This is a genomic window from Sphingomonas sp. ATCC 31555 (genome assembly GCF_000282895.1).
In the GTDB taxonomy this organism is placed as follows: Bacteria; Pseudomonadota; Alphaproteobacteria; order Sphingomonadales; family Sphingomonadaceae; genus Sphingomonas.
In genome coordinates, this window is sequence record NZ_ALBQ01000021.1 from 169,325 (window position 1) to 224,882 (window position 55,558).

Annotated in this window: 58 protein-coding genes (2 of these 58 cut by a window edge); 35 read left to right on the forward strand and 23 right to left on the reverse strand. The window is 66.3% G+C overall.

Translation table 11 applies throughout. From position 1 onward, the window contains the following. Together B215_RS0111770 and B215_RS22005 are read left to right on the forward strand one after the other, a co-directional pair. A protein-coding gene (locus B215_RS0111770; RefSeq protein ID WP_037513642.1) for a M13 family metallopeptidase crosses the window boundary here: on the forward strand, positions 1-1,388 show its 3' portion. 643 nt of this gene lie to the left of the window's left edge; the window shows 1,388 of its 2,031 coding nt (coding positions 644-2,031); its start codon lies beyond the left edge, outside the window; its stop codon occupies positions 1,386-1,388. Between the two features lie 189 nt (positions 1,389-1,577). Further along, positions 1,578-1,712, forward strand: coding sequence for a hypothetical protein (locus B215_RS22005; protein ID WP_019369848.1), 135 nt, complete (start codon positions 1,578-1,580; stop codon positions 1,710-1,712). An 81-nt stretch (positions 1,713-1,793) separates the two neighbouring features. On the opposite strand, the gene B215_RS0111780 is transcribed toward B215_RS22005, so the two are convergent. Continuing rightward, complete coding sequence (locus tag B215_RS0111780) at positions 1,794-3,389, reverse strand: peptide MFS transporter (RefSeq protein WP_019369849.1); 1,596 nt, start codon at positions 3,387-3,389, stop codon at positions 1,794-1,796. A gap of 122 nt (positions 3,390-3,511) precedes the next feature. On the opposite strand from B215_RS0111780, the gene B215_RS0111785 reads away from it, so the two are divergent. The 4 genes from B215_RS0111785 to B215_RS0111800 are packed head-to-tail and all read left to right on the forward strand — an operon-like array spanning position 3,512 to position 5,987. Continuing rightward, on the forward strand, positions 3,512-4,093 hold the full coding sequence (locus B215_RS0111785; RefSeq protein WP_019369850.1) for a nitroreductase family protein: 582 nt from the start codon (positions 3,512-3,514) through the stop codon (positions 4,091-4,093). A gap of 37 nt (positions 4,094-4,130) precedes the next feature. Then, a complete protein-coding gene (locus tag B215_RS0111790) occupies positions 4,131-4,493 on the forward strand; it encodes a GntR family transcriptional regulator (RefSeq protein WP_019369851.1) in 363 nt (120 codons plus the stop codon). Between the two features lie 4 nt (positions 4,494-4,497). Next, positions 4,498-5,334: a signal peptidase I gene (gene lepB / locus B215_RS0111795; protein WP_019369852.1), complete on the forward strand. Its 837-nt coding sequence runs from the start codon at positions 4,498-4,500 to the stop codon at positions 5,332-5,334. Continuing rightward, entirely contained in the window at positions 5,331-5,987 is a 657-nt protein-coding gene (locus tag B215_RS0111800) for a hypothetical protein (protein WP_037513645.1), read from the forward strand. The genes lepB and B215_RS0111800 overlap by 4 nt, the downstream gene beginning before the upstream one ends. A gap of 106 nt (positions 5,988-6,093) precedes the next feature. Here the strand turns inward: B215_RS0111800 and B215_RS0111805 are convergent, their stop codons facing one another. The 6 genes from B215_RS0111805 to B215_RS0111830 form a co-directional block, all read right to left on the reverse strand. After that, positions 6,094-6,393, reverse strand: a complete 300-nt coding sequence (locus B215_RS0111805; RefSeq protein ID WP_019369854.1) for a hypothetical protein — start codon at positions 6,391-6,393, stop codon at positions 6,094-6,096. 16 nt (positions 6,394-6,409) lie between these two features. Next, positions 6,410-9,247, reverse strand: a complete 2,838-nt coding sequence (locus tag B215_RS0111810) for a M16 family metallopeptidase (protein WP_019369855.1) — start codon at positions 9,245-9,247, stop codon at positions 6,410-6,412. A gap of 79 nt (positions 9,248-9,326) precedes the next feature. Then, on the reverse strand, positions 9,327-10,364 hold the full coding sequence (locus B215_RS0111815) for an aldose epimerase family protein (protein WP_019369856.1): 1,038 nt from the start codon (positions 10,362-10,364) through the stop codon (positions 9,327-9,329). Further along, positions 10,361-12,814, reverse strand: coding sequence for a glycoside hydrolase family 3 protein (locus B215_RS0111820; protein WP_019369857.1), 2,454 nt, complete (start codon positions 12,812-12,814; stop codon positions 10,361-10,363). The genes B215_RS0111815 and B215_RS0111820 overlap by 4 nt, the downstream gene beginning before the upstream one ends. Before the next feature lie 43 nt (positions 12,815-12,857). After that, positions 12,858-14,381 (reverse strand): ABC transporter permease/substrate-binding protein, encoded by a 1,524-nt coding sequence (locus B215_RS0111825; protein WP_019369858.1) that lies wholly within the window; start codon positions 14,379-14,381, stop codon positions 12,858-12,860. Next, a complete protein-coding gene (locus tag B215_RS0111830) occupies positions 14,378-15,145 on the reverse strand; it encodes an ATP-binding cassette domain-containing protein (protein ID WP_026009191.1) in 768 nt (255 codons plus the stop codon). The genes B215_RS0111825 and B215_RS0111830 overlap by 4 nt, the downstream gene beginning before the upstream one ends. Before the next feature lie 64 nt (positions 15,146-15,209). Between B215_RS0111830 and B215_RS0111835 the strand changes: the two genes are divergently transcribed. From B215_RS0111835 to B215_RS0111850, 4 genes are all read left to right on the forward strand, one after another. Continuing rightward, on the forward strand, positions 15,210-16,004 hold the full coding sequence (locus tag B215_RS0111835; protein ID WP_019369860.1) for an SDR family oxidoreductase: 795 nt from the start codon (positions 15,210-15,212) through the stop codon (positions 16,002-16,004). An 82-nt stretch (positions 16,005-16,086) separates the two neighbouring features. After that, on the forward strand, positions 16,087-17,112 hold the full coding sequence (adhP, locus tag B215_RS0111840; protein WP_019369861.1) for an alcohol dehydrogenase AdhP: 1,026 nt from the start codon (positions 16,087-16,089) through the stop codon (positions 17,110-17,112). 43 nt (positions 17,113-17,155) lie between these two features. After that, positions 17,156-18,379 (forward strand): threonine synthase, encoded by a 1,224-nt coding sequence (locus B215_RS0111845; RefSeq protein WP_019369862.1) that lies wholly within the window; start codon positions 17,156-17,158, stop codon positions 18,377-18,379. A gap of 87 nt (positions 18,380-18,466) precedes the next feature. Continuing rightward, positions 18,467-18,916 (forward strand): HEAT repeat domain-containing protein, encoded by a 450-nt coding sequence (locus B215_RS0111850; RefSeq protein ID WP_019369863.1) that lies wholly within the window; start codon positions 18,467-18,469, stop codon positions 18,914-18,916. Between the two features lie 66 nt (positions 18,917-18,982). Here the strand turns inward: B215_RS0111850 and B215_RS20890 are convergent, their stop codons facing one another. Continuing rightward, positions 18,983-19,414, reverse strand: coding sequence for an endonuclease domain-containing protein (locus B215_RS20890; protein ID WP_083844711.1), 432 nt, complete (start codon positions 19,412-19,414; stop codon positions 18,983-18,985). A 71-nt stretch (positions 19,415-19,485) separates the two neighbouring features. Further along, positions 19,486-21,180, reverse strand: coding sequence for an acyl-CoA dehydrogenase (locus B215_RS0111860; protein ID WP_019369865.1), 1,695 nt, complete (start codon positions 21,178-21,180; stop codon positions 19,486-19,488). 42 nt (positions 21,181-21,222) lie between these two features. Between B215_RS0111860 and B215_RS0111865 the strand changes: the two genes are divergently transcribed. Next, the gene (locus tag B215_RS0111865; protein ID WP_152997755.1) at positions 21,223-22,161 is read left to right on the forward strand and encodes an L-threonylcarbamoyladenylate synthase; all 939 of its coding nucleotides are present in this window, start codon (positions 21,223-21,225) and stop codon (positions 22,159-22,161) included. A 499-nt stretch (positions 22,162-22,660) separates the two neighbouring features. Here B215_RS0111865 and msrA read toward each other — a convergent pair whose 3' ends face one another. Continuing rightward, positions 22,661-23,206 carry a peptide-methionine (S)-S-oxide reductase MsrA gene (gene msrA, locus B215_RS0111870; protein ID WP_019369867.1) on the reverse strand — a complete coding sequence of 182 codons (546 nt, stop codon included), beginning with the start codon at positions 23,204-23,206 and terminating at the stop codon, positions 22,661-22,663. Between the two features lie 68 nt (positions 23,207-23,274). On the opposite strand from msrA, the gene galE reads away from it, so the two are divergent. Together galE and B215_RS0111880 are read left to right on the forward strand one after the other, a co-directional pair. Further along, positions 23,275-24,273: a UDP-glucose 4-epimerase GalE gene (galE, locus tag B215_RS0111875; RefSeq protein WP_019369868.1), complete on the forward strand. Its 999-nt coding sequence runs from the start codon at positions 23,275-23,277 to the stop codon at positions 24,271-24,273. 53 nt (positions 24,274-24,326) lie between these two features. Next, positions 24,327-24,590: a hypothetical protein gene (locus B215_RS0111880; protein WP_019369869.1), complete on the forward strand. Its 264-nt coding sequence runs from the start codon at positions 24,327-24,329 to the stop codon at positions 24,588-24,590. Between the two features lie 42 nt (positions 24,591-24,632). On the opposite strand, the gene aguB is transcribed toward B215_RS0111880, so the two are convergent. The 8 genes from aguB to rpiB form a co-directional block, all read right to left on the reverse strand. After that, on the reverse strand, positions 24,633-25,481 hold the full coding sequence (aguB, locus tag B215_RS0111885; protein WP_019369870.1) for an N-carbamoylputrescine amidase: 849 nt from the start codon (positions 25,479-25,481) through the stop codon (positions 24,633-24,635). An 8-nt stretch (positions 25,482-25,489) separates the two neighbouring features. Then, on the reverse strand, positions 25,490-26,464 hold the full coding sequence (locus B215_RS0111890; protein WP_019369871.1) for an agmatine deiminase family protein: 975 nt from the start codon (positions 26,462-26,464) through the stop codon (positions 25,490-25,492). A 186-nt stretch (positions 26,465-26,650) separates the two neighbouring features. Beyond that, a complete protein-coding gene (locus tag B215_RS0111895; protein WP_019369872.1) occupies positions 26,651-28,279 on the reverse strand; it encodes a M28 family metallopeptidase in 1,629 nt (542 codons plus the stop codon). 106 nt (positions 28,280-28,385) lie between these two features. Next, a complete protein-coding gene (gene rpsD, locus B215_RS0111900; protein ID WP_019369873.1) occupies positions 28,386-29,000 on the reverse strand; it encodes a 30S ribosomal protein S4 in 615 nt (204 codons plus the stop codon). A 179-nt stretch (positions 29,001-29,179) separates the two neighbouring features. Beyond that, positions 29,180-29,902, reverse strand: coding sequence for an RNA methyltransferase (locus B215_RS0111905; protein ID WP_019369874.1), 723 nt, complete (start codon positions 29,900-29,902; stop codon positions 29,180-29,182). Beyond that, positions 29,899-30,360 carry a transcriptional regulator NrdR gene (gene nrdR, locus B215_RS0111910; RefSeq protein ID WP_019369875.1) on the reverse strand — a complete coding sequence of 154 codons (462 nt, stop codon included), beginning with the start codon at positions 30,358-30,360 and terminating at the stop codon, positions 29,899-29,901. The genes B215_RS0111905 and nrdR overlap by 4 nt, the downstream gene beginning before the upstream one ends. Then, complete coding sequence (gene glyA, locus B215_RS0111915; protein WP_019369876.1) at positions 30,361-31,668, reverse strand: serine hydroxymethyltransferase; 1,308 nt, start codon at positions 31,666-31,668, stop codon at positions 30,361-30,363. It abuts the gene before it with no gap. Further along, positions 31,665-32,117 carry a ribose 5-phosphate isomerase B gene (gene rpiB / locus B215_RS0111920; RefSeq protein ID WP_026009193.1) on the reverse strand — a complete coding sequence of 151 codons (453 nt, stop codon included), beginning with the start codon at positions 32,115-32,117 and terminating at the stop codon, positions 31,665-31,667. Before rpiB ends, glyA begins: the two co-directional genes overlap by 4 nt. Before the next feature lie 53 nt (positions 32,118-32,170). On the opposite strand from rpiB, the gene B215_RS0111925 reads away from it, so the two are divergent. Further along, entirely contained in the window at positions 32,171-32,434 is a 264-nt protein-coding gene (locus tag B215_RS0111925) for a hypothetical protein (protein WP_019369878.1), read from the forward strand. 7 nt (positions 32,435-32,441) lie between these two features. Here B215_RS0111925 and B215_RS20660 read toward each other — a convergent pair whose 3' ends face one another. Continuing rightward, positions 32,442-33,185: a LytTR family transcriptional regulator DNA-binding domain-containing protein gene (locus B215_RS20660; protein WP_192813037.1), complete on the reverse strand. Its 744-nt coding sequence runs from the start codon at positions 33,183-33,185 to the stop codon at positions 32,442-32,444. Between the two features lie 207 nt (positions 33,186-33,392). On the opposite strand from B215_RS20660, the gene B215_RS0111935 reads away from it, so the two are divergent. The 4 genes from B215_RS0111935 (at position 33,393) to B215_RS0111950 (ending at position 36,589) form a co-directional block, all read left to right on the forward strand. Then, entirely contained in the window at positions 33,393-33,968 is a 576-nt protein-coding gene (locus B215_RS0111935) for a DUF1579 domain-containing protein (RefSeq protein ID WP_152997754.1), read from the forward strand. Positions 33,969-34,075: 107 nt separating this feature from the next. Then, entirely contained in the window at positions 34,076-35,320 is a 1,245-nt protein-coding gene (locus B215_RS0111940; RefSeq protein ID WP_019369881.1) for a DUF3419 family protein, read from the forward strand. After that, positions 35,317-35,982 carry a class I SAM-dependent methyltransferase gene (locus tag B215_RS0111945; protein WP_019369882.1) on the forward strand — a complete coding sequence of 222 codons (666 nt, stop codon included), beginning with the start codon at positions 35,317-35,319 and terminating at the stop codon, positions 35,980-35,982. The genes B215_RS0111940 and B215_RS0111945 overlap by 4 nt, the downstream gene beginning before the upstream one ends. 43 nt (positions 35,983-36,025) lie before the next feature. After that, entirely contained in the window at positions 36,026-36,589 is a 564-nt protein-coding gene (locus B215_RS0111950; protein ID WP_019369883.1) for a Uma2 family endonuclease, read from the forward strand. Between the two features lie 6 nt (positions 36,590-36,595). Here B215_RS0111950 and hemA read toward each other — a convergent pair whose 3' ends face one another. Further along, the gene (hemA, locus tag B215_RS0111955; RefSeq protein ID WP_019369884.1) at positions 36,596-37,840 is read right to left on the reverse strand and encodes a 5-aminolevulinate synthase; all 1,245 of its coding nucleotides are present in this window, start codon (positions 37,838-37,840) and stop codon (positions 36,596-36,598) included. 312 nt (positions 37,841-38,152) lie between these two features. Here hemA and B215_RS21365 point away from each other — a divergent pair, with 312 nt between their 5' ends. After that, positions 38,153-38,320 carry a hypothetical protein gene (locus B215_RS21365; protein WP_019369885.1) on the forward strand — a complete coding sequence of 56 codons (168 nt, stop codon included), beginning with the start codon at positions 38,153-38,155 and terminating at the stop codon, positions 38,318-38,320. A gap of 5 nt (positions 38,321-38,325) precedes the next feature. Here the strand turns inward: B215_RS21365 and murI are convergent, their stop codons facing one another. Then, a complete protein-coding gene (murI, locus tag B215_RS0111965) occupies positions 38,326-39,123 on the reverse strand; it encodes a glutamate racemase (RefSeq protein ID WP_019369886.1) in 798 nt (265 codons plus the stop codon). Positions 39,124-39,268: 145 nt separating this feature from the next. On the opposite strand from murI, the gene plsY reads away from it, so the two are divergent. The 5 genes from plsY (at position 39,269) to topA (ending at position 45,375) form a co-directional block, all read left to right on the forward strand. Then, on the forward strand, positions 39,269-39,874 hold the full coding sequence (gene plsY / locus B215_RS0111970) for a glycerol-3-phosphate 1-O-acyltransferase PlsY (RefSeq protein ID WP_037513649.1): 606 nt from the start codon (positions 39,269-39,271) through the stop codon (positions 39,872-39,874). Continuing rightward, the gene (gene dprA / locus B215_RS0111975; protein WP_019369888.1) at positions 39,867-40,946 is read left to right on the forward strand and encodes a DNA-processing protein DprA; all 1,080 of its coding nucleotides are present in this window, start codon (positions 39,867-39,869) and stop codon (positions 40,944-40,946) included. Before plsY ends, dprA begins: the two co-directional genes overlap by 8 nt. Positions 40,947-41,096: 150 nt before the next feature. Beyond that, positions 41,097-41,711 (forward strand): outer membrane protein, encoded by a 615-nt coding sequence (locus B215_RS0111980; RefSeq protein ID WP_019369889.1) that lies wholly within the window; start codon positions 41,097-41,099, stop codon positions 41,709-41,711. A 130-nt stretch (positions 41,712-41,841) separates the two neighbouring features. Further along, on the forward strand, positions 41,842-42,741 hold the full coding sequence (yghU, locus tag B215_RS0111985) for a glutathione-dependent disulfide-bond oxidoreductase (RefSeq protein WP_019369890.1): 900 nt from the start codon (positions 41,842-41,844) through the stop codon (positions 42,739-42,741). Between the two features lie 93 nt (positions 42,742-42,834). Further along, on the forward strand, positions 42,835-45,375 hold the full coding sequence (gene topA, locus B215_RS0111990) for a type I DNA topoisomerase (RefSeq protein ID WP_019369891.1): 2,541 nt from the start codon (positions 42,835-42,837) through the stop codon (positions 45,373-45,375). Positions 45,376-45,384: 9 nt separating this feature from the next. On the opposite strand, the gene B215_RS0111995 is transcribed toward topA, so the two are convergent. Together B215_RS0111995 and panC are read right to left on the reverse strand one after the other, a co-directional pair. Then, entirely contained in the window at positions 45,385-45,681 is a 297-nt protein-coding gene (locus B215_RS0111995; RefSeq protein ID WP_019369892.1) for a sel1 repeat family protein, read from the reverse strand. Between the two features lie 85 nt (positions 45,682-45,766). Further along, positions 45,767-46,600: a pantoate--beta-alanine ligase gene (panC, locus tag B215_RS0112000; protein ID WP_019369893.1), complete on the reverse strand. Its 834-nt coding sequence runs from the start codon at positions 46,598-46,600 to the stop codon at positions 45,767-45,769. A gap of 71 nt (positions 46,601-46,671) precedes the next feature. On the opposite strand from panC, the gene B215_RS0112005 reads away from it, so the two are divergent. The 11 genes from B215_RS0112005 to B215_RS0112055 all read left to right on the forward strand — a co-directional run. Continuing rightward, the gene (locus B215_RS0112005; RefSeq protein ID WP_019369894.1) at positions 46,672-47,475 is read left to right on the forward strand and encodes a division plane positioning ATPase MipZ; all 804 of its coding nucleotides are present in this window, start codon (positions 46,672-46,674) and stop codon (positions 47,473-47,475) included. Then, the gene (locus tag B215_RS0112010; RefSeq protein WP_019369895.1) at positions 47,475-47,738 is read left to right on the forward strand and encodes a J domain-containing protein; all 264 of its coding nucleotides are present in this window, start codon (positions 47,475-47,477) and stop codon (positions 47,736-47,738) included. Before B215_RS0112005 ends, B215_RS0112010 begins: the two co-directional genes overlap by 1 nt. Positions 47,739-47,876: 138 nt before the next feature. Then, complete coding sequence (pgmG, locus tag B215_RS0112015; protein WP_019369896.1) at positions 47,877-49,265, forward strand: phosphoglucomutase/phosphomannomutase PgmG; 1,389 nt, start codon at positions 47,877-47,879, stop codon at positions 49,263-49,265. 88 nt (positions 49,266-49,353) lie between these two features. Continuing rightward, the gene (locus B215_RS0112020; protein ID WP_019369897.1) at positions 49,354-50,118 is read left to right on the forward strand and encodes a 3'-5' exonuclease; all 765 of its coding nucleotides are present in this window, start codon (positions 49,354-49,356) and stop codon (positions 50,116-50,118) included. A 213-nt stretch (positions 50,119-50,331) separates the two neighbouring features. Further along, positions 50,332-50,784: a YbgC/FadM family acyl-CoA thioesterase gene (locus B215_RS0112025; protein WP_019369898.1), complete on the forward strand. Its 453-nt coding sequence runs from the start codon at positions 50,332-50,334 to the stop codon at positions 50,782-50,784. A gap of 6 nt (positions 50,785-50,790) precedes the next feature. Then, a complete protein-coding gene (gene tolQ, locus B215_RS0112030) occupies positions 50,791-51,477 on the forward strand; it encodes a protein TolQ (protein ID WP_019369899.1) in 687 nt (228 codons plus the stop codon). A gap of 4 nt (positions 51,478-51,481) precedes the next feature. Continuing rightward, positions 51,482-51,922, forward strand: a complete 441-nt coding sequence (gene tolR, locus B215_RS0112035; RefSeq protein ID WP_019369900.1) for a protein TolR — start codon at positions 51,482-51,484, stop codon at positions 51,920-51,922. A gap of 1 nt (position 51,923) precedes the next feature. Beyond that, a complete protein-coding gene (locus B215_RS0112040; RefSeq protein WP_236704413.1) occupies positions 51,924-52,829 on the forward strand; it encodes a cell envelope biogenesis protein TolA in 906 nt (301 codons plus the stop codon). Positions 52,830-52,839: 10 nt separating this feature from the next. Then, positions 52,840-54,234 (forward strand): Tol-Pal system beta propeller repeat protein TolB, encoded by a 1,395-nt coding sequence (gene tolB / locus B215_RS0112045; protein WP_019369902.1) that lies wholly within the window; start codon positions 52,840-52,842, stop codon positions 54,232-54,234. 67 nt (positions 54,235-54,301) lie between these two features. Beyond that, entirely contained in the window at positions 54,302-54,814 is a 513-nt protein-coding gene (gene pal, locus B215_RS0112050; RefSeq protein WP_019369903.1) for a peptidoglycan-associated lipoprotein Pal, read from the forward strand. A gap of 131 nt (positions 54,815-54,945) precedes the next feature. Continuing rightward, a protein-coding gene (locus B215_RS0112055) for an SPFH domain-containing protein (RefSeq protein ID WP_019369904.1) crosses the window boundary here: on the forward strand, positions 54,946-55,558 show its 5' portion. Its footprint extends 293 nt past the window's final position; the window shows 613 of its 906 coding nt (coding positions 1-613); the start codon lies at positions 54,946-54,948; the stop codon falls past the right edge of the window.

Consider the following 55,558-nt stretch of genomic DNA (forward strand, 5'->3'; position numbering starts at 1 on the left):
ACGCCAGCGCCAAGGCCGACGCCATCGTCGCGCTGGAGACGGCGATGGCCAAGGTTCAATGGTCGCCCGAGCAGAGCCGCGACATCGCCGCGCTGAACGACCCGCAGACGATCGCCGGCCTGAAGGCCAAGGCGCCCGAATTCGATTGGGCGCTGATGCTGAAGACCGCGGGGCTCGATAGCTCGCCGCAGATCCTGATGGCGCAGAACACGGCGCTGATCGCGCTGGGCAAGATCTTCGCAGAAACACCGCTGCAGACCTGGAAGGACTATGTCGCCTATCGCTTCGTCAGCGATCACGCGACCTTCCTGCCTAAGGCGTTCGATCAGGCGCGCTTCGACTTCTATTCGAAGACGCTTTCGGGTGTGCCGATGCAGCGCGAGCGTTGGAAGCGCGGCGTGCAGCTGGTGAACGGCGCGCTCGGCGAGGCGGTCGGCAAGGCCTATGTCGCCAAATATTATCCGCCGGCCGCGGAGAAGCAGATGGCCGAGCTGATCGAAAATCTGCGGGAAGCCTATCAGGAGCGGATCACCGCTTCGACGTGGATGGACGACGCCACGCGCAAGGCTGCCTTGGCCAAGCTCGCTGCCTTCGAGCCGCGGATCGGGCACCCGGACAAGTACATCGACTATGCGTCGCTGGAGGTGGTGCGGGGCGATCTGCTCGGCAACGTCATGCGCTCGGGCGAGTTCGAGCATCAGCTGGCCCTGTCGCGCTTCCCTAAGCCGGTCGATCGCAGCCTGTGGGCGATGACGCCGCAGACGGTGAACGCCTATTACAACCCGCTCTCGAATCAGATCACTTTCCCGGCGGCGATTCTGCAGCCGCCCTTCTTCGATCCCAATGCCGATCCGGCGGTGAATTACGGGGCCATCGGCGCGGTGATCGGCCATGAAATGGGCCATGGCTTCGACGATCAGGGTTCGCAGTTCGGCCCCACCGGCAAGTTTGAGAATTGGTGGACGCCCGCGGCAAAGACCGCGTTCGGCACGCGCACCGGCGCGCTGGCGGAGCAGTATAGCAGCTACGAACCGGTGCCGGGGACGAAGATCAACGGCAAGCTCACGCTCGGCGAGAATATCGGCGATCTCGGCGGCGTCGAGGCGGCCTATTCGGCGTATCAGAAGTACCAGGCCAAGCACGGCAAGGCCAAGGCGGTGGACGGCCTGAGCGGCGACCAGCGCTTCTTCCTTGCGTACGCCCAGGCCTGGCGGGTGAAGGTGCGCGAGGATGCACAGCGCCAGCAGCTGCTCACCGATCCGCACTCGCCGGCAACGGCGCGGGTGAACGGGATCGTCCGCAACGTCGACGCCTGGTACCAGGCGTTCAAGATCCAGCCGGGCGACAAGCTGTACCTGCCGCCAGAGAAGCGCGTGCATATCTGGTAAGCGAAGCGCTTATTTGGTGGACGGCCCGGTGGAAACGCCGGGCCGTTTTGCGTTCTAGGGTGCGGCAACGATCGCCAGTTGCATGATGTGCAACCAGGCGCGGCCGGCTTTGCAGTTGCGGAATCGTCGTCACAAAACCAGATGCGCCGCCCACGCTGCATTGCAGCATACGCCATTCCGAGGACCGCGATGTTTTCCCTGATTGCCCTGTATTTCGCTCATCGTCGGCTCGCCGCTCAGGCTCAGCATCCGAAGATCGACACGCGCGGCCCTGCCGTTGCCGCCAATGAACAGCATGTCATGCCGCTGCCGCTGGCAGCCTAACCGGATCGTCCGCCCTCACCCCCTCGGGCGGACGTCAGGGGCGCCGCCCTCCCCCAATCCTGTTGCGGCGCCCCGTCCCTTTCAGTTGCGCTCGTTCTGCGTGCGGGTGCCCGGTGCGGCGGGTTCCGCCAACGTCGCCTCACCGGCGAGCGCATGGCCGGCTTCGTCCCTGCCGATCGTGTCCAGGTGCATTAGCTTGGCGATCCACCAGCTGACCGGCACCGCGATGACCCCGACGACGATGATGTACCAGCCGATCGACCAATAGACTTCGAGCACGCGTTCCGGGCCGGCCCCTTCGCCGCCCGTCGCCTGCGCGATACGCGCGGCGAGGAAATTGCCCGCCGCGGTCGAGAGGAACCAGGTACCCATCATCAGCCCGACCATCGATCCAGTGGAAAGACGCGTCATGCTCGACAGGCCGACCGGCGAGAAGCACAGCTCCGCGGTCGAGTGCAGAAGATAGAGCAGGATCACGAACAGCATCGGCGTCATCGCGCCATCCTGCCCGGCCCCCAACACCAGCACGACGAAGCCGAGCCCAACCTGGATCAGGCCGAGCGCGAACTTCAGCGGGGCACTTGGCTCCAGCCCGCGCTTGCCGAGCTGCACCCAGAGGATGCCGAACAGCGGCGCCAGCGTAATGATCCAGAAGCTGTTGACCGATTGGAACCAGGAGGCGGGCATTTCCCAGCCGAACAGGTGGCGATCGACTCGCTGGTCGGTAAACACGTTCAGCGACGAGCCCGCCTGTTCGAACAGCGCCCAGAATAGCGGGCACAAGGCGATCAGGTACAGTGCGCCGAAGATGCGCATCCGCTCAACCTTGGGCAGCGTGAAAAGCGCCCTGTAGAAGATGTAGAGGAAGGTGATGCCGAAGGTGGCGAGCAACAGCGTGCCCACCAGGCCCTCGTCGCGGATGAGCAGCCAGGACACCCCCACCGCGGCTACCGAGGCGAGGTAGATCAGCCATTCGCGCGAAAGGCCCACCCGCGTCGGCGCGCGCAGCAGTGCGGGGTCGGCCGGTGCGCCCGCGTCGTGCAGATCGCGGCGGAACAGCACGAACACGACCAGGCCTAGCAGCATGCCGATGCCGGCCGCGCCGAACCCCCAGGACCAGCCGATCCGCTCCCCGAGATAGCCGACCAGGAGTGGCCCGGTGAACGCGCCCAGGTTGATTCCCATGTAGAAGATCGAAAATGCGCCGTCCCTCCGAGGATCGTCGCGCCGATACAGCTGCCCGACGAGCACCGAGATGTTCGCCTTCAGAAAGCCTGTGCCGACGATGATACAGGCCAGGCCTGCATAGAAGCCCTGCAGATAGCCCCCCTGCTCGCCCGGCGGCCCTTCCACCAGTGCGATCAGCAGGTGGCCGATCGCGATGAACACGCCACCCGCCAGAACCGCCTTGCGCGCGCCCAGATAGCGATCCGCCAGATAGCCGCCGAGCACCGGGGTGATGTACACCATCGAGGTGTAGGCGCCGTACACTGCATAGGCCGGGTTCTCGGCGAAGAGGAAATGCTTGGTCAGATAGAAGACCAGGATCGCGCGCATGCCGTAGTAGGAGAAACGCTCCCACATCTCGGCAAAGAACAGCATGAACAGGCCGCGGGGATGGCCCAGAATCGTTTTCGCCGTAGCGGGGGCACCCCCGCCGGTCGCAATTGTCGCCATGCGCCCGAAACTTCCTTTATTGCCTTGCGGGATCCAGCCCGCCAAAGCCGGCCAGACTAGCGATCCATGCGCGGCTGTGAAGAGCGGTTGTTGCCGTTGAGACCAGTTGGTAGGGCGACGCAATGACCTTCAACGATCGTTCTACGCCGCTGTCGCTCCTCCAGACTCGCCGGTCGGGAAAGCCGCGCGACCTGGCGGCGCCTGGTCCCAGCCCCGAACAGCTCGACCAGATGGTGGCGATTGCCGCGCGCACACCCGATCATGGCAAGCTGGCCCCCTGGCGGTTCGTGATCGTGCCCGATGCGGCGCGACCTGCGCTGGCGCTGAAGTTGGTCGAGATCCTGCGCGCAGAGAACCCGGCAGCAACGCCGCGCGACGAGGAAGCCGCCGCCCAGTTCGCCACCCAGGCGCCGGCGCTGGTGGTGGTGCTGTCCGCGCCGGTGCAGCCGCACAAGATTCCGCTCTGGGAGCAGGAGCTTTCCGCCGGCGCTGCGTGCATGAACCTGTTGCATGCGGCGCACGCGATGGGCTTTGCTGGCGGCTGGCTGACCGGCTGGCCGGCCTATTCGAACGGCGTGCGCGACCTGTTCGGCGGAGAGGGGCAGCGCATCGCCGGCTTCGTCTTCCTCGGAACGCCATCGCGGCCGCTGGAAGAGCGTCCGCGCGGTGACCTGTCGCAAATCGTGCACCGGTGGAATCCCTGACTATGGACTCGCGGGGCTCCTGCTGTATTATACCAGCATGACAGCCCTGGAGCACGAAGACAGCCCGGTCTACCTCAAGCTGCGGGCGACCATTGCCGCCGCGATCCTGCGAGGACAGTTCCGCGCCGGTGATCAGCTTCCCTCGGTCCGGGCGCTTGCCGCAGAGCATGGCGCCAACCCGCTGACGGTGGCTAAGGCCTATCAGAGCTTCCAGAACGACGGCTATGTCGAGGTGCGCCGCGGCGTCGGCATGTTCGTGTTGCCGGGCGCGGTCGAGCGGCTGCGGCTGGCGGAGCGCGAGCGCTTCCTGGCCGGCTATTGGCCGCGGGTTCGGGATCATATCGCGCTGCTCGGCCTCGATGTCCGCGAGCTGCTGGATGGCAGCCACGAGATCGCCTGAGCCGATGGCCGATACCAAGCCCGGGTGGAAGCGGACGCTCGGCGGTTGGGCCGTCACGCTCGGCGTCTTCTTCCTTTTCCAGAGCGCGGTGGCGCGGCCCTATTACATTCCCTCGGGTTCGATGATGCCGACGCTGCGCACCGGTGATCGACTGGTCGCGAGCAAGTTTCCCTATGGATTTTCGCAAGCCTCGCTGATGATCCATGGCAAGGACATCGCCGCGACGCGTCTGTTCGGCGGCATCCCGGCACGCGGCGATATCGTCATCGTCGTTCGTCGCGGGGACGGGGAGGACTTGATCAAGCGCGTGATCGGCCTCCCGGGCGACACGCTGGAAGTGCGGCATGGCCGGTTGATCCTGAACGGCAAGCCCGTGCCGCGCGTGGGCAGGGGCACTGCGATGATCCCAGTCGACGCGGCGGTGCCGTGCGACGAGGGGCCGATTGCCGCCTTTCGTAGGCCAGGGCCGGATGGCAAGCTCTATTGCCAGCCGCCCCTCTATCGCGAAACGCTGCCGGGCGGCGCCAGTTATGACGTGATCGATCTTGGCGATACGGTGCTGCCGAACGGCTATGTCAGCCCTGGGGACAAGTATGGCCCGGTCACTATTCCTGCGGATCATGTCTTCCTGATGGGCGATAATCGCGATCAGTCGGCCGACAGCCGCTTCGCGTCCGAAGACAAGGGACTGGGCGGCCCGGTGCCGCTTGAGACCATTGCCGGACGCGCCGAATTCGTGACGCTCAGCTATGACGGGGAGGGCGCCTGGCTCAATCCGCTCAGCTATGTCACCGCAATCCGCTGGGGCCGGACCGGCTCGACGCTGCGGCCGGCGCAATGATGCAACTGCAGGGCGACTATGCGCGCGACGGGTACGCGCTCGTGCGAGGCTTGTGTACGCCCGAGATGTGCAATGCGTTGCTGCAACAGGTGCAGGCGGATGTGCTCTCGCAAGGCGCGGTCCGGCGGCTGATGCGGCACCCCAATCTCCTGCAGCGGGAAGCAGTGGAAGTGTATGGATTTCACTACCCTCCGCTGCTCGCTTTCCTCTGGGGGTTGACGCCCAGCATCGCCACCGCGCTCGGAATGGACCTGCTGCCGAGCTACAGCTATTTCCGCATCTATCGCGAAGGCGATGTTTGCCGTGTCCATAGCGATCGCTATGCCTGCGAAGTCAGCCTATCGTTGACGCTGGACTATAGCGATGGCGTTCCCTGGCCGCTTGAAATGGCGGATATGCCGACCGAACCCTCCGCGCTGGTGGAAAGCGGGTTTGGCGATCAGCCCCACCGGTCGATCGCGATGGAGCCGGGGGATGGCGTCCTCTATCAAGGCGTTTATCGCCGACATGGGCGGATTACGCCCAATCCTAACGCCTGGTCAGCCCATCTTTTCTGCCATTGGGTTCAGCGAAACGGTGCCTATGCGGAACATGCCTTTGATGGAAAGGCATCTGTGACGCGACCAGTGAATTTCCGGCTGGAAGACGCGTAGCCCCTAGGGCGCACCCAGTAGAACGAAGCCGCGATCAAGCCTGAGCCGCCTCCGCGGCCAGGAAGGCACGGACCCCTCCCCGGTGCGGGGAAGGGCCGGCCACCGATCAGGCGCGGGTGCCGGTGATCGGGAAGCTGCCAAAGGCGCCGGCGGTAACCGTGCCGTCCAGGCTGTCGCCGCTGACAGTGGCTTCGCAGGTCAGCGTCATCGGCATAGGCACCGAGATGTTGAGCGACCAACTGAGCGTGTCGCCGCTCACCTTTCCGTCGGTGATTTCCGCCTGGCCCATGGCGCCGTTGAAGTTGCCGGTGAAGCTGTCGCCATTGCTATGGACCGTAAGTACCGCCTGCTGGTCGCCCAGCGGCGACTTGGTCACGGTGTTCCAGCTGCCATCCACATTCGCCATTTTGGGTCTCTCCTGCTCATTGGTCCGTCGGCGGGGTCGTTCCCGCCAGCGATGCCGCGGTGACCACCTCGACAGGCAGGCCGAGGCTGTCAAGTTGCGGGCGCACCTTCGCGGCATCGCCCACCACGACCCAAACGAAGCGATCGACATTCAGTGCCCCGCGTGCCGCAGCGTCAAGCTGGGCGGCGGTGAGCGCGCGATATTTTTGTGCGATCGTATCGTAGTAATTGTCGGGCCGCTGCCGCAGGTCGTTCTGCTGCATCGCCGACAGCACCGCGCCTGCCGTTTCGAATCGGCCGGCCAGTTCGCGCGTGGCGCCGTTCACCTCGCGGGTGAGCTCGGCCGACGTGACGCCCTTGCTGGTCAGGAAATCGCGCACCTGCTCGCGAATCGCCCGGATCGAATCGCCGGTCTTGTCCGCCTGCACCGGCGCGTTGACGGTGTAGGGCACGGCATGTTCGAGCCAGTTGAACCCACCGCCTGCGCCATAGCTCCAATGCTTCGTTTCGCGCAGATCCATGTTGATGCGCGAAAGAAAGCCGCCGCCCAGCACCTGGTTGGCGGTCATCGCGACGAGAAGATCGCCGGTCGGGTCAAGCGGCGTCATCTGTCCGGCATAGATTGTCGACTGCGGTGAACTTGGACGGTCGACCAGCACGATGCGCGGCGTGGACTGTTGCGGGGGGGTGCCAAAGGCCTTGCTTCCGGCGGCGCCTTCGCCCCGCCAGTCGCCGAAGCGCGCCTCGAGCGCCGCCTTCACCGCTGCGATCGGCAAATCGCTGACCACGAACAGCTTGGCCTTGTCCGGCCGTATCCAGGCGCGATGGAACGCCACAAGATCGTCGCGGGTCAACTTGGCTACCGCTGCCGGATCACCTCCGCCGTTCCCCAGCTTCGCATAGGGGTTGCTGGCGCCATAGAGCAGCCCCGGCAACGCGCGCGCGGCAAGGCTGCCCGGCTCGCTCAGTTCGAACTGGATCCCGGTCAGCGTCGTTGCCCGCACGCGCTCGACTTCCCCGGGGGCGAAGGCCGGGTGTCGCACGACGTCCGCGAACAGATCGACGCCGCCGCCCAGATTGGCGCTCGGGACGCTCAGGCTCAGATAGGTGCGATCCGCCGAACTGCCTGCACCGATATTGGCACCCAGCCGCTCCTTGGCCTCCGCAAGCGCGATCGAATCGCGGCTGGTGGTGCCCTCGTTCAGCAGCGAGAGCGTGAGATTCTGGGTGCCGGCCTTGCCGTCTGGATCGGCAGTGATCCCGGCGTCGAAGCTCATCGCGACCTGAGTCACGGGCACCGCGGTCTGCTGCGCGTAGATCAGCTCAATGCCATTGGCGAGGCGGGTGCGCTCCACCTTGGGAAAGTGGATGTCGCGCACGGCACCAACGTCGGGCAGCGGCCCGCGATCGCCCTTGGCGACGGGCGCCTCTGCCGCCGGCTTGGGTGCTGCGACCGCCTGGGCCTCGGCATAATCCTCCCGTTTGCCCGGATCGACGCGGATGGTGAGCGAGGGGCGGGTGAGCCATTTGGCGGCGGCCGCCTTCGCCTTGGCCGGCGTCATCGTCGCCACGTCCTCCAGCTGCTTGCGGAAGAAACCGGGGTCGTTGGAATAGAGCGCGCCTTCGGCCAGCGCGGACGCTTGCGCGCGCACCGATTCGAGGCCGCGAATAGTCTGGGTGACGCTGGTGGTGGCGACACGCTGCACTTCGTCCGCCGTCGGCCCCGTGGCGATCAGCTCTGCCAGGATCTCGTCCAGCCGCTTGTTGACCAGCGCGGGATCGACGCCGGGTTTCACCACCGCCTGGATCTGGAAGATGCCGACCTGCGCCATGGCATCGGACCCGGCGGAGACGCTCACCGCCAGCTTTTCCTTCCGCACGAGCGCATTGTCCAAGCGCGAACTGGCAAGGCCGCCCAGCACGCTGCCGAACACGTCGAGCGCCGCCGAATCGGGATCGTTGAGCCCGGGCACGGCCCAGCTGCGCACCAGTACCGTCGTCGGCACCGCATCCTTCAGCGTCACGGTCTTCGATGCGGTGAAGCTGGGGATCGAAACCTTGGGGAGCTCGCTTTCCGGGCCCTTGGGGATCGCCCCAAAATACTTCTCGACCAGCGGCTTCGCTTCTGCGGCGTCGATGTCGCCGGCCAGCACCAGCACGGCGTTGTTCGGGCCATAATGGGTGCGGAACCAGCCCTTCACATCCTCGATGCTGGCCTTGTCGAGATCTGCCATCGATCCGATCGGCGTGTGGCCATAGGGCGTGCCGGCGAACAGCGTCTCGAACAGTGCATATTGCACCAGTCCGAAGGGGCGGTTGTCCCCTTGGCGCTTCTCGTTCTGAACAACGCCGCGCTGCTCATCGAGCACGGCTTGCGTGATTGCCGGGGTCAGCCACCCCATCCGGTCGCTTTCCAGGAACAATGCACGTTCGAGTGCCGGCTTGGGCACGGTCTCGAAATAGTTGGTGCGATCGAAGCTGGTCGTGCCGTTCAGGTCGGTCGCGCCGACCTGCTTGAGCGGTTCGAAGAAATCGCCGGGCGCGTTCTGCGATCCGTTGAACATCAGATGTTCGAACAGATGGGCGAAGCCGGTTTTGCCGGCTGGCTCGTGCTTCGATCCGACGTCGTACCACACCGAAACCGCCACCACCGGCGCCTTGCGATCGGTGTGGACGATCACGCGCAGGCCATTGGCGAGGGTGAATTCGCTGTAGGGAAGCTTCACCTGTTCCACCAGCGCCGCGACGGGCGCGGGGCGGGTGGCAGTGACGGGTGCTTGCTGGGCACTGCCGGGCAGAACAGGAACGGCGAGCGCGATCAGTGCCGCGCTGCAGAACAATCGGAACGACTTCATGAACTCGCTATCCCCGCGTGATGATGCCGGGAGCATAGCCGCGTGCAGGCCGGCTGCAAGTATCGCCAGCGCGCGGAAGTCAGCGATCGAATGCCGTCTCTGTATGCGATGCCGTGCGGAAGCGAAAGGCCATGCTGTGCCGATAGGTTTCCCCCGCCTCGATCCGGGCGGAAGGGAAGCCGGGCTGGTTCGGGCTGTCCGGAAATTTCTGCGGCTCGAGACACAAGCCACCCCGTAGTGGATAGGTGCCGCCGGTGGTGCCCGGCGCGCCATCGGCCAGGTAGTTGCCGGAGTAGAATTGAACTCCGGGTTCGGTCGAATGCACGTCGAGTACGCGTCCCGTGTGCGGATCGAACAGCGTGGCGATGCGCCGTTCGAAGCCGGCGGGGCCGTCCAGCACGAAGTTGTGATCGAATCCCGTGCCGAGCGCGAGCTGCGCATCGGCCGCATCGATGTCGCGCCCGATCGGCTTGGGCGTGCGGAAATCGAAGGGCGTGCCTTCCACTGGGGCAAGCGCGCCGGTGGGGATCAGTTCGTTATCGACCGGCGTGATCGCGCTCGCCGGGATCTGCAGCACATGTTCCAGGATCGTAGCGCTGCTGCCTTCGCCCGCCAGGTTGAAATAGGCATGCTGGGTGAGGTTGACGATCGTCGCGCGATCGGTGGTGGCGGTGAACCGCACCGCCAGGCCATCCTCCTCTAGCACATATTCCACCCGCGCCGTGAGGTCGCCGGGAAAGCCGTTCCAGCCATGCGGCGTATCGAGCCGGAAGGTGACGGCAGTGTCGCTGCGCGACTCCACCGTCCAGAGTTGCTGGTCGAAGCCGGCAGGCCCCGAATGGAGGCTGTTGTCGCCTTCGTTGGTGGTCAGCTGAAACGTTTCGCCGTCCAGCGCGAAGCGGCCGCCGGCGATGCGATTGGCATAGCGGCCGGCCACCGCGCCATAATAGCGCGGCGGCTGGCGGCGGTAATCTTCGAGGTCGGCATAGCCGAGCACGACATTGTCCGGCCGCCCGTGCCGATCGGGCACTTCCAGCCGGTGCAACGTCGCACCCAGGTTCAGAAACTGCGCGCGAAACGCTCCGCGCGCGATTTCGACGACCTCGATGCCGCTCATTGGCCCGGACAGACCGAATTGGCGGGATCGGAGACGATCCGCGCTTCGGCCAGCGAGAGGGTGAAGGGCCCGCTCGCCTGCAGCACGATAGGCGCATTCACCTTGGTCACATCGACTCCGTTCTTCTGATAGCATTTCAGCAGCACGTTGACCGTTTGCCAACCGGTCTTGCCGGTGAACAGCCCGGTCGCGTCGATCGTTCCCGTGTTCGTACCGCCTTCCATCGACAGCCGGACCGGACCCGTCGGTGCCGCATCGACGCGATAGACGAGGCGCAGCGACAGGTCGCCGTTGGTCTCGCGGCTGAGATCGAGGTCGCCGCCGCCGATGCGCAGCGTCGCAGGGCCTGCCGGCCAGGTCAGCTGCTGCGCACCTTCCTGGGTGGCCGGCCCGTCGACGGTCTTGCGAGTGACGCCGCTATCGGTCGCGAAGGAGAAGGGTGCCGGCGTCACGCCCTTGGCAAAGAAGGTGCCGGTGTTGCCCAGCGCGGCATCGACGCCCGAGACTTCGCTCAGCGTGCCGACGGTGCCGGGCTTGGCATAACGCAGGCCATAGCCGAACGCGAACAGCGGATCATAGCCGGCGGCGCCGCGATTGAGCGTGAACTGGCCGGCCGTCTTGGGCCAGCTGAACGAAAGCGTGCCGGTGAAGTCGCGGCGCGGCTTGCCGGCCTTGTCGCCGATCAGCACATCGGCCACGCCCGCGCCCTCGCTGCCTGGCAGCCAGGCCGCGACGAACGCGTCCGACGCGTTGAGCTCCGGGTTCACCCAGAGCGGCCTGCCGGAGAGGAACACCGAGACGACCGGCACGCCCGCCGCCTTCAGCTTCTTGAGCAGCGCCAGCGCCTGCTTGTCGCCCGGCTGGAACTCCAGCGTGCGCACATCGCCGCGCATTTCGGCATAGGGCTCCTCGCCGAACACGACGATCGCCACGTCGGGCTTTTTGGTGAAGCTGCCATCGGCGGAAAGCGTGGCCGTGCCGCCGCCGGCCTTCACCGCCGCCTGGATGCCGGCGAAGATCGTCTCGCCATTGGGGAACATCGCGTTCGGATTGCCGTCGCCCTGCCAGCTGAGCGTCCAGCCGCCCGATTGCTGCGCCATGGAGTCGGCGCCCGAACCCGCGACCAGCACGTTCGCGCTCGCCTTTAGCGGAAGCACGCCATTGTTCTTCAGCAGGACCAGCGATTTGGCGACCGCTTCGCGGGCGATAGCGCGATGTTCGGGTGCGCCGATGATCTCGGCCTTGCTCTCATAAGGGCGGGCCGCCTCGAACAGGCCCATCTGCATCTTCACGCGCAGGATGCGGCGTACCGCGTCGTCGATCCGTGCCATCGGGATCGTGCCGGCCTTGGCATGGGCCAGCGTCGATTCGTACAGGCCCTTCCAGCTGTCCGGCGCCATCGCCATGTCGAGCCCGGCGTTGAACGTCGCGGCGCAATCGGTGGCGGTGCAGCCCGGAATTTGCGCATGGCCGTTCCAGTCGCCGACGACGAAGCCGTCAAAGCCCATCTTGCCCTTCAGCACATCGGTGAGCAGCGACTTGTTGCCGTGCATCTTGGCGCCGTTCCAGCTGCTGAACGATGCCATGACGGTCATCGTGCCCGCGTTGATCGCGCCCGGATAACCGGCATTGTGAATGCGGATCAGCTCCTCTTCGGAAACCCGGGTATCGCCCTGGTCCTGCCCGCCGAAGGTGCCGCCGTCGCCGAGGAAATGCTTGGCCGAGGCCGCGACATAGCCTTTCTGGATGCGGTCCTTGGTGCCCGGCGCGCCCTGCAGGCCGCGGATCATCGCGCCGGCATAGCTGCGCACCACCTCCGGATCTTCCGAATAGCCTTCATAGGCGCGCCCCCAGCGGTCGTCCTGCGGCACCGCCAGCGTCGGTCCGAAGGCCCAGTCGATGCCCGCAGAGGCGGTTTCCGCCGCGGTTGCGCGGCCGATCTTTTCCATCAGCGCCGGATCGCGCATCGCGCCGAGGCCAACATTGTGCGGGAATAGCGTGGCGCCGACGATGTTGTTGTTGCCATGCACCGCGTCGATGCCGAACATGATCGGGATTGCGGCATGGTTGCCCTTGCGGGCGAGCGCCGCCTTCTGGAACGCCTGCGCCGTCGCCAGCCACGGCCCGCGGGGGCTACGATCAGGCGCGCCGATGGGCGGCGAGCTGCCGCCCGCGAGGATGGAGCCGAGCGGATAGGTGGCGAGATCGGCCGGCGTGATGCTGCCGATGTCGGCCTGGATCATCTGGCCAACCTTCTCCTCCAGCGTCATCTTCGCCAGCAGATCCGTGATCGACTTCTCCGTGGCAGGATCGATCAGCCCCGGCGTCTTCGCCGCGGGCCATTTTTCCGGATGTGCAGTGGACGACAGCGTTGTCGGCGCCTGCTGCGCAACGGCGGGTGCGGCGGCAAGGATCGTGGTGGCTAACAGCAGCTTCAGGCCCGCAGGCATTTTCTCTCTCCCCAACAGGTTCTTTGGTAGCGATACCGCAGGATCAGTGCCCAAGTCCATGCGTCAGCCAGCGGGCGGCGGCATCGGGGCTCTGCTTGTCGGCGTCGCGATCGACCATGTAATTGGCTTCGCGCATCTTTTCGACTGAAATCGCACCGATCAGCGGGCGCAGGGCGGCCTGGAAGCGGGCGTCGTCAGCGCGCTTCGGCGCAAGCAGCAGGATTGCGTCATAGCCGGGGATGGCGCCTTTTGGATCCTGCAGCACGGCAAGATGCTGCGCAGCGATGCGACCGTCGGAGGAAAAGGCCGGGATCACGTCCGCCGCGCCGCTGGCGAGCGCGCGATACATGAAAGTGGGCTGATAGGGATTCGCCGCGGCGAAACGCAGGCCATAGGCGCGCTGCACGGCCTTCCATTCGGAGCGCTCCAGAAACTCCACGTCGGTGGCGAGCTTCAGCGACGGCGCGACCGCGGCTAGGTCGGCGATGCTCGCGATGCCGCGGCGCCGGGCATCGTCGCCGCGCATGACGAAGGCATAGGCATTCTCGAAGCCCAGCGATCCGAGCAGCGTGACCTTGTTCGTACGTCGCGCCCATTCGGCCACGCCGCGGACGAGCTCGGCGCGGTGTGGTACATCGGTACGGCCCATCTGGTTGGTCCAGATCGTACCCGAATAGTCGACATAGACGTCGATCGCATCGCTCGCGAGCGCCGCATAGGCGACGCCGGAGCCCAGCCCTTCGCGATAGCGCACCTGGTACCCCGCCGACTTCAGCCGCGCGCCGATCAGCCGGGCTAGGATATATTGTTCCGAAAACCCTTTGGCGCCGATCGTCACCACGCTCCGCTGCGCGGGCCAGGCGGGCGCCAAGGCGGCGAGCGCGCCCGCGGCGAGCAGGCCTAGGCTCAACCACACAAAGGCCCGCCGCCTGCGGGAAATTCCCCATTCGGCAAGGCCGAGCAGTGCGTCGACGGTCAGGGCCAGCGCGGCGGCGGAAAGGCAGCCGGCAAGCACCAGCGCCCAGTTCTGCGTCTGCAGCCCGGCAAAGATCAGGTCGCCCAGGCTCGGCTGGCCCACCGTAGTCGAAAGCGTCGCCGCCCCGATCGTCCACACGGCGGCGGTGCGGATGCCGGCCATCACCATCGGCGCGACCAGCGGCGCTTCGACCAGGCGCAGTTTCTGCCAAGCCGTCATGCCGACCCCGTCCGCTGCCTCGCGCACGGCGGGGTCGAGCGTCGTGAGACCGGTGATCGCGTTGCGCAGGATCGGCAGCAACGCATAGAGGGTGAGCGCGAGCAGCGACGGCAGGAAGCCCAGCGCCGGAATGCCCCCGCCCAGCAGCGCCGAAAGCCATAGCAGCAGCGGATAGAACAGCGCCAGCAGCGCCAGGCTGGGAATGGTCTGCACGAGGCTCGCCAACCCCAGCGCGACCCGGGCGATCCCCCGATGCCGGGCGGACGCCACCGCGAGCGGCAGGCTGATCGCGATTCCCAGCAGCAGCGCGGCAAAGGCCAGCAGCAAATGCTGCGCAAGCAGTTCGGGCACGCGGGCGAAGGCGCCGCTCATCGCGCCAGTGCCGCGAGACGCTGCGCTTGGTCGCGCGGCACCGCCACCAGCGCGTCTGCCGTCGCCCCGCCCTTGCCGGCGAGCAGGTCGCGCGGCGTCGCGTCGCCGACGATGCGGCCCGCGTCCATCACCAGGATACGGTCGGCGAGCAGCAGCGCTTCGGCCATGTCGTGGGTGACCAGCAGAGTGGTCAGCGCCATTTGCGCGTGTAGCGCACGGATCGCCGCGCCCAGGGCATCGCGCGTCACCGGATCCAGCGCGCCGAACGGTTCGTCCATCAGCAACAATTTCGGTCCGGTGGCCAATGCGCGGGCGACGCCGACGCGCTGGCGCTGCCCGCCGGACAGCGCGTCGGGCATCCGCGCGATCATCGCCTCCGGCAGGTCCACCAGCCGCATCAGCTCGGCCACGCGTGCGTCCGGCGCCCCACCGCCGGCAAGCCGCAGCCCGATCGCAACATTCTCCCCCACGGTCAGGTGCGGGAACAGTCCGACATTCTGGAAGACATAGCCGATCCGCCGCCGCAGCAGGTGCGCGGGCCCAGCATCCACCGGCGCGCCGTCGATCAGAACGCGCCCCTCGCTTGGATCGATCAGGCGGTTCACCATCTTGAGCAGGGTGGACTTGCCCGATCCGGACGCTCCTACCAGTGCTACGAAGCTGCCGCCCGCGATCTCCAGCGAAACGGAATCCACGGCCCGCACGGAATTTGCGTAGCTCTTGCCGACACCTTCGAACGTCACGCTGCGCAATTGCTCTGGCATTGTCGTCTGTTGTGCGGAATGTTGCGGCAAAGGTCAAAGACCGGCGTGCATAAAGGGGGAGGCGATGGCGGAGCGTGCGATCTTCATCACTGGCGGTGCTTCGGGCATCGGGCAGGCGGTGGCGGTGCTGTTCGCCGCGCGCGGCTGGCGGATCGGGATCGCCGATGTGAACGTTGCCGGCCTGGAGGCCACGCGCGCCATGCTGCCGGCGGACAGGGTCACGACGCATCCTTTCGACGTGCGCGACCGCGATGGCTGGACTGCGGCGCTCGCGGACTTCGCCGATGCCAGCGGCGGGCGATTGGACGTGCTGTTCAACAATGCCGGGATCGGAACCAGCGGCCCGTTCGCCAGCGCCGATCCCCGCGCGCTCGAACATTGTAATGCCGTCAACTTCATGGGCGTGGTGCACGGCGCCCATGTCGGCTTCCCGCTTCTGGCCGCCACGCCGGACTCGGCGATGCTGATCACCAGCTCTGCCGCGGGGATTTACGGCACCGCAGGGGCTGCGATCTATTCGGCGACCAAGTTCGCCGTGCGCGGCCTGGCCGAGGCGCTGGACGGCGAATGGGCCGCGGCCGGCGTGAAGGTGCGCACTCTGATGCCGGCCTTTATCGACACGCCGCTGCTCGACCAGCCGGCGGGGGGCTCCAACCAGCTGATCCGCGAAAGCGTGCAACGCTCCGGGCTGGAGATCTCGCCCGTGTCCGATGTGGCGGAAGCGGCGTGGCAGGCGGTGCACGGGCCGGTGCTGCATACCCGCGTCGGCAGCACGGCGCGCAAGCTGTGGTTCGCCGCGCGGTGGATGCCGGGCGCGCTACGCAAGCAGGCGCAGCGGAGCCGACTGGGCCGGCGATGAACTTGCGTTCTACGCATCACTCCTAATTGGGCATGCGCCTGTGAGGGCCCATCCGATCGCATAGTCCAAGCAGGAGCGATCGATGTCCAAGACGATGAAAGCTGCCGTAGTTCGCGAATTCGGCAAGCCGTTGGTGATCGAGGAAGTGCCGGTGCCGGAGGTTGGCCCCGGCCAGATTCTTGTCCGCATTGCCGCCAGCGGGGTTTGCCACACCGATCTTCACGCCGCCGAGGGCGATTGGCCGGTCAAACCCAAGCCGCCCTTCATCCCGGGCCATGAAGGCGTTGGCCATGTCGCGGCGGTTGGGGCTGGCGTGACCCATGTGAAGGAAGGTGATCGGGTGGGCGTGCCCTGGCTCTACACCGCGTGCGGACACTGCATGCACTGCCTGGGCGGTTGGGAGACGCTGTGCGAGAGCCAGCAGAACACCGGCTATTCGGTGAATGGCGGCTTTGCCGATTATGTGCTGGCCGACCCCAACTATGTCGGCATCCTGCCCGACAAGGTAGGCTTCGTGGAGATCGCACCGGTGCTGTGCGCGGGCGTGACGGTCTACAAGGGGCTCAAGGTCACCGATACCAAGCCCGGCGACTGGGTCGCCATCTCCGGGATCGGCGGGCTGGGGCACATGGCGGTGCAATATGCCAAGGCGATGGGGCTCAACGTCATCGCGGTTGATATCGACGACGAGAAGCTGGCGCTGGCGCGGAAGCTGGGCGCCGAGCTGACGGTCAACGCCCGCCACGAGGATCCGGCGGCGTTCGTTAAGAAGGCGGTCGGCGGCGCGCGGGGCGTGCTGGTGACGGCGGTGTCGACCAAGGCGTTCCAGCAGGCGCTGGGCATGGTGGGGCGCGGCGGCACCGTGTCGCTCAACGGCCTGCCGCCGGGGGATTTCCCGCTGTCGATCTTCGACACGGTGCTCAACGGCATCACCGTGCGCGGCTCGATCGTGGGCACCCGGCTGGACCTGCAGGAGGCGCTCGATTTCGCCGGGCAGGGCAAGGTCCATGCGACCGTGGCGACCGAGAAACTTGAGAACGTCAACGGCGTGTTCGATCGGATGCGTAAGGGCGAGATCGAGGGCCGGATCGTGCTCGACATGGCCTGAAGCGCCATCGACAGGGGCGGCGGCGGTTCCTAAGCTGCCGCCCATGCAGGACAATCTCACGGCCGAGCGGCCGAGCTTCGTCACCCATCTCGAATGCTCGATGACGGGCGAGACCTATGCGGCGGACCAGCTGCATGGGCTCTCGCGCGTCGGGCGGCCGCTGCTGGTGCGCTATGATCTGGCGGGGGTGGGCGCGGCGCTGACCCGCGACGCACTGGAGGCGCGGCCGACCGATCTGTGGCGTTGGCGCGAGCTGCTACCGGTGCGGCGGGCGGAGAACATCGTCTCGCTGGGCGAGATCGAGACCCCGCTGATCGATATCCCAAAATCCGGCGGGCCGGGCGCGATCGTGAAGGACGAGGGCCGGCTGCCGACTGGCTCGTTCAAGGCGCGTGGCCTCGTGATGGCGGTGAGCATGGCGCGCGAGCTGGGCGTCACCCGCATCGCCATGCCGACCAACGGCAATGCCGGCGCGGCGCTCGCCGCCTATGCCGCGCGCTGCGGCATCGAGACGGTGATCCTCTGCCCCGAGGAGACGCCGGAGGTGAATGTTCGCGAGATCGCCGCGCAGGGCGCGCGGGTCTACCGGGTCAACGGCCAGATCGACGAATGCGGCGCGATCGTCGGGCGGGGGGCGGTCGAGGGGCGCTGGTTCGACTTCTCGACGCTGAAGGAGCCCTACCGGATCGAGGGCAAGAAGACGATGGGGCTGGAGCTCGCCGCGCAGTGCGGCTGGGAGCTGCCCGACGCGATCTTCTATCCCACCGGCGGCGGCACCGGCCTGATCGGTATGTGGAAGGCGTTCGACGAGCTGGAGCGGCTCGGTTGGATCGGCGCGAAGCGCCCGCGCATGTACGCGGTGCAGGCCTCGGGCTGCGCGCCGATCGTCCGCGCGTTCGAGGCGGGCGAGGAGCATGCCGAGCGCTGGGAGAATGCCGCAACAGTCGCGGCGGGCATCCGCGTGCCGCGCGCGGTGGGCGACTTCCTGATCCTGCGCGCGGTGCGCGAGTCCGGCGGGCGCGCGCTGGCGGTGGGCGATCCGGCAATCCTCCAGGCGGTGGACGAGTGCGCCCGCAAGGACGGCCTGCTGCTCTGCCCCGAGGGTGGGGCGACGCTGGCGGCGTACCGGCAGGCGATGCGGGACGGGCTGGTCGACCCGGAGGAGCGGACAGTGCTGTTCAACTGCGCGACGGGGCTGAAATACCCGATGCCCGAGGCCGGGACGTGGCTGGACAAGGATGCGGTGGGGGATCTGGGGGCGTTGTGAGGGGATGAAGCCCTTTTGCTTGAAGGGCGTGTAGTGTCATGGCAGCGTGCACAGGTGTCCGAACGCTATTAGTCTCCGTCAGACTTCTTGAAGGGCATTATCGCGGAAGAGGTGGCGCTCGCCGACGGACCCCTTGCGCAGGCCAACCTCAATCTCCTCATCGAACTCACGCGGGATGCGGATCGCGCGAATCGCGACTGGGCCACCATGCTCCTGAGCCAGGAGGGAGGCGATACGCCTGCGGTGCGCGCGGTTCTTCTTGTTGCTGCGAGAGACGAAGACGAAGTCGTCCGAGCGGAGGCCGCGCTGGGGCTGGCAAGCCGCGATCCCGGACTGGCATTGCCGTGCGTGCAGGAAGCCCTGCGCGGGAACACCATTACCCCACCCATGCTGGAGGCGGCCGCGCTTTGCGCGCATCCCTCGCTGATCGAGGATCTGCGCGTCTGGGCGGAACCGTCCGACAACGCGTTCGCGGACAAGCTTGCCGCCGACGCATTGGCGGCCTGCCTGCGCGCTGAGCCGAGAGCGAATCGCTGACCTCCCCCTCCGTCAGGCCTGCGGCCTGCCACCTCCCCCTGGCGGGTGAGGATTGATCCGCCTTGCTCATCCTCCCCCGACAGGGGGAGGTGCCGCCGTAGGCGGCGGAGGGGGAGGTAGGCGAGCGGTTTGCAGAGTGGCCCTCCGCTCGATCGCGATCGTGAGGATTTGGCGCACCACGCCTTCGGTGTGGTTCAGAACGTCCGTTGCCGTGTAGCGGAGGATGCGCACGCCTTGTGCTTTCAACCATGCGTCGCGGGCGGCGTCGCGCTCCGGGCGGTGGCCGCGGGCATGGGCTTCGCCATCCACTTCGATCGCGAGATGGGCTGGGGCGCAGTAGAAGTCCAGCACGTACGGACCGGCCGGGTGCTGCTTGCGGAAGCGCAAACCCGCTTCGTTTTGGCGCAGCGCGAGCCAAAGGGCGATTTCCGGAGGGGGCATTTCTTTGCGCAGGCGTTTGGCGTTGCGGCGGGGATTATCGGGACCTCCCAGGCGCATCGCTTCCCTCCCCCTCCGCCGCCTGCGGCGGCACCTCCCCCTGGCGGGTGAGGATTATTCCACCAAGCCCCTCAAGCCGCGAAGGCCTCCGCCTCCACCGCATACAGCACCGCCGCCTTCGCCATCGCCGCCGCGCGCAGACCGAGCGCTTCCGGCACGATCTGCTCGACATAGAAGCGCGCCGCTGCCTGCTTCATCTGGAAGAAGCCGGGCTCGCCGTCGCCCTGTGCCGCCAAGCGCCCGCTCTTCTCCATCAGCCAGCCGCACACCGCCACCGACAGCATGGTCAGGAACGGATAGCTCGCCGCCAGCCGGTCGTCGGCATCGCTGCCCAGCAGGTTGCGGCCGACCTCCTCGCAGGCGTCGATCAGCGAACGCAGTCCCGCGTCCCGTGCCTCGGCGCGCATGTCTGCCAGCAGGCCGAGCAGCGTCGCGCCATTGTCCATGCTCAGCTTGCGGCCGACCAGGTCCGCGGCCTGGATGCCGTTGGTGCCTTCGTAGATCGGGGTGATGCGCGCGTCGCGGAAATGCTGGGCGGCACCGGTCTCCTCGATATAGCCCATGCCGCCATGGACCTGTACGCCCAGGCTCGCGACCTCGTTGCCGATGTCGGTCGCATGCGCCTTGGCGAGCGGGGTGAGCAGCTCGACGCGCTTGTCCGCCTCGGCATCGCCGCTGCGGCCGCGATCCAGCTGGCCGAAGGCGTAATAGACCAGCGCGCGCGCCGCCTGCGTCTGCGCCTTCATCCGCAGCAGCATGCGGCGGACATCGGGGTGCTCGATGATCGCGGTGGGGGCGCCGCCCCGGTAGCCCTGCACCCGCTCGCGGGCATAGGCGACCGCGCGCTGGGTGGCGCGCTCGGCAACCTGGACGCCCTGCAGGCCGACATTGAGGCGGGCATTGTTCATCATCGTGAACATCGCGCGGATGCCGCCCAGTTCGGGGCCGATCAGCTCGCCGATGCAGTCGTCATGGTCGCCGAAGCTCAGCACGCAGGTGGGCGAGGCGTGGAGGCCCATCTTGTGCTCGATCGAGACGACCTTGATATCGTTGAAATCGCCCGGCGTCCCGTCCTCCTTGAGCCGGAACTTGGGCACCAGGAACAGCGACAGGCCCTTGGTACCCGCCGGCGCGCCCGGCGTGCGGGCCAGTACCAGATGCACGATATTGTCGGCCATGTCGTGATCGCCGAACGAGATGTAGATTTTGGTGCCCTTGATCTTCCACTTGCCGTCGCCCGCGGGCTCGGCCTTGGTCTTCACCGCGCCGACGTCCGAACCCGCCTGCGGCTCGGTGAGGTTCATCGTGCCGGTCCATTCGCCGGTCGCCAGCTTGGGCAGATACAGCGCCTGCTGCTCGGCCGAGCCGTGATGGTGGAGCGCTTCGACCGCGCCGACGGTCAGCACCGGGCATAGGCAGAAGCCCATGTTGGCGGTGCCCAGCGTCTCCAGCACCGCCACCGACAGGCTGACCGGCAGGCCCTGGCCGCCATGCTCGGTCGGCGAGCCGATCGTGCCCCAGCCGCCCTCGACATAGGCGCGATAGGCGGCGGCGAAGCCTTCGGGCATTCTCACGCCGTGTTCGGTCCAGCGCGCGCCTTCGGTATCGCCCAGCCGTTCAAGCGGCGCCCATTCGCCCGCGGCGAACTGGCCGGCGCCGTCGAGCACGGCGTCGAGCAGGTCGGGCGTGGCCTCTTCGCTGATCTCGGACAGGCGGACGATATGGTCGAGCACGAAACGCTGCTCGGCGGTGGCGGGGGTGAACATCAGGCCTCTCTCTTGTGATCTTGTTGCAGCCAATATAGCGCCTTGCGGGTGACCCCAGCAAATCCGCGCATCTTACCCTACGGCGAGGCCGCGCTCGGCGAAGCGGCGGCGCTGATTCGGCGCGGCGCCTGCGTCGCGGTGCCTACCGAAACCGTCTACGGGCTCGCCGCCGACGCGACCGATTCGGATGCCGTCGCGGGCATTTACGCGGCCAAGGGGCGGCCCTCGTTCAATCCGCTGATCGTGCATGTCGCGGATATGGCAATGGCCGAGACGATCGCCCGCTTCGACGACCATGCCCGCGCGCTGGCCACGCGCTTCTGGCCGGGGCCGCTGACGATGGTGCTGCCGCTGGCGAATGGCTCGCCGATCGCCAGTCTCGTTACCGCCGGCCTGCCCACCGTGGCGCTGCGCATGCCGGATCACCGCGCGATGCAGGGGCTGATCCAGGCGAGCGGCCGGCCGCTCGCCGCGCCCTCGGCCAATGCCAGCGGCGGCATCAGCCCGACGCGTGCCGCCCATGTCGCCGCGAGCCTGGCGGGACGCATCCTTTTGGTGATCGACGATGGCGCGACGCGGGCGGGGATCGAGTCGACCATCGTCGAACCCGCGACGCAGCGAATCCTGCGGCCCGGGCCGGTGACGGCCGAGGAACTGCCCGGCTATCGCACCGGCACCACGCCCGGCGCAGTGACGGCGCCGGGGCAACTCGCCAGCCATTACGCGCCGGCCAAGCCGTTGCGGCTCGATGCGCGGGTGGCAGCGGCGGGAGAGTGGCTGATTGGGTTCGGCCCGATCGCCGGCGATGACAGCCTTTCTGCCACCGGCGATCTGCGCGAGGCCGCTGCGCGCCTGTTCGATGCGCTGCATCGTGCCGATGCGTCCACCCGTTCCAGCATCGCCATCGCGCCGATCCCGGAGCAGGGCCTTGGCCAAGCCATCCGCGATCGCCTCGCGCGCGCCGCGCATCCACGCGGCTGAATCCGCCGCACCGCCGCGTCAAAGCAAATAACAGCCTTGCCAGCCAGGCTAGTTACAGATTGTTGCAATTAATTTCTGCCGGCACTGGTGACGTGTCCACGACATTACAACGATGCGTGCAGGTTATAGGTCGATAGCCAGTAATTCGCACGATGGTGAGCGCCTCAAAAACGTCGTTCACGTGAGAATCGAGGTTGTTGCGGTCTCAATTCGGGTAATCGGTATACGATCTCTTCTTTACACCCGCCCACAAACTTTTACCGTTGTACGGCCGCACAGCCCGCGAAAGACAGACGGGCGAGACGGTGACTGGCGGATGTTCGAATTATTTGAGCCGCGGTACGATTTCTCGGCTGCGGTTCCATGTTCGATTGTCTGCTGAGGATGCGCGGAACCCGGACAATATAGGCGGCTTGCTTGCACCTGTGTTGTTCGCAATCAGCGGCTGGTCTTGCGACCAGCCGCGGTCTCGAACGCCCCCCGTGGAGAGGGCGCGGCCTTACGCTGCCGTGCCCTCTTTCACCTTGTTGGCGAAGCTCTTGCGCAGCTTGCGGAGCTTGGGCGGAATCACGGCGAGGCAATAGGGATTGCGCTGGCCTTCGCCTTCCCAATATTCCTGATGATAGTCTTCGGCAGGCCACCATTGGCCGAGCGGCTCGATCGCGGTGACGATCGGCTGCGGCCAATCCGGGCGGGCACGCTCCAGCGCGTCCAGCGCCTCGCGCTCCTGCTCTGCCGAATGCGGGAAGATCGCCGAGCGATATTGGGTCCCCACATCGTTGCCCTGGCGATTGAGCTGCGTCGGATCATGCGTGGCGAGGAAGATGTCGAGCAGCTGGCCATAGCTGACCACGTCGTTGTCGAAGGTCACCCGGATCGCTTCGGCATGGCCCGTCGTGCCGCTGCACACTTCCTTGTAGGTGGGGCTTTCCTTGGTGCCGCCGATATAGCCGCTCTCGACCGCCTGCACGCCGATCACATCCTTGAAAACTGCTTCGGTGCACCAGAAGCATCCTCCTGCGAGGGTAGCCGTTTCGATCGTCATTACGAGGAACTCCTTGCTTGTCGCTCAAAGATAGGGTGGAGGTAGGGGCGGACAAAGGGGGGACCATCATGCGCGACGGAACGGTGTTGGTTACGGGTGGTGCGGGCTATATCGGCAGCCATGCGGTGCTGGCGCTGCTGGATGCCGGCTGGTCGGTTGTCGTGATCGACAATCTGGTGACCGGCTTCGACTGGGCGGTGGACTCGCGCGCCAAGCTCGTCGTGGCCAATATCGACGATGCCGAAGCGGTGCGATCGGCGATCCGCGCGCACGGCGTCACGGCGGTGATGCACTTTGCCGGATCGGTGGTGGTGCCGGAATCGGTGACGGACCCGCTCAAATATTATCGCAACACCCCCGCCGCCAGCCGGTCGCTGATCGAAAGCGTCGTGGCGGAAGGCGTCCGCCACTTCATCTTCTCGTCGACCGCCGCCACCTATGGCATCCCGGAAAAGGTGCCGATCCGCGAAGACAGCCCGAAGGCGCCGATCAATCCATATGGCATGTCGAAGCTGATGACCGAGATCATGCTGAAGGACGTCGCGGCGGCGCATCCGATGAACTATTGCGCTTTGCGCTACTTCAACGTCGCCGGCGCGGATCCGCAGGGGCGCAGCGGACAATCGACCATCGGGGCGACGCATCTGATCAAGATTGCCGTGGAAGCGGCCACCGGCAAGCGCAGCCATGTCGGCGTTTACGGCACCGATTTCGCGACCGCCGACGGCACCGGCGTGCGCGACTATATCCATGTCAGCGATCTTGCCGCCGCCCATGTCGATGCGCTCGATCTGCTGATCGCGCGGCCGCAGGAAAGCCACACGATGAACTGCGGCTATGGCCGGGGATTCTCGGTGCTGGAGGTGCTGGACGCTGTTGATCGCGTGACCAACATGACGATCGAACGCAAGTTGGAGGGCCGCCGCGCCGGCGATCCCGATGCATTGGTGGCAGATAACAGCGCGATCCTCGCCGCCCTGCCATGGCGCCCCAAGTATGACGACCTGAACGGCATCGTTCGCGACGCGCTGGCATGGGAGCGCAAGCTCGCCGAACGCGGGCGTTAGGATCCGGCGTCCGGCCGGGATAGGTTGGCCTCGCTTCGAAAAGGGGAAAGCAGATGCTTCAACTGGTCTCGATCGCTGCGCTCGCCGTCTTTGCAGTTTCCGACGGCGTTACTGTACCGAAGGCGCCCGCGGCAAAAGCGCGATGCGAAAATGCCAAGTTACAGGTCGTGGGCAAGGATGCGGAGCGTGAAACATCGGCTCGTGCCACGCCGCTCGCGGAACAGCCTTTGGCGGATCGTTCCTTGGCAGTGATTCGCGATGCGCGCTGCGACCGTCCGGTGAAGGTGGAAACCCAGGTCGGCCAGCAACAGCGCTGAACCGCGCGTCGCCCCTCCCGATCGGAAGGGGCGACGACCGCTTCAGATGTCCTGCACCAGCCGGCCGTACAATTCCGGCCGGCGATCGCGGAAGAAGCCGAACGCGGCGCGGTGGCGCTTCACCCGATCGAGATCGAGCGTCGCGGTGATCACGCCTTCCTCGGTGCGATCCAGCTCGGCGAGGATGTCGCCGCGCTCGTCGGTGATGAAGCTGGTGCCGTAGAAGGTCTGGCCATGCTCGGTGCCGACGCGGTTGGCGGCGATCACCGGCACGACGTTGGAAACCGCATGGCCCACCATCGCACGACGCCACAGCCGCGCGGTGTCGAGGCTGTCGTCATGCGGCTCGCTGCCGATCGCGGTGGGGTAGAAGAGCAGCTCGGCGCCCATCAACATCATCGCGCGCGCGGTTTCCGGGTACCATTGGTCCCAGCACACCCCCACGCCCAGCTTGGCACCGGGGCCGTCCCACACCTTGAACCCCGTGTTGCCGGGGCGGAAATAGAACTTCTCCTCATAGCCGGGCCCATCGGGAATGTGGCTCTTGCGATAGACGCCCGAGACCTTGCCGTCCGGGCCGATCATCGCGAGGCTGTTATAATGGTGCGGCCCATCGGCCTCGAAGAAGCTGGTGGGGATGTGGATCGAAAGCTCGGCGGCGAGCGCCTGCATCGCCAGTACAGCCTTGTGCTCGGTCACCGGCTTGGCGTTGGCGAACAGGCCCTCGTCCTCGACCCGGCAGAAATACTCGCCCTCGAACAACTCGGGCGGCAGCACGACCTGTGCGCCGCGGCCGGCCGCCTCGCGGACCAGCTCGGTCACGCGGGCGATGTTCGCGTCGATATCGTTCGAGAAGGCGAGCTGCAGCGCGCCGACGGTGATCTCGGTCATCCGGGTCCTCAGAGCTTGGGGATCTGTTGGCTGATGCAGTGGAAGCTGCCGCCGCCGGTCAAGATATGATCTGCGCGCTGGCCTACAATGACACGGTCCGGGAAAATGCCCCGCAGCGTCTCGATCGCCGCCCCGTCGTTGGGCTGGCCGTAGAGCGGCACCACCACCGCGGCGTTGCCGATGTAGAAGTTCATGTAGCTGGCCGGGATCACCTCGCCATCCTCGTCGAGCACCGCGCCGGGGGAGGGCATCCGCACCACCTCGACGCCGAACGCCTCGGCGCGGGCGACCGCATCGGCGTAGATCGCCGCATTGGGATCGTCCTCGGCCGGGGTGGGGATCAGCAGCCGGTTGGGGCCGATAAAGCGGGCGAGATTGTCGACATGGCCGTCGGTATGGTCGTTGGCGAGGCCGTTGCCCAGCCACAGCACGCGGGTGTAGCCCAGGTCCGCCGCAAGCTTGGCTTCGATGGCCGCCCGGTCGAGGTCTGGGTTGCGGTTGGGGTTGAGCAGGCACTGCTCGGTGGTGACGCACAGGCCGGTGCCGTCGCCGTCGATCGCGCCGCCTTCGAGCACCCAGCCATGCTTGACGGCCGTAAGCTGCCGGCGGGCGGCGAGGCGGGCGCCGATCGTGTCGTCGCCTTCCAGGTCGTACTTGCCGCCCCAGCCGTTGAAGCCGAAATCCTGCGCGACATTGTCGCCGGTGACGATGCCGGCGGTGTCGCGCAGCCAGATGTCGCCGAACAGCTCGGTCACGACCTCGGCGGCATCGCCGGCCATGGCGCGGGCCGCCTCGGCGGCGGCCGCATCGGCGGCGACCAGGATAACGCGCTCGCCGCGGCCTTCGGCATGGACCGCGTGGGCAAAGGCGATCACTTCTTCGCGGGCGGGCTCCAGGTCTTCGACCCAGAGGTCAGCGTGGCTGGGAAAGCCGATCCAGACCGCATCGTGCGGCGCCCATTCGGGGGGAGGGGTACGAGTCATGGCGCGGCCTTTAGCCGCGTACGGTTACAGGGGAAAGGCCGACGGATGCCCGGCCGCTTCCCACAAGCCGTCATCCCGGCGAAAGCCGGGATCCATTCGCCTCTCGGTATCGGCAGGTGCCGTGACGGAAACCCCAATGGATCCCGGCTTTCGCCGGGATGACGACGGAAGGGGCGCTGGACCGTGTTACTGCCCCGCCCGCGCCTTGTCGCGGATGGCGCGGAATTCGGCGTCCTTGAACCAGTTGGGCCAGTTGCTGCCCTCGGCCAGTGCGCGGCCGAGGCCGTAATAGATCCGCAGGTCGGACAGCGCGCCGTCCCACTTCCAGTTCGGGTTATATTCGTCCTGGGGCTTGTGGTAGCGCTTGTCGGTATAATCTTCCGCAGCCTTGGCGCCGGCCGCCTTGCCGCCCACCACCAGATCGTCGCCGCTCTCGCCATACAGCATCGGCACGCCCAGCTTGGCGAAGCTGAAATGGTCGGATCGGTAATAGCCGCCCTTTTCCGGCGTGGGTTCGATGCCGATCACTCGGTCTTCTGCGGCGACCAGCGGCTTCACCAGTTCTTCCAGCTCGGACTTGCCGGCACCGATCAGCACGAAATCCTTCGCCTTGCCGACGATGTTGAGCCCGTCCATGTTCACGCCGCCGACCGTCTTGGCGAGCGGATACACCGGGTGCTCGGCATAATATTGCGAGCCGATCAGCCCCTGTTCCTCGGCGGTCACCGCCAGGAACACCATGCTGCGCTTGGCCGGGCCCGCCTTGGCATTGGCCTCGGCGAGCGCGACCAGCCCGGCGGTGCCGGTGGCGTTGTCGACCGCGCCGTTGCAGATATCGTCGCCGTCTACCGGCTTGCAGCGGCCGAGATGGTCCCAATGCGCCGAGAACAGCACCACTTCATCCGGCCGCTCGCTGCCAGGCAGGATGCCGACCACGTTCTTCGAGGCTTGGCGCTTGATGCCGACGCCGAAGCTGGCGGAAGCCTTCACACCCAGCGGCACCGCCTTGAAGCCTTTGCGCTTCGCCGCCTCGATCAGCGCGGCATAGTCCTTGCCGGCGCTGGCGAAGAGCGCCTTGGCCGCATCCTGCTGGATCCAGCCGATCAGCTGCGACTGGTCGGCATGGTCGCCGGGCGTGTCCTGCTCGAGCTTGGGGCCGCCCCAGCTGCTCTCGACCACCCCCCAGCCATAGGCGGCCGGCTCGGTATCGTGGATGATGATCGCGCCCGCCGCACCCTGGCGGGCGGCTTCCTCATACTTGTAGGTCCAGCGGCCATAATAGGTCATCGCCCGGCCGCCGAAGGGGCCGTCCAGCGTCATGGTCTGCCAGTCGGGATCGTTGATCAGGATGACGACGGTCTTCCCCTTCACGTCGAGCCCGGCATAGTCGTTCCACCCGCGCTCGGGCGCGTTGATGCCATAGCCGACGAACACGACCTCGCTGTCCTTCAGGTCGATCTTCGGGGTGACGCGATAGGTGGAGAACACCGCCTCGCTGCCATAGGCGAGCGACACCGGCGTCTTGCCGCCGGTAAAGGCGAGCTTGCTGGGGCTCTGCACGCTGAGTTCGACCAGCGGCACGTCCTGCACCCATTGCCCCTTGTTGCCGGGCTTGAGCCCCGCCTTCTGAAAGCGCTCGATCAGATAGGCGATGGTCTTTTCCTCGCCCGCGCTGGTCGGCTTGCGCCCCTCGAACGCGTCGGAGGAGAGCGTCTGCGTGACGGTCTTGAGCGTGTCGACCGAAATGGCGGGAGCGGTCTGCGCCTGGGCGGCGGTGGACGAAAGCAGGGCAAGGGCAAGCAACGAAAAGCGCATCGAATTCCTCCTGGTGCGCCCGTTTTGCGGTGTCGTGCCCGTCCACACAACGAAAAAGGGCGGCCCCGAAGGACCGCCCCATTTCTCGTTCCCGAAGGGAGCCGAATTAGCGCGAGTAGAACTCGACGACCAGGTTCGGTTCCATCTTCACCGGGTACGGCACTTCGTCGAGCGTCGGCACGCGGGTGAAGGTGACCTTCGCCGCGCCGTCCGGAGCGACATAGTCGGGGATGTCGCGCTCGGCGAGGCTCTGCGCTTCCATGACCAGCGCCATTTCCTGCGCCTTGCTGCTCAGGCTGATTTCCTGGCCCGGCTTGATGCGGCGCGAGCCGATGTTGCACTTCTCGCCGTCAACGCGGACATGGCCGTGGTTGACCAGCTGGCGGGCCGCGAAGATCGTCGGCGCGAACTTGGCGCGGTAAACGATCATGTCGAGGCGCTGCTCGAGCAGGCCGATCAGGTTCTGACCGGTGTCGCCCTTCATGCGCGACGCGTCTTCGTACGAGCGCTTGAACTGCTTCTCGGTGATGTCGCCGTAATAGCCCTTGAGCTTCTGCTTGGCGCGCAGCTGGATGCCGAAGTCCGACATCTTGCCCTTGCGGCGCTGGCCGTGCTGGCCCGGGCCGTATTCGCGCTTGTTCACCGGGGACTTCGGACGACCCCAGATGTTTTCGCCCATGCGGCGATCGAGCTTATGCTTGGCGCTGGAGCGCTTCGACATGTAAAATCCTTAGATCAATTGCGTTGACGTTGACCCGGACGGCACGCCGCCCTGATCGCGATCCCGGTTTCGCCTGTGCTTCTCTGATGGGAAAAGCGCAGGGCCACCGCTTCACCGGGGGTGCGGGGCCAATTGCGAAGCGGCGCGCGTAGCGGGACGCGCTGGACGAGTCAAGCTGCTCACTCCACCCGATGGCGCTTGCGACCCTCTAGTGCGGAAAGCACGCCGCGCAGTGTGCGCAGTTCCTGGCTCGACCAGCGCGGCTTGGTCAGCAGCGTGCGCAGCGTCCGCTTGGTCGAGGGCACCCGGTCGGGCGGGAAATAATAGCCCGAGTCCTCCAGCATCGCATCGAGCTGCCCGATCATCCCGTCCAGCTCCTCCTGCGGGGCGGGGGGATCGAGGTCGACCGCGGGCGGGCTTTCCAACCCGACATGCTTCGACCATTCATAGGCGACCAGGATCACCGCCTGGGCGAGATTCAGCGACCCGAACTCGGGGTTGATCGGCACGGTGATGATGGTGCGGGCGAGCGCTACATCGTCGGTCTCCAGCCCCGAGCGCTCGGGCCCGAACAGGATCGCGCTGCGCGTGGGCGCGCCGTGGATCTCGCGCGCGGCGACCTCGGGGGTCACCACCGGCTTGGTCACGCCGCGCTTGCGCACCGTGGTGGCATAGACATGGGTGCAATCGGCCACCGCATCGGCGACGCTCTCGAACACCTGCGCCTTTTCGAGCACGATATCCGCGCCGCTCGCCGCGGGACCTGCCGAGGGGTTGGGCCAGCCGTCACGCGGGGACACCAGCCGCATCTCGGTCAGCCCGAAGTTGAGCATGGCGCGCGCGGCCTTGCCGATATTCTCGCCCAGCTGCGGGCGGACGAGCACGATGACGGGGGAATTCAACTTTTGCCGACCTCGCTGACGTTACCGGCGAATTCCTCGAAATCCTTCGCCTCGCGGAAATCCTTATACACGCTGGCGAAGCGGATATAGGCTACCGAATCGAGGCCCTTGAGCGCCTCCATCACCAGCTCGCCGATGCGCTGGGAAGGGATTTCGCTCTCGCCCGTCGTTTCCAGCTGCCGCTGGATGCCGGAGACCAACCGCTCGATCTGGGCGGGCTGGATCGGGCGCTTGCGGCACGCTGTGGAGACCGAGCGCATCAGCTTGTCGCGCTCGAATGGCTCGCGCCGGTCTCCGCTCTTCACCACGGTAAGTTCGCGCAGCTGGATGCGCTCGAAGGTGGTGAAGCGCGCACCGCACGCCTCGCACTGCCGCCGCCTGCGGATGGCCGCCCCGTCGTCGGTGGGGCGGCTATCCTTTACCTGGCTGGCCTCATTGGAACAGAATGGGCAGCGCACTTAGCCGCCATAGATCGGGAAGCGTTCGCACAGCGCGCGGACGCGGGCCTTCACATCGGCCTCGACCGCGGCGTCGCCCGCCTCGCCCTTGTTCCGCAGGCCGTCGAGCACGTCGGCGACCATGTTGCCGATCTCGCGGAACTCGGCCGGGCCGAAACCGCGCGTGGTGCCCGCGGGCGAGCCGACGCGGATGCCGCTGGTCTTCATCGGCGGCAGCGGATCGTTGGGGATGCCGTTCTTGTTGCAGGTGATCGCCGCGCGCTCCAGCGCCTCGTCGGCGTCCTTGCCGGTGACGCCGAGCGGGGTGAGATCGACCAGCGCCAGATGCGTGTCGGTGCCGCCCGAGACGAGGTTCGCGCCGCGCTCCTTGAGCGTCGCCGCCAGCACCTTGGCGTTCTCGACCACCGCCGCGGCATAGCTCTTGAACTCGGGACGCAGCGCCTCGCCGAACGCGACCGCCTTGGCGGCGATCACGTGCATCAGCGGGCCGCCCTGCAGCCCCGGGAACACCGCCGAGTTGATCTTCTTCGCGATCGCCTCGTCATTGGTCAGGATCATGCCGCCACGGGGCCCACGCAGCGTCTTGTGCGTGGTGGTGGTGACGACATGGGCGTGGCCGAACGGGGTCGGGTGGACGCCGCCGGCGACCAGGCCGGCGAAGTGCGCCATGTCGACCATGAACATCGCGCCGACTTCGTCCGCAATCGCGCGGAAGCGGGCGAAGTCGATGTGGCGCGGATAGGCCGAGCCGCCCGTGATGATCAGCTTCGGCTTGTGCTCGCGGGCAAGCGCGGCGACCTGGTCATAGTCGATCAGGTGATCGTCGGGGCGGACGCCGTACTGGACCGCGTTGAACCACTTGCCGCTCATCGCTGCGCGGGCGCCGTGCGTCAGGTGGCCGCCGGCATCGAGGCTGAGGCCGAGGATGGTGTCGCCCGGCTTGGTCAGCGCGAGCATCACCGCGCCGTTCGCCTGCGCGCCCGAATGCGGCTGGACGTTGGCGAAGTCGCAGCCGAACAGCTGCTTGGCGCGATCGATCGCCAGCTGCTCGACCTCGTCGGACGGGTGGCAGCCCTGATAATAGCGCTTGCCGGGATAGCCCTCGGCGTATTTGTTGGTGAAGACCGAGCCCTGCGCCTCGAGCACCGCCTTGGAGACGATGTTCTCGCTGGCGATCAGCTCGATCTGATACTGCTCGCGCGCCATCTCGTGCTCGACGCCGGCGAATACCGCCGGATCAACCTCGGAAAGCGTCTTGGTAAAGAAGCCATCCGGCTGAAGGCCTGCCGTAACGGGGTTGGTGCTCATGCGGGGCTCCTTTCGGGGTTGCTCAGCTTTTCGACGCGACGCTGGTGGCGATCGCCGAGGAAAGCCGTTTCGAGAAAACTGGTAATGCAGGCCTTGGCCATCTCGATGCCGATCAGCCGCGCGCCGAGCGCGATGACATTGGCATCGTTGTGCTGCCGCGCAAGGCTGGCGGACAACGGCTCGGAGACGAGAGCGCAGCGGGCGGCCGGGTTGCGGTTGACCGCGATCGAAATGCCGATGCCCGATCCGCACAGCGCCACGCCGAACGTCGCGTCGCCACTCTCGATCGCCTTGCCCAGGCGATAGCCGTAGTCGGGATAGTCGACGCTATCCGGACCATTGGTGCCCAGATCGAGCACGTCATGTCCGGCTTCACGCAACCATTCGGCGACTTCTGCCTTCATTACGTAGGCGGCGTGATCCGATGCGAGGGCGATGCGATGTGGCATGGCGCGCTCCCTACGCGCGTGCGCGCCCGCTGGCTAGACACCCAGGAGACCATATGCTCAAGACGTTATCCATTCTGCTGCCCGCGCTCGCCCTCGGCCTCGCAGCCTGTTCGCCCAACACCGAGGACCGCGTGGACAATTCGCTCGATCGCGCCGGCGATTCGCTCGCCAATGCGGCCGATCGCTTTGGCGACAAGATCGAAAAGGGGATCGATCGTGCGGGCAACTCGATGCGCCGGGGCGCTGATCAGGCAAGCGATGGATTAGCAAACGGAGTCGATCAGGTGGAACGGGCAAGCGATAATGCGACCGATTGAGGAAGGGCTAGTCCGATATGGCCAGCCAGCCGCGTCGCCGCACCTCCGGCAAATAGGTTACGCTGACCGGCACCTGGCTTCCATCGCATAGCAGCAAGCGCCAGCGCCGCCCTTTTCGCTCGGCGCCCGCAACCGCCCCAGCCGCCACCCACATGCCGCGATGCACTCTGGTGCCGTCCAGCATGGCAATTTCCTGAAGCGCATCGCCGAATTTGTAATGGACGAGGGCGCTGCTCTTCCGGGAGTAGACACGACAATAGTGGTCCTGCGCCTGAACGGCGAGGAGTGCCTCCGGGGCGACGCGTGCGCGGGCGAGGAGGCCGGCCGCGATATCGGCGCCCGGCGCACGAGCAATGGCGGCGGCAGGGGCAACGCCGCCGGCGCCGGCACTTCGTGCAACGGCTTTGTCTTGCGAGTTTCGTGCGGCAGGTGTTTGCAGCACGCGCGCCGTTACAAAGCATGTTGCCAGCGCAATCAGTCCGATCACCGCCGCCTGGGCCCACACAACGCCCGGAACCGCCGCTATGGTGATGCCCACCACTGCAGCACTCCAGCGGATTTCAGCCGGGAGCGGGAGGTTTAGTAGGATTACGCCAACACTGGCGACTCGCAGCCAATCCCGCGGCTTTCGAACGAAGAGCGCGAAAAGCATCTGCCATTTGAGCGCGTTCCACCCCATGAGAAGCAGCCAGAAGCTGATGCGCTTGGGTAGCGGCAGTGTGCTGGTGCCGAAACCTCCGGTCACGATCATCAGCCCGGCAGCGCATGTGCAGGCGATCCATAGGAGCGGGAAGCCCGGCAGCGACGTCCCTGTCCATTTCACGAAGCTTGCTGCGCACTTCGCGAAATCGCGCTTGTCGCGGGGCCCTGCACGTCGAAGCAAACGGGAAAGGGGCGCTGCCATCTCGCTAGATTGTCACCGCCCGCGACCCGGAACAACCAGAGAGGTTCAACACCGATGCGCCCTTCTTTTTCTTTTGCTTTTGCCTTGTTCGGATCGCTGATGCTTGCACCTACCGCATGGGGGCAGGCTGCCGACTCCGCCGCGATCGCTGCGCAGCAGGCGGCAGTAAAAAAGCTTGATTGGATGCGCGGCCTCTGGCGCGGAAAGGCGGAGACGTTGACGCCGGACGGTCCTATCGAGATGACGCAGACCGAGCGGATCGGGACCATCCTTGATGGCACCTTGCTCGTGATCGAAGGCAAGGCCTACGGCACTGACGGCAGCGTGCCGTTCCACGCCTTTGGAGTAGTATCTTACAATCAAGCATCAGGGAAATACGTGCTGGCGAGCCATGCGCAGGGCCGCTCCGGTTCCTTTCCCTTATCGCTGACGGATACTGGCTTTACGTGGGAAGTGCCTGCAGGACCGAACGCGTTGGCGCGTTACACCGCTACGTTCGCTGGCGGAGTCTACGTCGAAGTTGGCGACTATGTGACTGAGGGGCAGCCCCCGCGTCGCTTTTTCACGATGACGCTCAAGCGGGTCGGCGATACTGACTGGCCTGCCGCGGGAGGACTGTCGAAGGATTGATTTCCCGGAGGCGCTGTCACAAGGCTGCAAAGCTTTTGTCACAGGGGAGTGGCGCCGGTGCGGTGAACCGCCAGCCGCCGGCGCTGGGCCTCCGGGAGTCATCACGAATGCCATCTATCGCCAAGGCACCGAAGAATGGTGCGGTTCGGGGTGCGGTGCACCGCCACGAGCATCTCTCGAAGGAAGGCATCCTCGAACGCGCCTTCACTTTCGCGTTTCGCGGCCTGGTCTATGCGCAGATCTGGGAAGATCCTGTGATCGACATGGAAGCCCTGCAGATCACGCCGGACAGCCACATCGTCACGATCGCATCCGGCGGGTGCAACGTCTTCTCCTACCTGACGGCGAACCCGGCGAAGATCACGGCAGTGGACCTGAACCCCGCGCACATCGCGCTCAACAAGCTCAAGCAGCAGGCGGCGCTGCGGCTGCCGGACTATGAATCGTTCCATCGCTTCTTCGGCCTCGCGAACCGGCCAGAGAATATCGATGCCTACAAGACGTATTTGCGTGGGAGCCTCGACGATACCTCGCGCGCCTATTGGGAAGGCCGCGCGCCCAACGGCGTACGTCGGATCAACGGCTTCAAGACCGGCTTTTATCGCCAAGGGCTGCTCGGCCGGCTGATCGGCTTCGTCCACTGGCTGGCGCATCGCTACGGCATCGATCCCAAGGAAATCCTCGCGGCGAAGACCGTCGAGGAGCAGCGTCATATCTTCGAGACGCGCTTCGCGCCGTTCTTCGACAAGAAGCTGCTGCGCTGGATGGTCGACCAGCCCGCGGCGCTGTTCGGCTTCGGTATCCCGCCGGCGCAGTACGATCTGCTCAAGGTGGACGACCAGGAAGGCATCACCGGCGCGCTGCGCAGCCGCCTGCGCAAGCTCGCCTGCGATTTCGACCTCAAGGACAATTTCTACGCCTGGCAGGCGTTTGGCCGCGGCTATGGCGAGCATGAGGGCGCGCCGCTGCCGCCCTATCTCGAGCGCAAGAATTACGAGCTGGTCCGCGAGCGCGCCGACCGCGTCGAGATCCGCCACACCAACTATGCCGATTATCTCGAGTCGATGCCGGCGCAGTCGCTCGATCGCTACATCCTGCTCGACGCGCAGGACTGGATGACCGACGAGCAGCTGACCCGCATCTGGACCGAGATCACCCGCACCGCCAAGCCCGGCGCGCGCGTGCTGTATCGCACGGCGGCGGTGCCGGACGTCGTGCGCGGCCATATCCCCGACGCGCTGATGAACCAGTGGGAATATGAGGACCAGGCCAAGCTCGACGACTGGACCCGCCGCGATCGCTCGTCGGTCTACGGCGCGACCCATGTCTGGACGCTGAAGCCGCACGCATGAGCGGGCACGCCGGGGCGGCCGATCAGAAGGGGCTGATGGATGCGACCTATGCGCTCCATCGCCACTTCTACGATCTTACGCGCAAATTCTATCTGCTTGGCCGCGACCGGCTGATCCGCGAGCTGGCGCCGCCGCCGGGCGGCACGGTGCTAGAGGTCGGCTGCGGCACCGCGCGCAACCTGATCGTCGCCGCCAAGCGCTGGCCCAACGCGCGCTTCCACGGCTTCGATATCAGCGAAGCGATGCTGGATACCGCGCGCAAATCGGTGGCCAAGCACGGGCTCTCGGACAAGATCACGCTGGCGCAGGGCGATGCCGGTGCGTTCGATGTGGGCGCGCTGTTCGGGCTTGGCCAAGTCGACCGCGTGTTCATGAGCTATACGCTGTCGATGATCCCGCCCTGGAAGGAAGCGATCGCGCTGGGTGCCAGGGCACTCGCGCCGGGCGGCAGCCTGCACATCGTCGATTTCGGCCAGTACGAACGGCTGCCGGGCTTCGCCAAGCGCTTCCACTTCAAGGAGCTCAACGCCTTCCACGTCTATCCCCGCGCCGATCTGCGCGCGGTGGTGGAAGGCATCGCCGCCGAGCAGGGGCTGACGGCATCGTTCCGCTCCTCGCTGCGCGGCTATACCTGGAGCGCGGGGCTCACGCGACCGGCCTGAGCGCTATCGCCTCGGAAGTGCCTCCCGTGCTACAGTGCGCGGCATGAACCAGCAGGTCCGCCTCGCATCCAAAAGGGAGTGGGCGTCGCCGTTCACGGCGGACGATTTCCTGCACATGCTCGAACTGGGGGCGTTCGAGGGCATGCGAGCCGAACTGGTCCGGGGGGGAATCGAAAAGATGATGCCGGCCGACTGGTCGCATGGCGAACTCAATGCGCGCCTGGTCGGATTGCTCTTCCCGTTGGTACGGGCGGCTGGGGCAAAAGTAGGTACCGACGTCGTCATCCATATCGACGCGCATACGGTACGCGGGTTCGACATTGCGATCTTGAGACCCGGCGCGGTGCCGCAAAAGGCATTGCGAGGGGAGGACGTGCTGTTCGCCATCGAAGTCGCGGAGACGACGCAGAAGCGCGACCTCGGCGAGAAGCGCGACGACTATGGAAGGGCGGGTATTCCGGCCTACTGGGTGGTCGACATTGTCGCCCAGGTCACGCACTGCTTCGGGTTGGACGCAAGCGGCAGCGCCTATGGCGAGGCCATGATCGTGCCGTTCGGCGAACCGATGGACGTGCCCGGCCTCGGCGGCCGAATCACCCTCGACTGACGGCGCTTACGCCGCCAGACGCAGTTCCAGCCGTCCCCAAATCTCGACCAGCGCATCCACCAGCTCGCGCATCATCGCCTCGTCGTGCGAGGGGCCCGGCGTGAAGCGCAGGCGCTCGGTGCCGCGCGGCACGGTGGGGTAGTTGATCGGCTGGACGTACACGCCGTATTCGGCGAGCAACACGTCGCTGATCTTCTTGGCCTTCACCGGATCGCCCACCATCAGCGGCACGATGTGCGTCGTGGAGGGCAGCACCGGTAGCCCGGCGTCATTCATCAGCTGCTTGAGCATCGCGGCGGCGGCCTGCTGGCCTTCGCGCTCGACGCTGGAGCTCTTCAGGTGCCGCACGCTCGCCAGCGCGCCGGCAACCAGCACCGGCGACAGCGAGGTGGTGAAGATGAAGCCGGGCGCATAGCTGCGGATCACGTCGATGATCACCTGATCGGCCGCGATATAGCCGCCCATCACGCCGAACGCCTTGCCCAGCGTGCCTTCGATGATCGTCAGCCGATCGGCGAGCCCCTCGCGGTCCGAGATGCCGCCGCCGCGTGGGCCGTACATGCCGACGGCATGGACCTCGTCGAGATAGGTCAGCGCGTTGTACTTGTCCGCCAGGTCGCAGATCTCGGCGATCGGCGCGATGTCGGCGTCCATCGAATAGACGCTCTCGAAAGCGATCAGCTTCGGCACCGAGGGATCGTCGGCGGCGAGCAGTTCCTCGAGATGCGCGACGTCGTTGTGGCGCCATACCCGCTTCTCGCAGCCCGAATTGCGGATACCCGCGATCATCGAGGCGTGGTTGAGCTCGTCCGAATAGATGATGCAGCCCGGCATCACCTTTGCCAGCGTCGACAGCGTCGCCTCGTTCGAGACATAGCCCGAGGTGAACAGCAGCGCGTTTTCCTTGCCGTGCAGATCGGCCAGCTCGCGCTCGAGATCGATGTGGTAGTGCGTGTTGCCGCCGATGTTGCGGGTGCCGCCGGAGCCGGCGCCGACATCGTGCAGCGCTTCTTCCATCGCGGCGATCACCTTGGGGTGCTGCCCCATCGCCAGATAATCGTTCGAGCACCACACCGTGATCGGCTTCGGCCCGTTATGCCCGGCGAAGCAGCGCGCATTCGGGAACATGCCCTTGTTGCGCAGGATGTCGATGAAGACCCGGTAGCGCCCCTCCGCATGGAGGCGATCGATGGCCTGGGTGAAGACCCGCGTATAATCAATGGCGGGTGCGGGGGCGTCTTGGCGCTGCATGGTTCTCTCCTCTACGCCCTCTTTTTCCGCAATTCCAGCACGTGAACCCCCGTAGTGTCTACCCGCGCGAAAACCGCTGCTATTGCGTTGGGGCATGCGCGTTCATGTCCGGAAATATGCGGCGGACGCAATGAATTTCCAGCTTCCGCGCGGCTGAAAAGCTCGCTCAGTCTGATCGAGTTTAAGCGCATTTGGCGCGATCTTGCAGATGCGCTGTGGTATAGATGCGGTGTCGCGCGCGACTCCGGGTGCGATGTGGCAGCTCGACAACATGGCTGCCGTGCCTGCGGTTCTGGACAAGGGGCGCCGACGATGACGAGCGATGCCGAGTATTTCGCGATCCGTGCTCGGAAAGAACGCGATCTTGCCGCGCGGTCCGGCCATGGCCCCGTTCGTCGCGTCCATGAAGAACTCGCCGAACGCTATTCGGCCATGGCCCGTTCGCCGGGGAACGTCACCGCGGGCGATCGCCTGGCCTAAGGCGCTTACAGCGTTTCGATTCGACTTAGGCCATAGTCGGCGAGTCGGCGTGCTAGCCGCTGGTCGCCAGCATCGCGCGACGTGAATACCGCAAGGCCGGGAAAGGACTGGTCCGGCCAGGACTGCCCTTCGGTAAGATACGCCACACGCCGCGCGATGCCGGGACCGCCATCGATGAAGGTCATGCCCGCCGGCGCCCCGGCCCGCATCTCGGCTTCGAGAAGCGGAAAGTGCGTGCACGCGTTGACGATCACGTCGATGCGTTCGCCGCCGGGCTGGCGAAACAGGCCCTCCAGCTCGCGAGCGACCGCATCGGGCGCGATCGTCTCCCCTGCCAGCTTGGCCTCTGCCAGTTCGACCAGCGCGGCCGATCCATGGCGCAGCACGGTGCAATCGGCCGCGAAGCGAGCCGCAAGATCGTCGACATATGGTTGCCGCACCGTCGCTGCGGTGCCCAGCACGCCGATGGCGCGTGTGCGACTGATCGCTGCCGCCGGCTTTATCGCCGGCACGGTGCCGACGATCGGCAGGTCCAGCGCAGCGCGGACGTGCTGAAGCGCGATGGTAGAGGCGGTGTTGCACGCGATGACGATCAGGCGCGGATCATAGCGTTCGGCCAGCCGGCCGAGCAGCGCCGGCACGCGGGCGGCAATCTCCGTCTCGCTTTTGGTGCCATAAGGGAATCCGGCCGAGTCTGCCACATAGACCAGCGGGGCCATTGGCAGCAGCGCGGCGGTTGGTGCCAGCACGGATAGGCCGCCCACGCCGGAGTCGAAGAACAGGATGGGACGGCGATCGGGCATGGCAAACGCCATGGCCGAGGCCGCGCACCCCCGTCAACGCTGGGCAGGCGCGCGATGTGGGGCTCGGCCATATCTGCACGCTGATGCAGATCATTGCATCTGCCATGGGGAAACGGCTACTCCCGGGCTGCTGAAGGGGGAAGACTTGCCTACCGAAATTCCATGGCTGGCTCCGGTCGGGGCATTGTTGCTCGGTTATCTGCTCGGATCGATCCCGTTCGGCGTGCTGCTGACCCGGGCGGCCGGCGCCGGCGACCTGCGCACGATCGGGTCGGGCAATATCGGCGCTACCAACGTGCTGCGCACCGGCCGCAAGGGGCTGGCGGCGGCGACGTTGCTGCTCGATCTCGGCAAGGGTGCGGCGGCGGTGCTGCTGGTCGATGCGCTGTTGCCGGGCATGTCCGCGCTGGCTGCCGCGGCCGTCTTCCTCGGCCATTGCTACCCGGTCTGGCTCAAGTTTCGCGGCGGAAAGGGCGTTGCGACGCTGATGGGGCTGGTGCTGGCGCTCTACTGGCCGTCCGGCCTGGTTTATGCCGCGGTATGGCTGGGGCTGCTGGCCGTGGTCCGCATCTCCTCCGTTGCCGGCATGTCGGCGGCGATCAGTGCGCCGGTCAGCACCGCCTTTTTCGGGCGGATCGATTTGGTGCTGCTGTTGCTGGCGCTGGCGCTGATCGTATTGTGGAAGCACCGCGACAATATCGATCGGCTGCTCAGCGGCTCAGAACCCCGGGTCGGCAGCAAGCGTGGCTGATCGGCGGGAGCCGCGGCTGCGGCTGTTGCGCTCCGCCAATGTCGGCCCCGTCACCTATGTTCAACTGATTGCCCGGTTCGGCTCGGCCGAAGCGGCGCTGGAAGCGCTGCCGATGCTCGCCGCGCGCGGCGGGGGCAGGGCGCCGGCGATCGCGGATCCGGCCGACGTGCGGCGCGAGATCGCTGCCGTCGAGCGCCTGGGCGCACGCTATCTGTTCCTCGATGATCCCGAGTATCCGGCCCTGCTCGGCGCGCTGGACAATGCGCCCCCGGCGCTGATCGTCCGCGGCGACACGGGGCTGCTGGAGCGGCCCTGCGTCGCCATGGTGGGCGCGCGGAACGCCTCCGCCGCCGCGTGCCGATTTGCGCGCCAGCTGGCGATCGGGCTGGTGGAGCGCGGTGCCACGGTCGTTTCCGGCCTGGCGCGCGGGATCGACACGGCGGCGCATCAGGGTGCGCTTGCCGGCGGTACGGTCGGCGTGATTGCCAGCGGCATCGATATCGTGTTCCCGCCCGAAAATGCCGAACTGCAGGCACGAGTCGCCGAACAGGCGCTGCTCGTCACCGAACAGCCCCCGGGCACCCAGCCGCTGGCGCGCTTCTTTCCCGCGCGCAACCGCATCATCGCCGGGCTGTCGCTGGGCACTGTGGTGGTCGAAGCGGCGCCGCGCTCGGGCAGCCTGATCACCGCCCGCATCGCGGTCGACGCCGGTCGCGAGGTGATGGCTGTGCCGGGATCACCGCTCGATCCTCGCGCGCAGGGCTGCAACCTGCTGATCCGCGAGGGGGCGACCCTCGTCCAGTCGGCCGACGATATCTGGGAGGCGATCCGGCCGATCGATCCACGCGCGGTGCGCGCGCCGCTGGATCGCTATTGCGGCCCCGCGCCCGAAGATGCCGGCGACGCCGATCGCACGCGCATCGCAGCGCTGCTCGGCCCCGTGCCGGTGTCCGTCGACGAACTGATCCGCCAGGCCGGCTGCGTGCCCGCCGTGGTGCAGACCGTGCTGCTGGAACTGGAGCTTGCCGGGCGGTTGGATCGGCATGCCGGCGGCAGAGTTTCGCTGCGCTGATCGTCCCAAGCGGCGCAACCCTGCGAAACCTGCGGGTTGTTGCAGAAATGCAACGCAGTTCCGGCTTTCTTCGACGAGGTTTGGAAACCTTTCGCAGCTGGCGGGTTTGGGCGGTGGCAAAGCCCCTCCAATCTCAAGGGATGTACACGTATGCGTTCAGTGTTTCTCGTCGCAGCAGCGGCGCTCAGCCTCTCCGCCACCGCCGCCCAGGCTCAGGAGACCAGCTCGACCAACGGCACCAGCTTCCGCGGCATCCGCATCGAAGCCAATGCCGGCGGTGATCGGTTCCAGTCTCAGGGCAACAACAACAACAAGTTCGGCTACGGTGGCACGATCGGCTTCGACGGCCAGCTCGGCGATCGCATCGTGATCGGTGCGGAAGGCAGCTACTGGCGCGCCAACAACTGGAACGAAAACTGCTCAGCTGGCGTTCAGGGCGGCTCGGTTTGCCACAAGTCGTTTGAAGAATATGGCGCGGCCGTTCGTGCAGGTGTACTTGCAACGCCGCAGATCCTGATCTTCGCTAAGGGTGGGTACGTCGTCAACGAACAGCGTAAGCGATTTGATGCGCCTGCGGGTCAAACCTCGTTTTACGATAGCTTCAACACCGCCGGTTATCAGGTCGGCGGCGGCGTCGAATATTCGCTGACTGGCGAGGAAAGCCGCATGCCGGTCTACGCCAACGTCCAGTATGTGTATTCGCAGTACAACGATCACACCGCCCGCCAGCGCGTGATGGCCGGCGTCGGGCTGCGCTTCAAGTAAGCGTAGCGCAGCCGAACAAAGGGCCGGGCGCGGCAATCGCTGCGCCCGGCCCTTTGGCGTGCGCGGGACTGGCAAGTCGCCTCATACGTCCTACATGCCGCCGGCAACGCTTCCCCGAGGAGACACCCGCATGGCCGACGCCCCCGATCCCGCGAACAACCTTCCCGCCGGCTATGTCCCGCCCCAGGTGTGGGAATGGGCGCCGGGCAATGGCGGCCAATTCGCCAACATCAACCGGCCGGTCTCGGGCGCAACGCACGACAAGGAATTGCCGGTTGGGCGCCACCCGATCCAGCTCTACTCGCTCGGCACCCCGAACGGGCAGAAGGTGACGATCCTGCTCGAGGAACTGCTCGCCGCCGGCTATGCGGGCGCCGAATATGACGCGTGGCTGATCAACATCGGCCAGGGCGATCAGTTCGGCAGCGGCTTCGTGGCGATCAACCCGAATTCGAAGATCCCGGCGATGGTCGATCATTCGCTCAGCCCGGCGCTGCCGATTTTCGAGAGCGGCGCGATGATGATCCACCTCGCGGAGAAGTTCGGCGTCTTCCTGCCCACCGACACCGCCCAGCGCGCGCAGACGCTCAGCTGGCTGATGTGGCAAATGGGCTCGGCGCCGTTCCTGGGCGGCGGCTTCGGCCATTTCTTCGCCTATGCGCCGATCAAGATCCAGTATGCGATCGATCGCTATGCGATGGAGGCCAAGCGCCAGCTCCACGTACTCGACACCCATCTGGCGACCAATCGCTACATGGTGGGAGAGGACTATACGATCGCCGATATGGCGATCTTCCCTTGGTACGGCGCGGTGGTGCGCGGCGAAACCTATGTCGGGGCGGACGTGTTCCTGAACGCGCAGGAATATCCGAACCTGCTGCGCTGGGCGTCCGAGATTGCCGGGCGCGAGCCCGTACAGCGCGGCCGCTTGGTCAATCGCGGCACCGGCCCCGAGGACCAGCGCGTCCCCGAACGCCATGACGCCAAGGACATCGACGTGGTGCTGGAGCGGATGCGGGCCAGCGCCTGAACCGGAAGACGCCCGGTATCGGCTGTGCTTGACGCGGCGCCGTACCGGTCGTCATCCTCGCACGCGTACACGTAGGGATCGATCGAACACTTCATGCAGCTTGTCATCGTCGAATCGCCCGCCAAGGCGAAAACCATCGAGAAGTATCTCGGCAAGGACTATCGCGTCCTCGCCAGCTATGGCCATGTCCGCGATCTGCCGGCCCGCGACGGATCGGTGAATCCCGACGAATCGTTTGCGATGGAGTGGGAAACCTATGCTGACAAGTCGAAGCAGCTGAAGGCGATCGCCGACGAGGCGAAGAAGGCGGACCGCCTGATCCTCGCGACCGACCCTGATCGCGAAGGCGAGGCGATCAGCTGGCATGTCCGCGAGGTGCTCAAGAACAAGAAGGCGCTCCCCAAGGAGGTCGAGCGCGTCACCTTCAACGCGATTACCAAGCCCGCGATCCTCGAGGCGATGCAGCGCCCGCGCGAGCTGGATACCGACCTGATCGACGCGTACCGCGCCCGCCGCGCGCTCGACTATCTCGTCGGCTTCACGCTTTCGCCGGTGCTGTGGCGCAAGCTGCCCGGCGCCAAGTCGGCGGGCCGCGTCCAGTCGGTCGCGCTGCGACTGATCGTGGGGCGCGAGCGCGAGATCGAAAGCTTCGTCGCGCAGGAATATTGGTCGGTCATCGCCGAGATGGAATCGGACGGCACGCCGTTCCAGGCGCGTCTCGTCAAGTGGAAGGGCGAGAAGCTCGACCGCCTGTCGATCGGCGACCAGGGCAGCGCCGAGGCCGCGAAGAAGGCGGTCGAGGAAGGGCGCTTCACAGTGGTCTCGGTCGAGACCAAGCCGGCGATGCGCAACCCGCCGCCGCCCTTCACCACCTCGACGCTGCAGCAGGAAGCCGCGCGCAAGCTCGGCTTCTCGGCCAGCCACACGATGCGGATCGCGCAGGCGCTCTACGAGGACGGCGCGATCACCTATATGCGTACCGACGGCGTCCAGATGGACCCCTCGGCCATCCAGGCGGCGCGCAAGGCAGTCGCCGATCGCTATGACGGCAGCTACGTGCCGGACAAGCCGCGCCAGTACCAGACCAAGGCGAAGAACGCCCAGGAAGCCCACGAAGCGATCCGCCCGACGGACTTCAGCAAGGACCGCGCCGGATCGGGCGACCATGCCAAGCTGTACGACCTGATCTGGAAGCGCGCGCTCGCGAGCCAGATGGCCTCGGCGCGCATGGAGCGCACCACCGTCGATCTGGCGGACGGCACCGGCCAGCACGGGCTGCGCGCCACCGGCCAGGTGGTGCTCTTCCCCGGCTATCTCGCGCTTTACGAAGAGGGCAAGGACGACGAGGGCGACGAGGACAGCCGCCGCCTGCCGCGCATGTCCGAAGGCGCGTCGCCCGCGAAGAAGGCGGTCAACGCCGAGCAGCATTTCACCCAGCCGCCGCCGCGCTTCTCCGAAGCCTCGCTGGTCAAGCGGCTCGAGGAGCTCGGGATCGGCCGGCCGTCGACCTATGCCTCGATCATCCAGGTGCTCAAGGACCGCGCCTATGTGCGCGTCGAGAAGAACCGCTTCTTCGCCGAGGAGAGCGGCCGCCTGCTGACCGCGTTCCTCGAACGCTTCTTCGAGAAATACGTCTCGTTCGACTTCACCGCCGATCTGGAGGAAGAGCTGGACGACGTCTCCGGCGGCCGTGCGGCGTGGCAGGCGGTGCTGGAGGCCTTCTGGCGCGACTTCAAGCCGCGCACCACCGAGGTGATGGAGCAGAAGCCCTCCGACATCACCGCGGCGCTCGACCAGTTCCTCGAGCCCTATCTGTTCCCCGCCAAGGCGGACGGCAGCGACCCGCGGCTCTGCCCGAATTGCGGCGTCGGCAAGCTGGCGCTGCGCGGCGGCCGGTTCGGCGCGTTCGTCGCCTGCTCCAACTATCCCGAGTGCAAGTACACCCGCCGCTTCGGCCAGCCGGGCGGCGAGGGCTCTGAGGACACCGGGCCGGAAGTGCTGGGCCAGGACCCCGAGACGGGGCTCAATGTCGAGCGCAAGTCGGGGCGGTTCGGGCCGTATATCCAGCTCGGCGAGGGCAAGGATGCGGCGCGCGCCTCGATCCCGAAGGACATCGATCTCGACCTCGACTGGGCGCTCAAGCTGCTCAAGCTGCCGCGCACCATCGGCAACCACCCGGAGACGGGCAATCCGATCACCGCCTCGATCGGCCGCTATGGGCCGTATCTGGCGCATGACGGGAAATATGCCCGGCTCCAGTCGACCGCCGAGGTGTTCGAGACCGGCATGAACGCGGCGGTGGTCAAGCTCGCCGAGGCGGCGGCGGGCGGCGGCAGGCCTGCGCGCGGGGCGGCACGCGAGCCGCTCAAGGTGTTCGGCAAGCATCCGCGTACCGATGCCGAGATCAAGCTGATGGAAGGCCGCTATGGCCCCTATCTCACCGATGGCGAGACCAACGCGACGCTGCCCAAGACGATCGACAAGGATGCGCTGACGCTGGAGGAGGCCGCCCAGCTGATTGATGCCAAGGCAGCGGCGGGCCCAGCAAAGGGCAAGAAGAAGCCGGCCAAGAAGGGGCCGGTCAAGAAGGCCGCGGCGAAAAAGGCACCGGCGAAGAAGAAGGCGGCCGGCTGAGGATAGGGCTCAGGCTGCGCGGCTCTCCAGGCCGCGCAGCCAGGCGCGTGCTGCCTTTTGCGCGGTGATGATTTCGCGCGCGGTCATGTCCTCCGCGATCTCGGCGCGGCAGGCCTGGGCGGCGGTGCTGCCGGTCATCGCCGCGATGTTGAACCATTTGTGTGCCTCGACCAGGTCGATCGTCACGCCTTCGGCTCCGCTGGAATAAACGACGCCCAGGTCGAAACACGCATCGGCACTGCCGCGGGCGGCATCGTTCAAGCGGCTCTCTATCAGAAAGCGCGCAGTCTTGTGGCTGTTGGCCATCTGGCAAATCCCTGTTCAACGCTTCGTTGCACAAGGTTTGCGTCCGAACGGACAACAAAAGGTTAAACGGCTTAACCGTATTAATTCATAGGACGGGGATGTTGTCGATCAGCCGGGTGCCGCCGATACGTGCAGCAGCAAGCAGACGCATCGGTTTTCCTTCCAGCGGCGCGCCCAGCGACTCGGCGTCGGCGAGCGTGACATAGTCGACCTCGAACCCGGCTGCCGTCAGCGTGTCGCGTGCCTGCGCCAGCGCTGCTTCCGGATCGCCGCCCTCGGCAATGGCCTTGGCAGCGGCGCCGAGCGCGCGGGGCAAGGCCACGGCGCGCGCGCGATCTTCAGGCATCAGATAGGCGTTGCGCGAGGAGAGGGCGAGGCCGTCATCCTCGCGCTGGGTGGGCACGCCCAGGATTTCGATGCCCATGTCCAGGTCCGCCACCAGCCGGCGAATCACCTGCAGCTGCTGCCAGTCCTTCTCGCCGAACAGCGCCACGTCGGGCCGCACTTGGTGGAACAGCTTGGTGACGACGGTAGCGACTCCGTCGAAATGGCCCGGCCGATGGGCACCGTCGAGAAGGTCGCTGATACCCGACACCCGCACGCTGGTCGCAAAGCCTTCCGGGTACATCGCTTCGGCGCTCGGCATCCACAGCAGGTCGACCCCGGCGTTGGTGAGCATCCGCGAATCGGCCTGCTCGCGACGCGGATACTTCGCCAGGTCCTCGTTCGGTCCGAACTGGATCGGATTGACGAAGATCGAGACGATCACGCGGGTGCCGGCACGCTTGGCGGCTTCCACCAGCGCCATATGCCCGTCATGCAGCGCGCCCATGGTGGGAACGAAGGCCAGCCGGGCGCCTTCGCTGCGGAAGGCGTCCAGCGCCTTGCGAAGATCGTCGATCTGGCGAACGGTTTGCACGCTTTGGCACTTTCGATATGGATGGAAGCGCGGCCTTCTATGGGGGGGAGGCGGCGCGATCAAGTGAAGGAATGCCTGCTTTGAATCAGCCAGCCAAACGCCTGCACGTGCTGGTATTTGCCAACGAGAAGGGCGGAACCGGCAAATCCACCACCGCCGTCCATGCGGCGATCGCGCTGGCATCCAAGGGCGCGCGCGTCGCCTGTTTCGATTTGGATCATCGCCAGCGCACGATGGGTCGATATCTCGACAATCGGCGGACGACGATTCGCCGCACCGGTCGCGAACTGCCCATGCCGGTCTACGAAACCCATGACGGCGAGAGCATGGACTATTTCACCGAAACGCTCGATCGCCTGGGGGAGGGCGCCGACTTCCTGGTGATCGACACGCCGGGCCGCGACGACAAGTTCGCCCGCATCTCGGTCACCAATGCCGATACGCTCGTCACGCCGATGAACGACAGCTTCGTCGATTTCGACCTGATCGGCCAGGTCGATCCGGATACCTTCCGCGTCACCCGTCCCAGCTTCTATTCGGAAATGATCTGGGAATCGCGCAAGCGCCGCGCCAAGGCCGATGGCGAGACGATCGACTGGGTCGTCCTGCGCAACCGCATGCAGCACATCGAGGCGCGCAACATGCGGCGCGTGTCGGAGGCGATCGATCAGCTTTCCAAGCGCGTCGGCTTTCGCGTGATTTCAGGGCTCTCGGAGCGCGTGATCTATCGCGAGCTGTTTCCGCAGGGGCTCACGATGCTCGATTCGCGCGAATTCGGCGAAATGGGCCTCAGCCACGTCGCGGCGCGGCAGGAACTGCGCGAGATGATGGCGGGCCTCGCCCTGCCGGACGTCGCCGCGCCGCTGTTCGCCTGATGGTCAAGGTCGTCCTTGCCGCCTTGCTGCTCTACCTTGCGTGGCGCTGGCTGCAGCCCAAGAAAAAGACGCTGGCCGCGCCGATGCCGCGGCTGGGCGAGGGCGAGGCGCGGGCGATCCTCGGCATCGACGCGGCGGCCGGGCCGGACGAGATTCGCGCCGCGCACCGCCGGCTGGTTGCGGCAGTGCATCCGGATCGCGGCGGCTCGACCGAACTGACGCGCCGGATCAATCTTGCCCGCGATACGTTGCTGCGCAACTGATCTGCGTCCCGAAACCGTAACAGTTTGCTCGCAACGATGGTGCGGTGCAAAATAGGGACGATCCGGCACCTGTCGCGGCTTGCAACTTTCCTAGCAGTCGATGATTAGGCGCGCATCTTTTCTTTCGGGAGGGCATGAATGACGCATCGTTTCGACCCCACGTCGCTGCGTGAATATGATATCCGTGGCATTGTCGGAAAGACGCTGGGTCCGGACGACGCCCGCGCGATCGGCCGCGGCTTCGCCACGCTGCTGCGCCGCGCCGGCGGGCGCCGGGTGGCAGTGGGCCGTGATGGCCGCATCTCCTCGCCGATGCTGGAAGAAGCGCTGATCGAAGGCCTCACCAAGTCGGGCTGCGACGTGGTGCGCACCGGCATGGGCCCCACGCCGATGCTATATTATGCCGAGGCAACGCTGGAGGTGGATGGCGGCATCCAGATTACCGGCAGCCACAATCCCGGCAACTATAACGGCTTCAAGATGGTGTTCCAGCACCGCTCGTTCTTCGGCCAGGATATCCAGACGCTGGGCAAGATGGCGGCGGAGGGCGATTGGGACGAAGGCGACGGCACCGAAACCGTCACGGATGCCGACATCGAGGACCTGTATGTCGGCCGCCTGATCGCCGGCTATGCGGGTGGTTCGTTCAAGATCGGCTGGGACGCCGGCAACGGCGCCGCCGGCCCGGTGATCGAAAAGCTCGTCAAGCTGTTGCCGGGTGAGCACCACACGCTGTTCACCGATGTGGACGGTAACTTCCCCAATCATCATCCCGATCCTACCGAGGAAAAGAACCTCGCCGATCTGAAGAAGCTCGTCGCCGAGAAGAATCTCGATTTCGGACTTGCGTTCGACGGCGACGGCGATCGCCTGGGCGCGATCGACGGCCAGGGCCGGGTGGTCTGGGGCGACCAGCTCCTCTCCATCCTCGCCGAGCCGGTGCTGCGGGTCGATCCCGGCGCCACGATCATCGCCGACGTGAAGGCCAGCCAGGCGCTGTATGACCGGATTGCGGAACTGGGCGGCAAGCCGGTGATGTGGAAGACCGGTCACAGCCTGATCAAGACCAAGATGAAGGAAACCGGCGCCCCGCTCGCGGGCGAGATGAGCGGCCACATCTTCTTCGCGCAGGACTATTACGGCTTCGACGACGCGCAGTACGCCGCCGTTCGGCTGATCCAGGCCGTGCATGTGATCGGCAAGTCGCTCACCCAGCTGAAGAACGAGATGCCGGCGATGGTCAACACGCCGGAGATGCGCTTCCAGGTCGATGAGAGCCGCAAGTTCCCGGTGATCGACGAAGTGCTCGATCGGTTGGAAGCGGACGGCGCAGAGGTGGATCGCACCGATGGCGCGCGCGTCAACACCCCCGATGGCTGGTGGCTGCTCCGCGCGTCCAACACCCAGGACGTGCTGGTCGCCCGCGCCGAAGCGAAGAGCGAGGAAGGTCTGGAACGCCTGATGGCGCAGATCGACGACCAGCTCGGCAAGAGCGGCATCGTCCGCGGCGAACAGGCCGCCCACTGATCGCGCGGCCGCCCGCTTCCGTCGTTCGGGAGCGGGCGGCTGGCGCTTTCGGCTGGCATTTCGGGCCGAAACCCCCCACATCGCGGGCATGGCATCGCCACCCCCCTCGATCATTCGCGTCATCGATCTGGAAACGACCGGCGACAAGCCGCCCACCCATGCGGTGTGCGAAATCGGCTGGCAGGACGTCGCGCTCGGGCCCGATGGCCGGTGGGAGCTGCAGGGTGAAGGCGGCAGTCGCCTGGTCAATCCCGGGCGCGGCATTCCCCCGCTCACCATGGCGATCCATCACATCCGCGATGAGGATGTGGCGGAAGCGCCCTATTGGCACGACGTCGCCCGGCCGATCCTCGATCCCTGGCCGCGCCGCGTAGCACTTGCCGCGCATCGCGCCACCTTCGAGGAACAGTTCTGCACGCCCGCGCTCACCCGCGGCGCCGACTGGATCTGCACCTGGAAATGCGCGCTGCGGCTCTGGCCGGATTGTCCCGGCTTCTCCAACCAGATGCTGCGTTACTGGCGCCGGCCTGAGGGGCTGGAGCATGAACGCGGCCTGCCCGCGCACCGCGCCTTTCCCGACGCCTATGTCACCGCATTCCACCTGCGCGACATGCTCAACGAAGCGAGCGTGGCGCAGCTGATCGAATGGTCCAGTCAGCCGGGGCTGCTGCCGCGCGTCCGCTACGGCCCCGATCGCGGCAAGGAATGGAACGAGATCTCGGAGGATTCGCTGGAAGGCTTCCTCACCGATCGCGACGAGGATGTACGCTTCACCGCCGAGACCGAGCTGGCCCGCCGCCGCGGCGGTGCCCCGGTGGGGCGCGGGAGCTCGACCCAGCGGCTGCTGTTTTAAGCCATCCAGATCCTCTCCGGAACGGGGGGGGCCATGCGCAGGCGGGGGTGGAGGGGGATCTCCGCGGGTCAGTCCGATGTCGAGGCACTCACCACCGCCTTCGGCGACGGTCCCCGTCCGAGTGCCGGGAGGATCGGGAACGCGTTTTCACCTACCAAAGGTTAACCCCTTTGGGGTTCCGCTACGACACCGCCTCCGCTAGGAGGCCAATCCATGACCAGCAGCGTCCAAGCCCCTGTCGGCCGCCTCGACGGCTGCGAGCATCGCTTTGCGCTACAGGTCTATTTCGAAGACACCGATCTTACCGGCGTGGTCTATCACGCCAATTATCTGCGCTATATGGAGCGCGCGCGATCGGACATGCTGGAATGCGCTGGCATCGATCAGCGTGCGGTGTTCGAAGCGGGCGGGGGCGCCTATGCCGTCGCCGGTCTCGATATCCGCTATCGTGCGCCCGCGAAACTCGGCGATCGGCTGGTCGTTGTCAGCCGGGTAACCCGCCTGCGCGCCGCCGCCGTCGATATTCAGCAACGAGTCATGCGGAACGAAACTATACTCGCGGAAGCGTCCGTGGCGGTGGCATTCGTCGCCCCCGGCGGTCGTCCGCGGCGGCAGCCCGCCGAATGGCTGGCTGCGTTCGAACCGCTCGTGTGGAAGGAGAAGTAAGCGTCCATGCCGCCTGTCACAACCGGTGCCGTCCTGTCGCCGATCCACCTGTTTCTGGAAGCCGATATCGTCGTCAAGCTGGTGATGGTCGGCCTGCTGCTGGCCAGCCTGTGGACCTGGGCGATCATCATCGGCTTCGCGCTCAAGGCCGGCGGCGTTCGCAAGGAAATGCAGCGCTTCGAGACCGAGTATCGCGAGGCGGATGATTTCGACGAGTTCCATCGCCGTGCCGCCGGCCGCGATCAGCCGATCGCGCGCGTGTTCGCCGCCGGCGTCAGCGAATGGCGCCGCTCGACCGCGGGCAAGACGATCGACCGCGAAGGCACGCGCGAGCGCCTCGCCACTGCGATGGGTGCCACGGTCGCGATGGAGATCGATCGGCTGGCGGATCGGCTGAACTTCCTCGCCACGGTCGGTTCGGTCGCTCCCTTTGTCGGCCTGTTCGGCACCGTCTGGGGTATCATGCGCGCCTTTACAGGCATCGCCGCGGCGCAGAGCTCGTCGCTCGCCGTCGTCGCGCCCGGCATCGCGGAAGCGCTGTTCGCCACGGCGATCGGCCTGTTCGCTGCCATTCCGGCGGTGATCGCATACAATCGCTACAGCCATGTGGTGAACCGCATCGAGGCGCGGCTCAACCGCTTTGCCGACGGCTTCCACGCGACGCTCAGCCGCCGCCTGGAGATGGAGGGCTGAGCCTATGGGCATGCACCTTCCCTCCAATAAGGGCCGCGGGCGCCGCGCGCCGATGGCGGACATCAACGTAACGCCGCTCGTCGACGTGATGCTGGTGCTGCTGATCATCTTCATGGTCACCGCGCCGCTGCTCACCGCCGGCGTCCAGGTGAACCTCCCGGAAAGCCGCGCCAAGGCGCTCGACCAGGAACAGAAGCCGGTCCAGATCTCGATCGACGACAAGGGCCAGGTATTTCTCGATACCGATGCGGTGAGCGATGCCGAACTCCCCGCCAGGCTCGCGGCGATCGCGGCGAAGAAGGGGCCGGACGGCAAGCCGGCGGCCATCTATCTGCGCGGCGACACCGCGCTCGGCTATGGCAAGGTGATGCGGGTGATGGGCGAGCTCAACCAGGCCGGCCTCAACCGCGTGTCGCTGCTCACCGATCCGAGCGATCCGCGCTGACGTGAGCGAGGCCATGGACCGTAGCGAGCGGACCGGGCTCGGCCTTTCCATCGTGGCCCATGCCGCGGTGTTCGCCGCCTTGACGCTCAGCTTTCTGAAGCCGCCGCCGCAGGAACCGCCCAAGACGATTCCGATCGAGATTTCGCTGGCCGATACGGTGGGGCTGGAAAGCACCGCGCCAGTGGTGAGTCAGGAGGAATTGGCGGCAAAGAAGTCGCCCGTGGAAGCGCCGGTCGAGCCGGAAAGCGCGCCCGCGCCGGCGCCTGATCCGCAGCCCTTGCCCAAGCCGCAGCCGGCGCCGCCCAAGCCTGCGCCCGAACCCCAGCCGCAGCCCAAGCCTGCCCCCGCCAAGCCGCAGCCCAAGCCGGCGGAAAAGCCGCAGCCGCAAAAGCCGAGCAAGCCCTCGCCGGCCGCCAAGCCGCAGCCGCAAAAGCCCAGCACCGCGCCCGCGCAGAGCGCTGCGACCGGCAACGCGCGTCGTCCGGTCAAGCCGACCGGCAATCTCGACGGGCTCGATTTCGGCCGATCGAACAACAAGACCAACAGCAAGGCGACGAACAATCCGGCCAGCAAGGCCTCGGCCCAGGATGTGGCGAGCTTTCGCGGCGTGATCGCCCGGCAGATCCAGCCCTGCGCCAACCGTCAGGTCACGCCCGGGCCGGGTGCCGAGCGCATTCGCGTGCTGCTGCGCGTGAACTTCAATCCCGATGGCTCGCTGGCCGGCGATCCGGACATTACCGGCGTGCAGGGGAACGATGCGACCAATGGTCGGTATGTGGAGCGGGTGAAGGATCTGGCGATCGCCACCTTCAAGGGCTGCACGCCGATTCGTGGGCTGCCCGCCAATCTCTATGCCGTGCCGAGCGGCTGGAAGACCCTGGCGTTCAGCTACAAGCTGCCTGGATGAGGATGAACCGATGAAATTCCCGACACTGGCCCTCGCGACGCTGTGCCTGGCGGGCACGGCCCATGCGCAGACCGATCCCGCGCCGCCGATCGCCAACAGCCCGCAGGCGGCCGCTCAGGATGCCGCTGCCCAGGCGCAGCAGGCCCAGCCGGTGATTGATATCGTCGGCGGCATTTCCGCGCCGATGCCGATCGCCATTCCGGCGATGCCCACCTCCGCCGTAGTCGATACGCCGGCCGGCTCCACCGACGTGCTCGGGCAGAAGCTGGCAGAGGTCATCACCAACGATCTGCGCGGATCGGGCCTGTTCACGCCGGTTCCGCCGGCGCAGCTGCGTACGGTGAGCTTCCCGGAAGTCACCGCCCCCGCCTATGATTACTGGGGCGGAACCGGTGCCCAGTCGCTGGTGCAGGGCTATGTCCGCGCCAATTCGAACGGCACGCTGACGGTCGGCTGCTATCTCTACGACGTGCTCGCCAAGGTGGAGCTGGTGCGTCAGGGCTTCGTTGTATCGCCGGCCGATTGGCGCCGCGCCGGCCACAAATGCGCCGATTCGATCTACTCGCGCCTTACCGGCGAGGGTCCCTATTTCGACACCCAGGTCGTCTATATCGCCGAATCCGGCCCCAAGAATCGCCGCCGCAAGCAGCTGGCAATCATGGACCAGGATGGCGCCAATCACCGCTTCCTCACCAACGGCCAGTCGATCACGCTCACGCCTCGCCTGTCGCCCAAGCTCAATGCGATCCTGTACATGAGCTTCGAGCGCGATCGGCCCTCGATCCATGTCTATGATCTCAATTCGCGCCAGGATCGTACGCTCGTCTCCAATGTCGCGCTCAACTTCGCGCCGCACTGGTCGCCGGACGCGCGCTGGGTGCTTTTCTCGATGGCGATCGGCGGCAATACCGACATCTATCGCGTTCCGGCCAGCGGCGGCACGCCGGAGCGGCTGACCACCTCGCCGGGCATCGATACCGGCGGCAGCTACTCGCCCGACGGCTCGAAGATAGTGTTCGAAAGCGATCGCGGTGGCACCCAGCAGCTCTATGTGATGAACGCAAACGGCTCCAACCAGCACCGCATCAGCTTCGGCGGCGGCCGCTATGCGGCACCGGCATGGAGCCCGCGCGGCGATCAGATCGCCTTCACGCGCATGGGCGGCGGCGCGTTCCGCATCGGCGTGATGACCCCCTCGGGCGGGGGCGAGCAGTTGCTCACCAACAGCTGGGGCGATGAAGGTCCGAGCTGGGCCCCCAACGGCCGCGTCATCATCTTCTTCCGGTCCGCCCAGGGATCGGGTCGTCCAGACTTGTGGACGGTGGACCTTACCGGCCGCGCGACACGAAAAGTGCCGACTCCGCTCGACGGCTCGGATCCGAACTGGGGTGCCGTGCGTCCGTGACATTCAGTAGAAACTTTTGCGTAACGAAAGCGCGTCATGCGCGAACACCAGTGACAAGGAGGATATTATGACCAAGCTCGTCCCCAGCCTGATGCTCGGCGTGGCGCTCGTCGCCACCGCAGCCTGCTCGAAGAAGCCGCCGAAGGAACTCCCGCCCGCGCCGACCGAGACGCCGGTCGCCAGCCAGCCCTATGGCAACGGCGAAACCACGCAGACCTCCTCGATGTCGGAGCAGTTCCGCCGCGAAGTCACCAGCGACACGATCCACTTCGGTCTCGATCAGTCGGATATCGATCAGGAATCGCGCGCGGTGCTGGACAGCCAGGCCAAGTGGCTGGTGGCGCACCCGAACGTGCGCATCACGCTGGAAGGCCATTGCGACGAGCGCGGCACGCGCGAATATAACCTCGCACTGGGCGATCGCCGGGCCAATGCGGCGAAGAACTATCTCGCGGCGCAGGGCGTCTCGGCCGATCGCATCACCACGATCAGCTACGGCAAGGAACGCCCGGTCGCGATGGGCTCGGACGAAGCGAGCTGGGCGCAGAACCGCCGCGCGGTAACGCTCGTCCTCAACTAAGCGCAGTCGGCTCAACGCTGGAAATCAGGCCGCCGGGGCAGGGCTCCGGCGGCCTTTTTCGTGCCCGCCGATTCCGCTTGCCCGTCGCCTTACCTTGATATAAATATGATATCATAATTCAGGAGGGAAAAATGACGGACCTACGCAGTGCCGCACCTGCCTTGCAGCAGAGCCGGGAAACGGGGGCGCACACGGCCAGCGGCTATGGCATGCTGCTGGTCGAGGCGATTGTGCTGGCCGCGGGCGGGCTGGCCTTCACGCAGATCGATCGTGTGCCGAACTGGATGATCCTCGTGTGGCTCGCGCTCGCCGCGCTGGTGTTCCTGTTCGTGCTCTGCGGCTTCTACCTGCTCCAGCCCAACCAGGCGGCGGCGATCCTGCTGTTCGGCGATTATCGCGGCACCGATCGCACCACCGGCCTGCGCTGGTCCTGGCCGTGGCTGATCAAGAAGACGGTGTCGGTGCGCGCGAACAACATCATCTCGGACAAGATCAAGGTGAACGATCTGCGCGGTAACCCGATCGAGATGGCGGCGCAGGTGGTGTGGCGCGTCACCGATACGGCGCAGGCGCTGTTCGACGTCGATGACTACAAGGCCTTTGTGAACGTCCAGATCGAAGCGGCGGTGCGCACCATCGGCTCGCGCTATCCCTATGACGATTTCGAGCATCAGGAAGTCACGCTGCGCGGCAATCACGATCAAGTCGGCGGCGAATTGCGCACCGAACTGATCGCGCGGCTGG

Coding starts and splice junctions, on each gene's coding strand:
- B215_RS0111950 (WP_019369883.1), top strand. CDS start 36,026: ATGAACCAGCAGGTCCGCCTCGCATCCAAAAGGGAGTGGGCGTCGCCG.
- B215_RS0112020 (WP_019369897.1), top strand. CDS start 49,354: ATGGCATCGCCACCCCCCTCGATCATTCGCGTCATCGATCTGGAAACG.
- B215_RS0111890 (WP_019369871.1), bottom strand. CDS start 26,464: ATGACTCGTACCCCTCCCCCCGAATGGGCGCCGCACGATGCGGTCTGG.
- B215_RS0111820 (WP_019369857.1), bottom strand. CDS start 12,814: ATGCCTGCGGGCCTGAAGCTGCTGTTAGCCACCACGATCCTTGCCGCC.
- B215_RS0111825 (WP_019369858.1), bottom strand. CDS start 14,381: ATGAGCGGCGCCTTCGCCCGCGTGCCCGAACTGCTTGCGCAGCATTTG.
- tolB (WP_019369902.1), top strand. CDS start 52,840: ATGAAATTCCCGACACTGGCCCTCGCGACGCTGTGCCTGGCGGGCACG.
- B215_RS0111980 (WP_019369889.1), top strand. CDS start 41,097: ATGCGTTCAGTGTTTCTCGTCGCAGCAGCGGCGCTCAGCCTCTCCGCC.
- B215_RS20660 (WP_192813037.1), bottom strand. CDS start 33,185: ATGATCGTGACCGGAGGTTTCGGCACCAGCACACTGCCGCTACCCAAG.
- B215_RS0111780 (WP_019369849.1), bottom strand. CDS start 3,389: ATGGCGACAATTGCGACCGGCGGGGGTGCCCCCGCTACGGCGAAAACG.
- B215_RS0111810 (WP_019369855.1), bottom strand. CDS start 9,247: ATGAAGTCGTTCCGATTGTTCTGCAGCGCGGCACTGATCGCGCTCGCC.
- B215_RS0111895 (WP_019369872.1), bottom strand. CDS start 28,279: ATGCGCTTTTCGTTGCTTGCCCTTGCCCTGCTTTCGTCCACCGCCGCC.
- tolQ (WP_019369899.1), top strand. CDS start 50,791: ATGCCGCCTGTCACAACCGGTGCCGTCCTGTCGCCGATCCACCTGTTT.
- B215_RS0111940 (WP_019369881.1), top strand. CDS start 34,076: ATGCCATCTATCGCCAAGGCACCGAAGAATGGTGCGGTTCGGGGTGCG.
- pal (WP_019369903.1), top strand. CDS start 54,302: ATGACCAAGCTCGTCCCCAGCCTGATGCTCGGCGTGGCGCTCGTCGCC.
- B215_RS0111925 (WP_019369878.1), top strand. CDS start 32,171: ATGCTCAAGACGTTATCCATTCTGCTGCCCGCGCTCGCCCTCGGCCTC.
- B215_RS0112010 (WP_019369895.1), top strand. CDS start 47,475: ATGGTCAAGGTCGTCCTTGCCGCCTTGCTGCTCTACCTTGCGTGGCGC.
- B215_RS0112025 (WP_019369898.1), top strand. CDS start 50,332: ATGACCAGCAGCGTCCAAGCCCCTGTCGGCCGCCTCGACGGCTGCGAG.
- B215_RS0111785 (WP_019369850.1), top strand. CDS start 3,512: ATGACCTTCAACGATCGTTCTACGCCGCTGTCGCTCCTCCAGACTCGC.
- B215_RS0111995 (WP_019369892.1), bottom strand. CDS start 45,681: ATGGCCAACAGCCACAAGACTGCGCGCTTTCTGATAGAGAGCCGCTTG.
- galE (WP_019369868.1), top strand. CDS start 23,275: ATGCGCGACGGAACGGTGTTGGTTACGGGTGGTGCGGGCTATATCGGC.
- pgmG (WP_019369896.1), top strand. CDS start 47,877: ATGACGCATCGTTTCGACCCCACGTCGCTGCGTGAATATGATATCCGT.
- murI (WP_019369886.1), bottom strand. CDS start 39,123: ATGCCCGATCGCCGTCCCATCCTGTTCTTCGACTCCGGCGTGGGCGGC.
- B215_RS0112005 (WP_019369894.1), top strand. CDS start 46,672: ATGCCTGCTTTGAATCAGCCAGCCAAACGCCTGCACGTGCTGGTATTT.
- adhP (WP_019369861.1), top strand. CDS start 16,087: ATGTCCAAGACGATGAAAGCTGCCGTAGTTCGCGAATTCGGCAAGCCG.
- aguB (WP_019369870.1), bottom strand. CDS start 25,481: ATGACCGAGATCACCGTCGGCGCGCTGCAGCTCGCCTTCTCGAACGAT.
- B215_RS0111830 (WP_026009191.1), bottom strand. CDS start 15,145: ATGCCAGAGCAATTGCGCAGCGTGACGTTCGAAGGTGTCGGCAAGAGC.
- B215_RS22005 (WP_019369848.1), top strand. CDS start 1,578: ATGTTTTCCCTGATTGCCCTGTATTTCGCTCATCGTCGGCTCGCCGCT.
- B215_RS0111805 (WP_019369854.1), bottom strand. CDS start 6,393: ATGGCGAATGTGGATGGCAGCTGGAACACCGTGACCAAGTCGCCGCTG.
- hemA (WP_019369884.1), bottom strand. CDS start 37,840: ATGCAGCGCCAAGACGCCCCCGCACCCGCCATTGATTATACGCGGGTC.
- tolR (WP_019369900.1), top strand. CDS start 51,482: ATGGGCATGCACCTTCCCTCCAATAAGGGCCGCGGGCGCCGCGCGCCG.
- B215_RS0111860 (WP_019369865.1), bottom strand. CDS start 21,180: ATGTTCACCCCCGCCACCGCCGAGCAGCGTTTCGTGCTCGACCATATC.
- B215_RS0111815 (WP_019369856.1), bottom strand. CDS start 10,364: ATGAGCGGCATCGAGGTCGTCGAAATCGCGCGCGGAGCGTTTCGCGCG.
- rpiB (WP_026009193.1), bottom strand. CDS start 32,117: ATGCCACATCGCATCGCCCTCGCATCGGATCACGCCGCCTACGTAATG.
- yghU (WP_019369890.1), top strand. CDS start 41,842: ATGGCCGACGCCCCCGATCCCGCGAACAACCTTCCCGCCGGCTATGTC.
- B215_RS0111835 (WP_019369860.1), top strand. CDS start 15,210: ATGGCGGAGCGTGCGATCTTCATCACTGGCGGTGCTTCGGGCATCGGG.
- B215_RS0111800 (WP_037513645.1), top strand. CDS start 5,331: ATGATGCAACTGCAGGGCGACTATGCGCGCGACGGGTACGCGCTCGTG.
- B215_RS0111945 (WP_019369882.1), top strand. CDS start 35,317: ATGAGCGGGCACGCCGGGGCGGCCGATCAGAAGGGGCTGATGGATGCG.
- msrA (WP_019369867.1), bottom strand. CDS start 23,206: ATGACGATCGAAACGGCTACCCTCGCAGGAGGATGCTTCTGGTGCACC.
- topA (WP_019369891.1), top strand. CDS start 42,835: ATGCAGCTTGTCATCGTCGAATCGCCCGCCAAGGCGAAAACCATCGAG.
- rpsD (WP_019369873.1), bottom strand. CDS start 29,000: ATGTCGAAGCGCTCCAGCGCCAAGCATAAGCTCGATCGCCGCATGGGC.
- B215_RS0111790 (WP_019369851.1), top strand. CDS start 4,131: ATGACAGCCCTGGAGCACGAAGACAGCCCGGTCTACCTCAAGCTGCGG.
- B215_RS20890 (WP_083844711.1), bottom strand. CDS start 19,414: ATGCGCCTGGGAGGTCCCGATAATCCCCGCCGCAACGCCAAACGCCTG.
- glyA (WP_019369876.1), bottom strand. CDS start 31,668: ATGAGCACCAACCCCGTTACGGCAGGCCTTCAGCCGGATGGCTTCTTT.
- B215_RS0111880 (WP_019369869.1), top strand. CDS start 24,327: ATGCTTCAACTGGTCTCGATCGCTGCGCTCGCCGTCTTTGCAGTTTCC.
- B215_RS21365 (WP_019369885.1), top strand. CDS start 38,153: ATGACGAGCGATGCCGAGTATTTCGCGATCCGTGCTCGGAAAGAACGC.
- lepB (WP_019369852.1), top strand. CDS start 4,498: ATGGCCGATACCAAGCCCGGGTGGAAGCGGACGCTCGGCGGTTGGGCC.
- B215_RS0111845 (WP_019369862.1), top strand. CDS start 17,156: ATGCAGGACAATCTCACGGCCGAGCGGCCGAGCTTCGTCACCCATCTC.
- B215_RS0111935 (WP_152997754.1), top strand. CDS start 33,393: ATGCGCCCTTCTTTTTCTTTTGCTTTTGCCTTGTTCGGATCGCTGATG.